Annotated in this window: 44 protein-coding genes and 2 pseudogenes; 25 read left to right on the top strand and 21 right to left on the bottom strand. The window is 64.8% G+C overall.

Going from position 1 to position 46,730, the window contains the following annotated elements; translation table 11 throughout:
• Together QZH66_RS09165 and pssA are read right to left on the bottom strand one after the other, a co-directional pair.
• Positions 1–234, bottom strand: a pseudogene (locus QZH66_RS09165) (alanine acetyltransferase); the annotation flags it as partial.
• Positions 231–1,010: a CDP-diacylglycerol--serine O-phosphatidyltransferase gene (pssA, locus tag QZH66_RS09160; protein ID WP_305805636.1), complete on the bottom strand. Its 780-nt coding sequence runs from the start codon at positions 1,008–1,010 to the stop codon at positions 231–233. The pseudogene QZH66_RS09165 and the gene pssA, both read right to left, overlap by 4 nt.
• A 79-nt stretch (positions 1,011–1,089) precedes the next feature.
• Here pssA and QZH66_RS09155 point away from each other — a divergent pair, with 79 nt between their 5' ends.
• From QZH66_RS09155 to QZH66_RS09145, 3 genes and pseudogenes are all read left to right on the top strand, one after another.
• On the top strand, positions 1,090–1,473 hold the full coding sequence (locus tag QZH66_RS09155; RefSeq protein WP_305805635.1) for a DUF4124 domain-containing protein: 384 nt from the start codon (positions 1,090–1,092) through the stop codon (positions 1,471–1,473).
• Between the two features lie 147 nt (positions 1,474–1,620).
• A complete protein-coding gene (locus QZH66_RS09150; RefSeq protein WP_305805634.1) occupies positions 1,621–3,315 on the top strand; it encodes a proline--tRNA ligase in 1,695 nt (564 codons plus the stop codon).
• 153 nt (positions 3,316–3,468) lie between these two features.
• Positions 3,469–3,843, top strand: a pseudogene (locus tag QZH66_RS09145) (H-NS histone family protein); the annotation flags it as partial.
• A gap of 73 nt (positions 3,844–3,916) precedes the next feature.
• Here the strand turns inward: QZH66_RS09145 and QZH66_RS09140 are convergent.
• Complete coding sequence (locus QZH66_RS09140; RefSeq protein WP_305805633.1) at positions 3,917–5,176, bottom strand: threonine/serine exporter family protein; 1,260 nt, start codon at positions 5,174–5,176, stop codon at positions 3,917–3,919.
• Between the two features lie 83 nt (positions 5,177–5,259).
• Here QZH66_RS09140 and QZH66_RS09135 point away from each other — a divergent pair, with 83 nt between their 5' ends.
• The 4 genes from QZH66_RS09135 to QZH66_RS09120 are packed head-to-tail and all read left to right on the top strand — an operon-like array spanning position 5,260 to position 8,840.
• Positions 5,260–6,372, top strand: a complete 1,113-nt coding sequence (locus tag QZH66_RS09135) for an MlaE family lipid ABC transporter permease subunit (RefSeq protein WP_305805632.1) — start codon at positions 5,260–5,262, stop codon at positions 6,370–6,372.
• A gap of 1 nt (position 6,373) precedes the next feature.
• Positions 6,374–7,228: an ABC transporter ATP-binding protein gene (locus QZH66_RS09130; RefSeq protein ID WP_305805631.1), complete on the top strand. Its 855-nt coding sequence runs from the start codon at positions 6,374–6,376 to the stop codon at positions 7,226–7,228.
• A 29-nt stretch (positions 7,229–7,257) separates the two neighbouring features.
• A complete protein-coding gene (locus tag QZH66_RS09125; RefSeq protein WP_305805630.1) occupies positions 7,258–8,184 on the top strand; it encodes an MlaD family protein in 927 nt (308 codons plus the stop codon).
• A complete protein-coding gene (locus QZH66_RS09120; RefSeq protein ID WP_305805650.1) occupies positions 8,184–8,840 on the top strand; it encodes an ABC-type transport auxiliary lipoprotein family protein in 657 nt (218 codons plus the stop codon). Before QZH66_RS09125 ends, QZH66_RS09120 begins: the two co-directional genes overlap by 1 nt.
• Before the next feature lie 22 nt (positions 8,841–8,862).
• On the opposite strand, the gene QZH66_RS09115 is transcribed toward QZH66_RS09120, so the two are convergent.
• The 3 genes from QZH66_RS09115 to QZH66_RS09105 all read right to left on the bottom strand — a co-directional run bounded on the left by QZH66_RS09115 (position 8,863) and on the right by QZH66_RS09105 (position 10,893).
• Positions 8,863–9,453, bottom strand: coding sequence for an alpha-ketoglutarate-dependent dioxygenase AlkB (locus QZH66_RS09115; protein ID WP_305805649.1), 591 nt, complete (start codon positions 9,451–9,453; stop codon positions 8,863–8,865).
• A gap of 64 nt (positions 9,454–9,517) precedes the next feature.
• Entirely contained in the window at positions 9,518–10,156 is a 639-nt protein-coding gene (locus QZH66_RS09110; protein WP_305805629.1) for a CoA transferase subunit B, read from the bottom strand.
• Entirely contained in the window at positions 10,156–10,893 is a 738-nt protein-coding gene (locus QZH66_RS09105) for a CoA transferase subunit A (protein WP_305805628.1), read from the bottom strand. Before QZH66_RS09105 ends, QZH66_RS09110 begins: the two co-directional genes overlap by 1 nt.
• 138 nt (positions 10,894–11,031) lie before the next feature.
• Between QZH66_RS09105 and QZH66_RS09100 the strand changes: the two genes are divergently transcribed.
• A complete protein-coding gene (locus QZH66_RS09100; RefSeq protein ID WP_305805627.1) occupies positions 11,032–12,381 on the top strand; it encodes a phosphomannomutase in 1,350 nt (449 codons plus the stop codon).
• 14 nt (positions 12,382–12,395) lie between these two features.
• Positions 12,396–13,799, top strand: a complete 1,404-nt coding sequence (locus QZH66_RS09095) for a mannose-1-phosphate guanylyltransferase/mannose-6-phosphate isomerase (protein WP_305805626.1) — start codon at positions 12,396–12,398, stop codon at positions 13,797–13,799.
• Positions 13,800–13,895: 96 nt separating this feature from the next.
• Here QZH66_RS09095 and rfbD read toward each other — a convergent pair whose 3' ends face one another.
• The 4 genes from rfbD to rfbB are packed head-to-tail and all read right to left on the bottom strand — an operon-like array spanning position 13,896 to position 17,312.
• Positions 13,896–14,786, bottom strand: a complete 891-nt coding sequence (rfbD, locus tag QZH66_RS09090) for a dTDP-4-dehydrorhamnose reductase (RefSeq protein ID WP_305805625.1) — start codon at positions 14,784–14,786, stop codon at positions 13,896–13,898.
• Entirely contained in the window at positions 14,783–15,340 is a 558-nt protein-coding gene (gene rfbC / locus QZH66_RS09085) for a dTDP-4-dehydrorhamnose 3,5-epimerase (protein WP_305805624.1), read from the bottom strand. The genes rfbD and rfbC overlap by 4 nt, the downstream gene beginning before the upstream one ends.
• Positions 15,337–16,224: a glucose-1-phosphate thymidylyltransferase RfbA gene (gene rfbA, locus QZH66_RS09080; protein ID WP_305805623.1), complete on the bottom strand. Its 888-nt coding sequence runs from the start codon at positions 16,222–16,224 to the stop codon at positions 15,337–15,339. Before rfbA ends, rfbC begins: the two co-directional genes overlap by 4 nt.
• A gap of 32 nt (positions 16,225–16,256) precedes the next feature.
• On the bottom strand, positions 16,257–17,312 hold the full coding sequence (rfbB, locus tag QZH66_RS09075) for a dTDP-glucose 4,6-dehydratase (RefSeq protein ID WP_305805622.1): 1,056 nt from the start codon (positions 17,310–17,312) through the stop codon (positions 16,257–16,259).
• A gap of 251 nt (positions 17,313–17,563) precedes the next feature.
• Between rfbB and QZH66_RS09070 the strand changes: the two genes are divergently transcribed.
• From QZH66_RS09070 to QZH66_RS09010, 13 genes are all read left to right on the top strand, one after another.
• Positions 17,564–18,310 carry an electron transfer flavoprotein subunit beta/FixA family protein gene (locus QZH66_RS09070; RefSeq protein ID WP_305805621.1) on the top strand — a complete coding sequence of 249 codons (747 nt, stop codon included), beginning with the start codon at positions 17,564–17,566 and terminating at the stop codon, positions 18,308–18,310.
• The gene (locus QZH66_RS09065) at positions 18,310–19,248 is read left to right on the top strand and encodes an FAD-binding protein (RefSeq protein WP_305805620.1); all 939 of its coding nucleotides are present in this window, start codon (positions 18,310–18,312) and stop codon (positions 19,246–19,248) included. The genes QZH66_RS09070 and QZH66_RS09065 overlap by 1 nt, the downstream gene beginning before the upstream one ends.
• A 227-nt stretch (positions 19,249–19,475) precedes the next feature.
• Complete coding sequence (locus QZH66_RS09060) at positions 19,476–20,462, top strand: glycosyltransferase family 2 protein (protein ID WP_305805619.1); 987 nt, start codon at positions 19,476–19,478, stop codon at positions 20,460–20,462.
• On the top strand, positions 20,459–21,217 hold the full coding sequence (locus QZH66_RS09055) for a hypothetical protein (RefSeq protein WP_305805618.1): 759 nt from the start codon (positions 20,459–20,461) through the stop codon (positions 21,215–21,217). Before QZH66_RS09060 ends, QZH66_RS09055 begins: the two co-directional genes overlap by 4 nt.
• Positions 21,214–21,462: an acyl carrier protein gene (locus tag QZH66_RS09050; protein WP_193984463.1), complete on the top strand. Its 249-nt coding sequence runs from the start codon at positions 21,214–21,216 to the stop codon at positions 21,460–21,462. Before QZH66_RS09055 ends, QZH66_RS09050 begins: the two co-directional genes overlap by 4 nt.
• Before the next feature lie 2 nt (positions 21,463–21,464).
• Positions 21,465–22,208: an SDR family NAD(P)-dependent oxidoreductase gene (locus QZH66_RS09045; protein ID WP_305805617.1), complete on the top strand. Its 744-nt coding sequence runs from the start codon at positions 21,465–21,467 to the stop codon at positions 22,206–22,208.
• A complete protein-coding gene (locus QZH66_RS09040; protein WP_305805616.1) occupies positions 22,209–23,606 on the top strand; it encodes an AMP-binding protein in 1,398 nt (465 codons plus the stop codon).
• Complete coding sequence (locus tag QZH66_RS09035) at positions 23,603–24,709, top strand: acyl-protein synthetase (RefSeq protein WP_305805615.1); 1,107 nt, start codon at positions 23,603–23,605, stop codon at positions 24,707–24,709. Before QZH66_RS09040 ends, QZH66_RS09035 begins: the two co-directional genes overlap by 4 nt.
• Positions 24,706–25,929 (top strand): acyl-CoA reductase, encoded by a 1,224-nt coding sequence (locus QZH66_RS09030; RefSeq protein WP_305805614.1) that lies wholly within the window; start codon positions 24,706–24,708, stop codon positions 25,927–25,929. Before QZH66_RS09035 ends, QZH66_RS09030 begins: the two co-directional genes overlap by 4 nt.
• A 4-nt stretch (positions 25,930–25,933) precedes the next feature.
• Positions 25,934–26,299 (top strand): EamA family transporter, encoded by a 366-nt coding sequence (locus QZH66_RS09025; protein WP_305805613.1) that lies wholly within the window; start codon positions 25,934–25,936, stop codon positions 26,297–26,299.
• Positions 26,300–26,302: 3 nt separating this feature from the next.
• Entirely contained in the window at positions 26,303–26,926 is a 624-nt protein-coding gene (locus QZH66_RS09020) for a class I SAM-dependent methyltransferase (RefSeq protein ID WP_305805612.1), read from the top strand.
• 30 nt (positions 26,927–26,956) lie between these two features.
• Positions 26,957–28,084, top strand: a complete 1,128-nt coding sequence (gene rffA, locus QZH66_RS09015; RefSeq protein ID WP_305805611.1) for a dTDP-4-amino-4,6-dideoxygalactose transaminase — start codon at positions 26,957–26,959, stop codon at positions 28,082–28,084.
• Between the two features lie 51 nt (positions 28,085–28,135).
• Positions 28,136–29,599 (top strand): hypothetical protein, encoded by a 1,464-nt coding sequence (locus QZH66_RS09010; RefSeq protein WP_305805610.1) that lies wholly within the window; start codon positions 28,136–28,138, stop codon positions 29,597–29,599.
• 8 nt (positions 29,600–29,607) lie between these two features.
• Here QZH66_RS09010 and QZH66_RS09005 read toward each other — a convergent pair whose 3' ends face one another.
• Positions 29,608–30,030, bottom strand: coding sequence for a hypothetical protein (locus QZH66_RS09005; RefSeq protein ID WP_305805609.1), 423 nt, complete (start codon positions 30,028–30,030; stop codon positions 29,608–29,610).
• 163 nt (positions 30,031–30,193) lie between these two features.
• On the opposite strand from QZH66_RS09005, the gene wecB reads away from it, so the two are divergent.
• Entirely contained in the window at positions 30,194–31,303 is a 1,110-nt protein-coding gene (wecB, locus tag QZH66_RS09000; protein WP_345783840.1) for a UDP-N-acetylglucosamine 2-epimerase (non-hydrolyzing), read from the top strand.
• Between the two features lie 62 nt (positions 31,304–31,365).
• Here the strand turns inward: wecB and QZH66_RS08995 are convergent, their stop codons facing one another.
• The 8 genes from QZH66_RS08995 to QZH66_RS08960 all read right to left on the bottom strand — a co-directional run bounded on the left by QZH66_RS08995 (position 31,366) and on the right by QZH66_RS08960 (position 42,023).
• Positions 31,366–34,866 carry a glycosyltransferase gene (locus QZH66_RS08995; protein WP_305805607.1) on the bottom strand — a complete coding sequence of 1,167 codons (3,501 nt, stop codon included), beginning with the start codon at positions 34,864–34,866 and terminating at the stop codon, positions 31,366–31,368.
• 1 nt (position 34,867) lies between these two features.
• Positions 34,868–36,232, bottom strand: a complete 1,365-nt coding sequence (locus QZH66_RS08990; RefSeq protein WP_305805606.1) for an ABC transporter ATP-binding protein — start codon at positions 36,230–36,232, stop codon at positions 34,868–34,870.
• Positions 36,222–37,025, bottom strand: coding sequence for an ABC transporter permease (locus QZH66_RS08985; RefSeq protein ID WP_305805605.1), 804 nt, complete (start codon positions 37,023–37,025; stop codon positions 36,222–36,224). Before QZH66_RS08985 ends, QZH66_RS08990 begins: the two co-directional genes overlap by 11 nt.
• Positions 37,026–37,036: 11 nt before the next feature.
• Positions 37,037–38,221 (bottom strand): cystathionine gamma-synthase, encoded by a 1,185-nt coding sequence (locus tag QZH66_RS08980; RefSeq protein ID WP_305805604.1) that lies wholly within the window; start codon positions 38,219–38,221, stop codon positions 37,037–37,039.
• 98 nt (positions 38,222–38,319) lie between these two features.
• On the bottom strand, positions 38,320–39,690 hold the full coding sequence (locus tag QZH66_RS08975; protein WP_305805603.1) for a pyridoxal-phosphate dependent enzyme: 1,371 nt from the start codon (positions 39,688–39,690) through the stop codon (positions 38,320–38,322).
• Positions 39,691–40,205: 515 nt separating this feature from the next.
• A complete protein-coding gene (locus QZH66_RS08970) occupies positions 40,206–40,424 on the bottom strand; it encodes a YdcH family protein (protein WP_305805602.1) in 219 nt (72 codons plus the stop codon).
• Positions 40,425–40,752: 328 nt separating this feature from the next.
• The gene (locus QZH66_RS08965) at positions 40,753–41,637 is read right to left on the bottom strand and encodes a hypothetical protein (RefSeq protein ID WP_305805601.1); all 885 of its coding nucleotides are present in this window, start codon (positions 41,635–41,637) and stop codon (positions 40,753–40,755) included.
• Entirely contained in the window at positions 41,637–42,023 is a 387-nt protein-coding gene (locus QZH66_RS08960) for a DUF4398 domain-containing protein (protein WP_305805600.1), read from the bottom strand. The genes QZH66_RS08965 and QZH66_RS08960 overlap by 1 nt, the downstream gene beginning before the upstream one ends.
• A 97-nt stretch (positions 42,024–42,120) precedes the next feature.
• On the opposite strand from QZH66_RS08960, the gene QZH66_RS08955 reads away from it, so the two are divergent.
• Positions 42,121–43,251 (top strand): PilT/PilU family type 4a pilus ATPase, encoded by a 1,131-nt coding sequence (locus QZH66_RS08955; RefSeq protein ID WP_305805599.1) that lies wholly within the window; start codon positions 42,121–42,123, stop codon positions 43,249–43,251.
• A gap of 89 nt (positions 43,252–43,340) precedes the next feature.
• On the opposite strand, the gene maiA is transcribed toward QZH66_RS08955, so the two are convergent.
• Positions 43,341–43,997 (bottom strand): maleylacetoacetate isomerase, encoded by a 657-nt coding sequence (gene maiA / locus QZH66_RS08950; protein WP_305805598.1) that lies wholly within the window; start codon positions 43,995–43,997, stop codon positions 43,341–43,343.
• A 92-nt stretch (positions 43,998–44,089) separates the two neighbouring features.
• Complete coding sequence (locus tag QZH66_RS08945; RefSeq protein ID WP_305805597.1) at positions 44,090–45,079, bottom strand: fumarylacetoacetate hydrolase family protein; 990 nt, start codon at positions 45,077–45,079, stop codon at positions 44,090–44,092.
• Between the two features lie 357 nt (positions 45,080–45,436).
• Here QZH66_RS08945 and QZH66_RS08940 point away from each other — a divergent pair.
• On the top strand, positions 45,437–46,730 hold a 1,294-nt coding region (locus QZH66_RS08940; protein WP_305805596.1), incomplete at its 3' end, for a DEAD/DEAH box helicase.

Raw genomic sequence — 46,730 nt, 5'->3', positions numbered from 1 at the left:
CACCGTCGGAGCGGCCACCGGCGCGGCGTCCAGCGCTGGCGGGGCCTTGCCGACCGTGGCCGGGAACGGACGGGCCGGCGCCGCCGGCGCTGCCACCGGCGACTGCGGCGCAGCGGCGGCCACCGGTTCCGGCATTTCCAGCGCACTGCCTTGCAGATACAGCGTGTAGCCCATCGCCTGCAGCCACGAGTGCTGCTGTTCGGACCACAACAGGGGCGCAGCGGCCTCGCTCACGGCACCTTGCCGGGCACCGGCCGCCGCCGCTGCCACAGCCACATGCCCGGGCCCGACAGCGCATAGACCACACCGATGACGAACAGTACCCGGCCCGGGTCCAGCACCATGATCGCGATGATCACCGGCACCAGTGCCAGCACCAGGAACGGCACCCGCTCCGAACGCGGGCCCTTCTCGCTGCCCCCCTTGAAGCTCCAGAAACGGATGCGGCTGACCATCAGCAGCCCGGAGATCAGGGTGACCGCCAGCGCCACATAGCGCAGCTGCTCGCCGCTGAAACCCAATGCGTCGTCGGCAAACGCCCACACGAAAGACATCATCAGTCCGGCCGCGGCCGGACTGGCCAGGCCGACGAACCAGCGTTTGTCGACCGTACCGACCTGGGTGTTGAAGCGGGCCAGGCGCAACGCCGCGCAGGCCGCGTACAGGAACGCCACCGACCAGCCCACCCTTCCCATCACCAGGCCGTCGAACTTCAGCGAGGACAGCGCCCAGTGGTACATCACCAGCGCCGGGGCCATGCCGAAGCTGACCAGATCGGCCAGCGAGTCGTATTGCACGCCGAATTCGCTGCTGGTACCGGTCAGGCGCGCCACGCGCCCGTCCAGTCCATCCATCACCGCCGCCACGAACACGGCAATGCTGGCATCGACGAACTGGCCATTGGCCGCGGCGATGATCGCGTAGAAACCGGCGAACAGCCCGGCAGTGGTGATCAGGTTCGGCAGCAGGTAAATGGTGCGCGAACGCGGTGGGGGTCTCATTTCATCCATGCCGGTGAGTTTAATCGACTTGCCAGCCCCGTCACCGGGTGCTGCAATCGCGGCCCACCCCGGTGTTCCTGGAGTTGCCATGCGCGTTTTGCCCCGTTCCGCCTGTCTCCTGCTGTTTTTCCTCAGTGCCGCGGCCAGTGCTGGCAACGTCTACAAGTGGAAAGACGCCAATGGCGTGACCCAGTATTCGGAAAAGCCCCCGACCGGACAGAAGTTCGAGGCGCGCCGGATCACCTCCCAGGGCGCGGCGGTGACCGAGGCGGCAGAGGTGGCCACCGAATCGCCGCAATGCCTGAACGCCCGCAAGAACCTGGAACTGCTGGCCGGCAGCGGCCCGGTGATGCGCGACACCGATGGCGACGGCAAGCCGGACAAGACCCTGGACGAGGGCGAGCGCAACGCGCAGAAGAACCTGGCCCAAGCCGCGATGGCGGCCTATTGCACCCCGGCCGCACAGGGCTGAGGCCGCCGATCCCCCCGGATCGGCCCGCCGCGCGCGCCACCAACCGCGGCTCCGGCGCGCTTTGAGCGCGGCCACTTCCCGCCTGCGGCCCCATCGGCGCGGCGGGACTGGCAAAATAGGTGTTTCCGCCGTTTTGCGAAGCCGACGATGCGCCTTTCCCAGTTCCACCTGCATACCACCAAGGAAACTCCCTCCGACGCCGAGCTGACCAGCCACCAGCTGATGCTGCGCGCGGGCATGATCCGCAAGCTGGCCTCCGGCCTGTACACGTGGTCGCCGCTGGGGCTGCGGGTGCTGCGCAAGGTGGAGGCGATCGTGCGCGAGGAAATGAACCGCGCCGGGGCGGTGGAAATGTTGCTGCCGACCATCCAGCCCAAGGAGCTGTGGGAGGAAACCGGGCGCTGGGAGAAATTCGGCGGCCAGCTGCTGAAGATCAAGGACCGCAAGGAGCAGGAGTTCTGCTACAGCCCCACCGCCGAGGAAGCCATCACCGACTTCGCGCGCCAGGAACTTTCCAGCTACAAGCAGCTGCCGGTCAATTTCTACCAGATCCAGACCAAGTTCCGCGACGAGATCCGCCCGCGTTTCGGGGTGATGCGCGCACGCGAATTCCTGATGAAGGATGCCTATTCGTTCCACCTGCACGATGACGACCTGGTGCGCGAATACGAGAACATGAAAGCCGCCTACACCCGGATCTTCACCCGGCTGGGGCTGGAGTTCCGCGCGGTGCAGGCCGATTCGGGCGCGATCGGCGGCGATGCCTCGCAGGAATTCCACGTGATCGCCGATTCCGGCGAAGACGCGCTGGTGTTCTCGACCGGCTCGGATTACGCGGCCAACGTCGAGGCGGCCATCGCGGCCGACCCGGCGCCGCGCCCGGCCGCGGCCGAGGAACTGCGCAGGATCGACACCCCGACCCAGAAAACCTGCGAAGAGGTGGCCGCGCTGATGGGCATCGCCCTGCTGCGCACGATCAAATCGCTGGCGCTGATGACCCGCAAGGACCAGTTCGTACTGGCGCTGGTGCGCGGCGACCATGAAGCCAACGACATCAAACTGGCCAAGGTCGACGGGCTGGCCGATTACCGCATGGCCAGCGAAGCCGAGATTGCCGACCACCTCGGCAGCACTCCCGGTTTCCTCGGCCCGTTGAATGCGAAAAAGCCGATCCGCGTGATTGCCGATCGCGAAGTTGCGGCAATGGCCGATTTTGTCGTCGGCGCCAATGAAACCGGCTTCCATATTGCCGGGGTCAACTGGGGCCGTGACCTGGCCGAACCGGAAGTGGCCGATATCCGCAATGTGGTCGAAGGCGACCGCGCCCGTGACGGCGGCGAGCTGAAACTCGCCCGCGGCATCGAGGTCGGCCATATCTTCCAGCTCGGCCGCCAGTATGCCCAGGCGCTGGGTGCCACCGTACTGGATGAAAATGGCAAGGCCGCGGTGATGGCGATGGGCTGCTACGGCATTGGCGTGTCGCGCATCGTCGCTGCCGCCATCGAGCAGAACCACGATGCCGCCGGCATTATCTGGCCGCAGGCGATGGCGCCGTGGCAGGTGGTGGTATGCGTGATCAATCCGAAGCAGGATCCGGCGGTGATTGCCGCGGCCGAGGAACTGCTGGCCGAACTGCAGGCCGCCGGCATCGATGCCGCGCTGGATGACCGTGGCCTGCGCCCTGGCGCCATGTTTGCCGACATGGAGCTGATCGGCATTCCACACCGGATCGTGGTCTCCGAACGCGGCCTGGCTGCCGGCACCTACGAATACCGGGCCCGCACCGCCGAGGTGGCGGAGAGTCTGGACAAGGCGATATTGCTGCAGAAGCTGCTGGGATAATCGACACGGCCGGGGAATTCCCCGGCCTTTTCATTCGCCCATTACACAAAATCCATTATTTAGTTTGTAGTTCCGGCGGACAGGCTTGTATGCTTGCGTGGCTGCCACGGAATGGCCAAGTCAAACCTTCCCATTATCCGGAGTAGTTAATCGATGAGCATTGACCTGAGCGGCCTGTCGGCCAAAGAACTGGGCGTACTGATCCGTACCGCGAAAAAGCAGCAGACCCTTGTTGCCAAGCGCGCTCCGATCGCCAAAGTCCGCGCGCAGCTGGCCAAATCCGCCAAGGCCGCTGGCTATACGCTGGAAGAACTGTTCGGCACCGCCGCAGCGGGCATGAAGGCCCCGAAGACCGCGAAAGCCGGCAAAACCGCCAGCAAGCCCGGCCGCAAGCTGGCCAAGGTCGCGCCGAAATACCGCAACCCCGCCAATCCGGACGAAACCTGGACCGGCCGCGGCAAGCAGCCGCGCTGGCTGGCCGAGTTCACCTCGCAGGGTCAGAAGGTCGAGGATTTCCTGATCGACAAGTGATCGGGATCTTCCTGCTGCAAAAAAACGCTGGCAACTGCCGGCGTTTTTCATTGTCTTCCGGTAATACCTTCTACAGCGTCTTGCGTGCCGGAATCAGCAGGTTGCCGAACAGCAGCCCGGCCACCAGCGCCATCACCACGTTGAGCACGATCAGCAGCGCCGACTGCCCCACATGCACGTCCTGTTGCTGGATCAGGTTCAATACCCCGCGCAAACTGGTACTCCCCGGCACCAGCATGATGATGCCGGGCAGGCGCACGATCGCCCCCGGGCGCTGGCAGAGGCGTCCAAACAGGTTGCCGGCCGCGGTCAACGCCATCGCCGCCAGAAACACCCCGGCCGGAATACCCCAGGCCTGGCCGCCATAACGGGAGATGGCATAGCCGGCGATGGCCGCCGCCATTACCCACGGATAATCACGGCGGCTGGCCTTGAACAGCATGGCGAAGGCAAACGAGGTCACCAGCATCGCGCCCCATTCCACCCAGTCCGATTGAGGACGCGACGCCCGCACCAGCGGCTCCATGCCCAACAGCCCGGCCAGGGTCACCGCAATCACCGCGCCCACGGTCAGTTTCAGGATGGTGGTCACCGCCCCGGCAAACCGCGCCATGCCCGACACCCAATGCTGGCTGGACAGTTCATTGACCGCATTGGTCAGCGACATACCCGGCAGCAGCACCACCAGCGAGGCGATGATCACCGAATTGAGATTCAGCGCGCCAATGAAGGTGGCCACCAGGACCGCGACAAAACCGGCCAGCAGCGCCGCCAGCGCTTCACCGGCTTCACGCGTGGCCGGGCGGCGGTCGGCATAGGTGGTGAGCAGGCCGATCAGCAGCCCGATAACACTGGCGGTGGCGATATCCAGCCACGGCAGCCCCCAGATACCCGCCACGCCGCCCGAACCCAGGCAGAACGACAGCAGGTTGCGGGCCTGGCCGCGCCAACCCGGATCCTTGTCCAACTGCCGCAGCATGGTGTGGCCCTGGGCGATACTCATGCGCCCGGCGGCCACCGCATCGGCAATCTGGTCGGCCATGCTGAGTTTATGCAGATCGTTGTCGCCCGGCGCCAGGCGGATGACGCGGGTGATATCGCTGGAACCGATAGCCTTGGTCGGATCGCTGAAACTCAGGATCAGCCCGGTCGGATTCGACCACGGCTCGCAATCCAGATCCAGCTGCTGCGCCAATGCCACCACCGCCAGTTCCAACCGCTGGGCGGTGGTGCCGTAACTGTGCAGGCGGCCGGCGATCTCCGAAACGAACGCCACGCGCTGCGCGTAAGTGGCCCGGGTATTGGCAATGGCGAGGGGTTCGGCAGACATGCGGACTAGTATCGCCTGAAGCCTGCCGTCGCAGTCATTATTGGATGACAGATGGACAGGTTATGCTCGGCAACGGACGCGCCATGACACAAACCCAGCCCCCCCGCCTCGAACCCGATCCCAATACCGCCCACCAGGTGCGGCTGTCCGGCTGTTGGACCCTGGCCACCGCGCTGCAGATGGGCGACACCCTGCGCGGGATTCCCGACGGAACCCTGCAGCTGGATGCGCGTGGCATCACCCAGCTGGATTCGGCCGGGGTATTGCAGCTGCTGCGCTTTGCGCACCGCGCCGGGCTGGCCGACGATGCCATCCTCTATCGCCAGGCGCATCAGGCGCTGGTGTCCACGATCGAGGAAGTCGTCGACGACCGCCCCAGACCCAAACGCGATTTCGGCGTACTGGCCGCTCTGGACCGGCTCGGCCGCTCGGTGCATGCCACCGCACAGAACATCGTGATGCTGGTGAATTTCCTCGGCGAGAACCTGGTGAAGGCGGCGCGCCTGCTGCGGCAACCACGGCGCTTCCGCCTGACCGCCGCCGTGCACCATATGGAACAAGTGGGGCTGGATGCGGTGCCGCTGGTGGCGCTGCTGTCGTATCTGGTCGGTGCCGTGATCGCCTTTCTGGGCTCCACGATCCTGAGCGACTTCGGGGCTGAAATCTACGTGGTGGAACTGGTCAGCATCGCCTTCCTGCGCGAATTCGCGGTACTGCTGACCGCGATCGTGCTGGCCGGCCGCACCGCCAGCGCCTTCACCGCGCAGATCGGCGCGATGAAGGCCGGCGAGGAGATCGACGCGATCCAGACCCTGGGGCTGGACCCGATCGATCTGCTGGTGCTGCCGCGGGTGGCCGCATTGCTGCTGATGTTGCCGCTGCTGACCTTCGTGGCGATGCTGGCCGGCCTGGCCGGCGGTGTCACCGTCGGCGCCTTCGATCTGGATATCCCCCCGCAGATGTACCTGGCGCGCATGCACGAAACCATCGAGGTGCGGCACATGCTGGTCGGGCTGTCGAAGGCACCGGTATTTGCCGTCATCATCGCCCTGATCGGCTGCCTGGAAGGGCTGAAGGTGGAAGGCACCGCCCAGTCGGTTGGCGAGCGCACCACCTCCAGCGTGGTGCAGACGATCTCGCTGGTGATCACCCTCGACGCGCTGGCGGCGTTGTGGTTCATGCATATGGGCTGGTGAGATGGACCCCGCAACGCTGCCAGCACAAGCGCCTGATTCGCCTGCGGCCGCCGCAGAGGCGCCGGTGATCCGCGTCCGTGGCCTGTGCAACCGCTTCGGTAGCCAGATCGTGCATGAAGATCTGGATCTGGACGTGCGTCGCGGCGAAATCCTCGGCGTGGTCGGCGGCTCGGGCGCGGGCAAATCGGTGCTGATGCGCAGCATCCTCGGCCTCAGCCCGCCCACCTCCGGCCAGATCCAGGTGCTGGGCGTGGATGCGCGCTCGGAAAAGCCGGCCGACCGCCTGCATATCGAGCGCAATACCGGGGTGTTGTTCCAGGACGGCGCCCTGTTTTCCTCGCTGACGGTCGGCGAAAACGTGCAGGTGCCGCTGAAGGAACACCATCCCGAACTGGGTGAGCGCTGGCATTACGAACTGGCATTGCTGAAGGTGAAACTGGCCGGCCTGTCCGCCGACACCATCAACAAACTGCCTTCGCAACTGTCCGGCGGCATGCGCAAACGCGCCGGTCTGGCACGCGCCTTGGCCCTGGACCCGCCGCTGCTGTTTCTGGATGAACCCACTGCCGGGCTGGACCCGATCGCCGCGGACGCTTTCGATCGCCTGATCAAGACCCTGCAACAGGCGCTGGGCCTGACCGTGTTCCTGATCACACACGATCTGGACACGCTTTACGCTATCTGTGACCGCGTGGCGGTGCTGGCCGATCGCAAGGTGGTGGCCACCGCGCCACTGGCCAAGATCGAGCGCATCGACCACCCGTGGATACAGGAATATTTCCATGGCCCGCGCGCACGGGCCGCACGCAACGCGGTGACAAATGCACCGCCAGGCGAGAACAAGGAAAACCGATGATGCACGACACTTTCCCGGGCACCTGAGATATGGAAACCAAAGCCAATTACGTGTTGATCGGGGTCTTCACCCTACTGGTGTCGCTGGCCCTGCTGGCATTCGGCCTGTGGGCGGCCAAGTACTCCTCCGACCGCACCTGGCAGCAGTACCGCGTGGTGTTCAACGAAGCCGTCACCGGGCTTTCAGTCGGCAGCCCGGTGCAATACAACGGCATCGCCGTGGGTTCGATCACCGAGCTGACCCTGGCGCCGGACGACCCGCGGCAGGTCATCGCCCGGGTCCGCCTCAATTCCACCACTCCAGTCAAAGCCGATACCCGCGCCAAACTGGCCATCACCAGCCTGACCGGTCCGACCATCATCCAGCTCACCGGCGGCACCCCGCAAAGCCCGGCGCTGACCGCGATCAGCAAAGAAGCGGTACCGACGATCCAGGCGGTGCCTTCGGCGCTGCAGAACATCACCGATGTGGCCAGCCGCATCGTCGAGCGCATGGATCAAGTGCTCAGTGACCGCAACGTGGCCAGCATCGCCTCCACGTTGCAGAACGTGGAGGCGATCAGCAAAGGACTGGCTGATCGTGAAGCCGGTACCCAGGCCTTGATTGCCAGCGCCCGCGAGACGGCGCGCAACCTGGATGTCACCCTGGCCTCCGCCAACGGCACCATCCAGCGCCTGGACCGTAATCTGGTGCAACAGCTGCCGCAGATCCTGGCCAAACTGGACACCACCCTGGTCAAGCTCGATTCGGCCGCCGGCAACGCCGACTCGATCCTTGGCGAGAACCGCGCCGCGATCAACAGCTTCGCCAATGACGGCCTGGCCCAGCTGGGCCCGACCCTGACCGAGTTGCGCGGTTTGATCCGCGACCTGCGCCAGGTCAGCGACCGGCTGGAAAACAATCCCGCGCGCTACCTGCTCGGCCGCGACGCCCCCAAGGAGTTCGACCCCCGATGATGCGCACGCCGCTGCTTCGCCTGGCTGTCCCGTTGTGCCTGCTCGCCCTGGCCGGTTGCTCGCTGCTGGGCGGCGGTGACAAACACCCGGTCACCATCTACGCACCGCAGGTCCGGGTGGCGGCCGATCCCGCCTGGCCGGCGGCGAACTGGCAGCTGGTCATCGCCAAGCCCAGCGCCCCGCGCCTGATCGACAGCCCGCGCATCAATGTGCGGCCGACACCGGACCAGCTGGAAATCTACCGCGGCGTCACCTGGTCGCAACCGGCCACCGACCTGCTCGAAGACACCGTGCTGCGGGCATTCGAGGATTCCGGCCGGATTGCGGCGGTCGCCCGCATCGCCACCGGGATCCGTTCCGATTACAAACTGACCATGGACCTGCGCCGTTTCGAGGCCGACTACCGCGGCGGCACGTTGCCGGCGGCCACCATCGAACTCAACGCCAAACTGATCCACAGCACCGACCAGCGCGTCATCGCCTCGCGGACCTTCCTCCAGGTCCAGCCCGCAAGTGCCACCGGCACCGCCGAGGTCGCCTTGGCCTTTGAACAGGCATTGCAGCAAGTCGCCGCGGAGCTGGTGGGCTGGACGCTGGCGGCCGGACAGGCGGATTCGGCGCGCACCGGCGGCCCACAGGTCACCGCCAAGCGCTGAGGGCCGACGCGCCCGGAAGTTCTCAGCAACCCGGCAGGATCTGCCGGAACGTCAGATTGATGCGCTCGCCCACCGGGCGCGCGGTCCGCGGCAGCGCATGCCGGTAGTGGCGCTGGGTATCGCCGCCCATCAACAGCAGATCGCCATGCTGCAGCTCGACACAAGCCCGCACTTCCGGCCGGGCCCGATGCTTCAGCAAAAACCGGCGGGTCGCGCCAAGACTGAGGGAGGCGATAAGCGGCTGTGGCCCCAACTCGGGCTCGTCATCGCTGTGCCAGCCCATGCAGTCGCGGCCGTCGCGATAACGGTTCAGCAGCACACTGTTGAACGCATGCCCGGTTTCAAGCTGCAGCCGCTCACGCACCGCTGCCAGCGCTGGCAACCACGGCACCGGCGTGAACCTCACCCCCGAGTAGCGGTAGGCAGCCTGTGGATCGCCCATCCAGCAGCTCAGCCGCGGCGAATCGACCAGCCGCCCGAACATGCGGATGCGATGCACTTCCCAGGCAGCCGAAATGAACAGAGACGAGAGAAGTACATCTGCGGCGTCTACCGCCAACCAATGGCGATGGGCATGAACCTCGGCTCCGGGCAAAAACAGCTCCACTGCCAGTTACCTGTGCTGCATGTAGGGGCAGCGGATCACGCGCTGCCCCTACATGTATCTGCGATAGCCATCAGTTTGCAGCGGCGAGAAAATCGACACCGGTTTTCTGCTGCAACTCCTCAGCACTGACACCCGGCGCCGTTTCCACCAGCAGCAGTCCCTTGTCGGTGACATCGAAGATCGCCAGGTCGGTGATAATGCGGCTGACCACGCCCACGCCGGTCAGCGGCAGCGTGCATTCAGGCAGGATCTTGTGCTCGCCGTTCTTGGCGGTGTGTTCCATCAGCACCACCACGCGCTGCACGCCGGCCACCAGGTCCATCGCGCCGCCCATACCCTTGACCATTTTCCCGGGCACCATCCAGTTGGCCAGATCACCCTTGGCGGTCACCTGCATCGCGCCCAGGATGGCCAGGTTGATATGGCCGCCGCGGATCATCGCAAAGCTGTCGTGGCTGCCGAAGTAGCTGGCACCGGCACGGGCGGTGACCGTCTGTTTGCCGGCATTGATCAGATCGGCGTCGAGCTCGTCCTCGGTCGGGAACGGGCCGATGCCCAACAGGCCATTTTCCGACTGCAGCCACACGTCCACACCCTCGGGAATGTGATTGGCCACCAGGGTCGGCAAGCCAATGCCCAGGTTCACGTAGGCGCCATCGGTCAATTCGCGGGCAGCACGCTGCGCCATTTCATCACGGGTCCAGGCCATCATTTGTCTCCTGCGGCGCGCACGGTGCGCTGTTCGATGCGCTTTTCCGGATGCGCGTTCAATACGATGCGGTCGACATAGATGCCCGGCAGATGCACCTGGTCCGGATCGATCGCACCGACCTCGACGATTTCCTCCACTTCCACGATGCACATCCTGCCGGCCATCGCACAGGCGGGGTTGAAGTTGCGCGCGGTCTTGCGGAACACCAGGTTGCCGGCGGCATCGGCCTTCCAGGCCTTGACCAGCGACACATCGGCCGTGAGCGCGGTTTCCAGCACGTAGTGCTTGCCGTCGAACTCGCGGGTTTCCTTGCCCTCGGCCACCACGGTGCCGTAGCCGGTGGCGGTGAAAAACGCCGGAATGCCTGCGCCGCCGGCGCGCAGGCGCTCGGCCAGGGTGCCCTGTGGGTTGAATTCCAGTTCCAGCTCACCGGCCAGGAACTGGCGTTCGAATTCCTTGTTTTCGCCCACGTAGGACGAAATCATCTTGCGGATCTGCCGCGTTTCCAGCAGCTGCCCCAGGCCAAAGCCGTCCACGCCGGCATTGTTGGAAATGGCGGTCAAGTCTTTGACCCCGCTGTCACGCAACGCCGCGATCAGCGCCTCGGGAATGCCGCACAGGCCGAAGCCGCCCACGGCCAGCGTCTGGCCATCGGCAATGACGCCGTCCAGCGCCTGCTGTGCGTTGGCAAACACCTTGCCGCGCGGGGGGGTTACGGAGGAGAGATCGCTCATCGGTCACGCTCACGTTGAAGAATGCGGCCATTCTACCGGCACCGGCAATGCCACCCCCTTGGACTTTTGTCCAGCGCGCGGACTGCAACCCACCCTGCGGCATTAAACTAGGCGACTTTCCCAATGCAGGATGCACGCATGCCCCTTCCCGCGTTCAAAGCCTATGACATCCGCGGTCGCGTTCCCGATGAGCTCAATGAAGACATGGCCCGCCGCATTGGCGTGGCCCTGGCAGCCGAGCTGAATCCCGGAAATGTGGTGCTGGGCCACGATGTGCGGCTGACCAGCCCCGCGTTGCAGGACGCGCTGGCTGCGGGTTTGCGCGGCGCCGGGCGTGAAGTCATCGATATCGGCCTGTGCGGCACCGAGGAAGTCTATTTCCAGGTGGATCACCTGAAGGCCGCCGGTGGTGTGATGGTCACCGCCAGCCATAATCCGATGGATTACAACGGCATGAAACTGGTCAAGGAGCAGGCCCGTCCGATCAGCTCGGATACCGGCCTGTTCGCGATCTCCGATGCGGTCGAGGCCGACCAGGCTCCCGCAGCTGAGTCGACCGCCGGTCTGCAGTCGCATCCGGACAAGAGCGCCTACATCGCGCATCTGCTGAGCTACATCGAGCCGAAGGCACTCAAGCCGCTGAAGCTGGTGGTCAATGCCGGCAACGGCGGCGCAGGCACCATCATCGATCAGCTGGCGCCGCACCTGCCGTTTGAATTCGTGCGTATCTGCCATGAGCCCGACGGCCGCTTCCCCAACGGAATTCCCAATCCGCTGCTGCCGGAAAATCGCGCGCTCACCGCGCAGGCCGTGCGCGAACATGGCGCCGATTTCGGCATCGCCTGGGATGGCGACTTCGACCGCTGCTTCTTCTTCGACCACAGCGGCCGCTTCATCGAAGGCTATTACCTGGTCGGCTTGTTGGCGCAGGCGATTCTGGCGCGCCAGCCCGGCGGCAAGATCGTGCACGATCCGCGCCTGGTCTGGAACACCGTGGAAATGGTCGAGCAGGCCGGCGGTGAGCCGGTGCTGTGCAAGAGTGGCCATGCCTTCATCAAGGAAAAGATGCGCGCCGAAAATGCGGTGTATGGCGGCGAAATGAGCGCGCACCATTATTTCCGCGAATTCGCCTACGCCGATTCGGGAATGATTCCATGGCTGCTGATCGCCGCGCTGGTGTCCGAATCCGGACGTTCGCTGGCCGATCTGGTCGAGGCCCGCATGCACAAGTTCCCCTGCAGTGGTGAGATCAACTTCAAGGTCGCCGATGCCCAGGCCGCGGTGGCCCGGGTGATGGAGCACTTTGCACCACAGTCCCCGGCCCTGGACCACACCGATGGCATCAGTGCCGACTTTGGCGCATGGCGCTTCAACCTGCGCAGCTCCAACACCGAGCCGTTGCTGCGGCTGAACGTGGAAACCCGGGGGGACGCGGCGCTGCTGCGCGCGCGCACCGACGAAATCTCGCAACTGCTCAGCGCATCCTGAGGCGGATATCCATCATGCAGAACATCCTTCCCGTGATTCTCTCCGGCGGTTCGGGCACGCGCTTGTGGCCATTGTCGCGCGAGGCCTATCCCAAACAGTTCCTGGCCTTGGCCGGCGATGACACGATGCTGCAGGCGACCTGGAAGCGGGTGGCCGCGATCGCCGGCCGCGCGCCGCTGGTGGTGGCCAATGAAGAGCATCGTTTCGTCGCCGCCGAGCAACTGCAGCAGCTGGGCGTGACGCCCCAGGCGATCGTGCTGGAGCCGGTCGGCCGCAACACCGCCCCGGCAATCGCCGTGGCCGCGCTGGAAGCCACCCGCGACGGCGACGATGCGCTGCTGCTGGTGCTGCCCTCGGACCACGTCATCGCCAATGAAGCCGCGTTCCGCGCCGCTGTACTGCGGGCGGTGGCGGCGGCCGAATCGGGCAAGCTGGTGACCTTCGGCATCGTGCCCACCGGCCCGGAAACCGGCTACGGCTATATCAAGGCCGCGGTTGGTGATGACGTGCGCGCGGTGGACCGCTTCGTCGAAAAGCCGGACATCGAAACCGCCACGAAATATGTGCAGTCCGGCGAGTATTTCTGGAACAGCGGCATGTTCCTGTTCAAGGCCTCGCGCTATCTGGCCGAGCTGGAGCGCTTCAACCCGGCCATGCTCAGCGGCTGTCGCGATGCCTGGCAGCAGTCACGCCGCGATGCCGATTTCACCCGCCTGGACAAGGAGGCCTTCAGCGCCGTACCGTCCGATTCCATCGATTACGCCGTGATGGAAAAGACCGCCGATGCGGTCGTGGTACCGCTCGATGCTGGCTGGAACGATGTGGGTTCGTGGACTGCGCTGCGCGATGTCTCCGAACAGGATGCCGATGGCAACGCCCATCATGGCGACGTCATCGCCATCGATTGCCGCAATACCTATGCCTATGGCGAGCGCCTGATCGCGCTGGTCGGGCTGGATGACGTGATCGTGGTCGATACCGATGACGCGGTGATGGTCGGCCGCAGTGATCGCATGCAGGAAATCAAACAGGTGGTGGCACGGATCAAGGCCGACGGCCGCCCCGAAGCGACCTGGCACCGCAAGGTGTTCCGCCCGTGGGGCGCCTACGATTCAATCGACAACGGCGCCCGTTTCCAGGTCAAGCGGATCACGGTCAAACCCGGTGCGACGCTGAGCCTGCAGATGCACCACCATCGCGCCGAGCACTGGATCGTGGTCAGTGGCACCGCCGAAGTGACCCGTGGCGAGGAGGTGCTGCTGTTGACCGAGAACCAGAGCACCTACATCCCGCTGGGCGTGACCCATCGCCTGAAGAACCCGGGCAAGTTGCCACTGGAACTGATCGAGGTGCAGTCCGGAAGTTACCTGGGCGAGGACGATATCGTGCGGTTTGAAGACACCTACGGCCGCACCTGACCGGATGCGGAGAGGCACACAGAAAACCCGGCCAAGGCCGGGTTTTTGTTGACCGGTAGCACCACGCGCCATGCATGACCGCGCCAGCGCCCCACCTCAGATCTCGGCGATGACCCGCCTCAGGCCTTCCCGCCAACTTGGCAGGCTCAGGCCGAAATCATGCTCCAGCTTCGCCACATCCAGATGCGAATAAGCCGGACGCCGTGCGGGCGTCGGGTACTCGGCCGTGGTGATCGCCTCGACGGTCGGCGCGCGCGGCAGTATGCCTGCCGCCACCGCCTCGGCAAAGATCGCCTCGGCGAATCCATGCCAACTGGTTTCACCGTTGGCAGTCAGATGCCAGGTCCCGGACAGGCCACCGCCATGCTGCAATGCCTGCGCGGTCACGTCGGCAATCAATGCCGCCGGCGTCGGCGTACCGACCTGGTCGGCGACCACGCGCAACACATCGCGCTCGGCACCGACGCGCAGCATGGTGCGCAGGAAGTTGGCACTGTGCGCGGCATACACCCAGGCGGTGCGGAAAATCAGATGGCGCCCGCCGGCCGCACGGATTGCCTCTTCGCCGGCCAGCTTGCTGGCGCCGTACACGCCCAGTGGCGCAGTGGCGTCGTCTTCCCGGTACGGGCGCTGGCCTTGGCCGTCGAAGACGTAATCGGTGGAGTAATGCACCAGCGGCACGCCGGCCTGCACACACCAGCGCGCGATCACACCCGGCGCTTCGGCGTTTGCCCGCCAAGCCGCATCACGATCGTCTTCTGCACGATCGACCGCGGTGTAGGCCGCCGCGTTGACGACCACGTCCGGACGAACGCGGTCGAGTAGCGCCGCCAACGAATCGGGTTGATTGAAGTCGGCCACCTCGCACGCGCTTGCATCAGGCAGTGCGCCGCTGCGGGTGGTCGGCACGATCGTGCCCAATGACGCCAGCGCGCGACGCAGCTCCTGGCCGAGCTGGCCGTTGCCGCCGAACAGCAGCACGCTCACGGCTGATACACCGGCAGGCGGTCCTCGGCGATGTCCTTCAGGAATGGCGCGGCTTCATCCTTGGCCGAGAGCGTCGGTGCGCTGATCGGCCAGTCCACGGCGATATCGGCGTCGTTCCAGCGGATGCCGGCATCGTGTTCCTTCACGTACACATCCGTGCACAGATACGAGAACAGCGCACGCTCGCTGAGCACTGCGAAACCATGCGCGAAGCCTTCCGGGATCCAGAACTGCTTCTTGTTGTCCGCGCTCAGCACCACCGCGGCCCACTGACCGAAGGTCGGCGAGCCACGGCGGATATCGACGGCTACGTCGTACACCTCGCCTTCCAGCACACTGACCAGCTTGCCCTGCGGCCGCGGCCACTGGTAATGCAGGCCGCGCAGCACCCCCTTGGCCGAGGACGACACGTTGCTCTGTACGAACGCGGTTGGCAGACCGTGCTCGGCAAAACGCGCGGCGTTCCAAGTCTCGAAGAAGAAACCACGTTCGTCACCGAACACCGCCGGCTCAATCACCTTGCAGCCGGACAGTGACGTCTCAATGATCTTCACGGCACCACGCCCCGCTGCGCCAGCGTATGCAGATACTTGCCGTAGCCGTTCTTGATCAGCGGCGCGGCCAGCGCTTCCAGCTGCTCGGCGTTGATCCAGCCCTGTCCGAAGGCGATCTCTTCCGGACAGCAGACCTGCAGGCCCTGGCGGGTCTGGATGGTCTCGATGAAGTTGGACGCTTCCAGCAACGACTGGTGGGTGCCGGTGTCCAGCCATGCATACCCGCGGCCGAGCGCTTCCAGATGCAGGTTGTCTTCGCGCAGATAACGCTGGTTCAAATCGGTGATCTCCAACTCGCCGCGCGGCGAGGGCTTCAACTCGGCGGCATGATGGCTGGCGTTTCCGTCGAAGAAATACAGGCCGGTGACCGCATAGTTGGAGCGCGGGTTTTCCGGCTTCTCGACCAGATCGACGACCTTTCCGGCCTTGTCGAACTCGGCCACGCCGTAACGCTGCGGATCGTTGACCCAGTAGCCGAACACGGTGGCGCCGTGCTCGCGCTGGTCGGCATTGCGCAGCACTTCGCGCAGGCCATGGCCGTGGAAGATGTTGTCGCCCAGCACCAGACAGCTCGGCTTGCCATCCACGAAGTCCTTGCCGATCAGGTAGGCCTGCGCCAGACCGTCCGGGCTCGGCTGCACGGCATACTCGATATTCATGCCCCATTGCGAACCGTCGCCCAGCAGTGCCTGGAACAGCGCCTGCTCGTGCGGGGTGTTGATGATCAACACCTCGCGGATGCCCGCCAGCATCAGCACGCTGAGCGGGTAATAGATCATCGGCTTGTCGTACACCGGTAGCAGTTGCTTGCTCACGCCCTGGGTGATGGGATACAGGCGTGTGCCCGACCCCCCGGCGAGGATGATGCCCTTACGTTGCGTCATGCGGTTGTCCTTTGTCTGGTAATCGCCGCCACTCAGGCGACGGTGCCGATACGCTGCAGGCGGTAGCTGCCATCGAGCACACCGTTGACCCATTCCTGGTTGTCCAGGTACCAGTCCACGGTGAAGGCGATGCCCTGCTCGAAGGTGTACTTCGGCTCCCAGCCCAGCTCGTTCTTCAACTTGGACGCATCGATCGCATAGCGACGATCATGACCCGGGCGGTCGGCGACATAGGTGATCTGGCTGCTGCGCGGCTGCCCGTCCACACGCGGGCGGCGTTCATCCAGCAACGCGCAGATCGCCTGCACCACTTCGATGTTCTGCTTTTCCGAATTGCCGCCGACGTTGTAGGTCTCGCCCACCCGGCCCTTGGCCAGCACGGTGCGGATCGCCTCGCAGTGGTCGGTGACGAACAGCCAGTCGCGCACCTGCTTGCCATCGCCGTACACCGGCAGCGGCTCGCCGGCCAGCGCCTTGGCAATCACCAGCGGGATGAGCTTTTCCGGGAAGTGGTACGGGCCGTAGTTGTTGGAGCAGTTGGTGGTCAGCACCGGCAAGCCGTAGGTATGGTGGAACGCGCGCACCAGATGGTCCGACGCCGCCTTGGACGCCGAGTAAGGCGAGTTCGGCGCATACGGCGTGGTTTCGGTGAACAGGCCCGTCTCACCCAGCGTGCCGTACACCTCGTCGGTGGATACATGCAGGAAGCGGAAGGCCTGGCCCTTATCGGCCGGCAGCGTCTTCCAGTAGTCGCGCACGGCCTCGAGCAGACCCAGGGTGCCGACCACGTTGGTCTGGATGAAGGCACCGGGGCCATCAATGGAACGGTCGACGTGACTTTCCGCGGCGAAATTCAGCACCGCGTCGGGCTGGTGTTCGGCCAGCAGACGCGAGACCAACGCCCGGTCGCCGATGTCGCCTTCCACGAATACGTGACCCGGATGGCCTTCCAGCGAGGCCAAGGTTTTGAGATTGCCGGCGTAGGTCAACGCATCCAGGTTGATGATGCGCACGCCCTTGGCGACCGCCTCTAGCACAAAATTGCCGCCGATAAAGCCGGCGCCGCCGGTCACAAGCCATGTGGTCACTCGCGAAATCTCCTGTGCAGCTGCGGGTGGAAAGCAGCAAAAAGTGCGCACAAGGATATAACGGCCGCGGCCGGGAGGGGCGCTGGTGCGATGGATATTACCGTCATATCCATCAATCTCTAGTCTGGACATTTGACTGGCTCCGCCCCCCATACGCATTCGCATGGATATGCCGGGCCAGTTAGAATCGAGCCCATCCCAAGTCCCCGGCACGCGCCGGCTCCCTCAAGCACCCAAGGATTCCGCAGCAGATGAAAATCCTCGTCGCGTACAAGCGCGTGGTGGACTACAACGCCCGCATCCAGGTCAAGCCGGACGGTTCCGGCGTGGTCACCGACGGCGTCAAGCTATCGCCTAATCCCTTTGACGAGATCGCGCTGGAAGAAGCCCTGCGTCTGCGCGACAAGGGCATCGCCACCGAAGTCATCGTCGCCACCATCGCTCCGACCGACGCCCAGGCGCACCTGCGCAATGGCCTGGCGATGGGTGCCAACCGTGCCATCCACGTGGTCACCGACCAGGCCATCCAGCCGCTGACCGCTGCGCGCACCCTGCTCAAGCTGGTGGAGAAGGAACAGCCGGACCTGGTGATCCTGGGCAAGCAGGCCATCGACGACGACGCCAACCAGACCGGGCAGATGCTGGCCACGTTGTGGGCGCGCCCGCAGGCCACCTTCGCCTCCAAGGTCGAGATCGCCGACGGCAAGGCCACGGTCACCCGCGAAGTCGACGCCGGTCTGGAAACCCTGGAGGTCGATCTGCCGGCGGTGATCACCACCGACCTGCGCCTGAACGAGCCGCGCTTCATCAAGCTGCCGGACATCATGAAGGCCAAGGCCAAGCCGCTGGAAACCCTGCAGCTGGCCGACCTGGGTATTGAGGCCGCCGATACATTCAAGACCACCCACCACGCGGCACCTTCCAAGCGTGGCAAGGGCGTGATGGTAAAGGATGCTGCCGAACTGGTGGCCGCACTCAAGCAGAAGGGGTTGCTGTAATGGCCAAGATTCTCGTTGTCGCCGAGCACCACGACGGCCAGCTCAACGCCGCCACCGCCAAGACCGCCAGCGCCGCTGCCGCGATCAGCGGTGCCAGCATCGACGTGCTGGTGCTGGCTGCCGACCCGGCCGCCGTGGCCGCTGAAGCCGCAAAGATCGCCGGCGTGGCCAAGGTGCTGACCGTGGCCAACGCCGCCAATGCGCGGGCGCTGGCCCAAGTGCTGGCCCCGCAGATCGCGCAGCTGGCCAAGGGCTACACCCACGTGTTCGGGCCCTCCACTACCTTCGGCAAGGACCTGATGCCCTGCGTGGCCGCCCTGCTCGGGGTCAACCAGGTCTCCGACCTGATGACCGTCGAAGGCAGCCACAGCTTCAAGCGTCCGATCTACGCCGGCAACGCCATCATCACTGTCGAGGTGCCGGCCGACCAGATCGTGGTTGCCACGGTGCGCGCCGCCTCCTGGCCGGAAGCGGCCAAGGGCAACAGCGCCCCGGTCGAAGCGGTCAACGTCGACGCCGTCCTGCCCTCGCACACTCGCTTCATCGGCCTGGCCGCCGGCAAAAGCGACCGCCCCGACCTGCAGAGTGCCAAGCGCGTGGTCTCCGGCGGCCGCGGCGTTGGTTCGGAAGAGAACTTCAAGGTGATCTACCAGTTGGCCGACAAGCTTGGTGCCGCCGTCGGTGCCTCGCGTGCCGCGGTCGATGCCGGCTACGTGCCCAGCGACATGCAGGTCGGCCAGACCGGCAAGATCATCGCCCCGGAGCTGTACATCGCCGTGGGCATCTCCGGCGCCATCCAGCACCTGACTGGCATCAAGGACGCCGGCACCATCGTGGCCATCAACAAGGACGGCGATGCGCCGATCTTCGAGGTGGCCGATATCGGCCTGGTGGGGGATCTGTTTACCCTGCTGCCGGAGCTGGAAGCGGCACTGTAAGATCCCGCCAGCGACCGCACATGCGGTCGCTGGCGGGCATAAGACGCGGATCGAGCAAGTCTCCAGCCCGGACCGCTGGGTAAAGCTATAATCGCCGACCGCTGGCGCTGAACGTCGTGCGGGCTGCGGACTGGTAGATCAAGCGCGGCACCGTGCCGCGCGCAGCGCCGTACGACTGTGTCGACCGACCTCCCAACGAGCCTGGGCGCCGAAGGATTCTTGATCAGATGACCTCCACTTCCCTTCCCTCCCACAGTTCCGACCCGGCTCACGGGATGGTGCTTTCCGTCGTGGCACCGGTCTACGGGTGCCACGGGTGCCTGGAGGATCTCGTGGACCAGGTGCAGGCTGCGGCGACGTCCATGGCCGTGTCGTTCGAGATGATCCTCGTCGATGACGCCAGCCCCGACGGGGCATGGGTCCGCATCGAAGAGCTGTCTCGCACCCGGCCGTGGTTGCGTGGACTGCGCCTGTCGCGGAATTTCGGCCAGCATTCAGCGATCTCCGCTGGCATCGAGCATGCGACGGGCCGTTGGACGGTGGTGATGGATTGCGACCTGCAGGATGCGCCCAGTGAAATCCCGGCGCTGTACCGCAAGGCCATCGACGAGCAACTGAACGTGGTCTTCGCACAGCGCATCGAACGCCAGGACAACCCGCTCAAACGGCTCTCCTCCTGGGGCTTCTTCACCTTGCTGGGGTGGCTTACCGGCGTCCCGCAGGACCCGACAACCGCCAACTTCGGCATCTTCCACCGCAAGGTGATCGATGCCGTCTGCCAGATGCCCGAACGCGACCGTTCGTTCCCCCTGATGGTCAAGTGGGCCGGCTTCCGTACCGGCAAGCTCCCGGTCCAGCACCAGGCACGCGCCGTCGGAGAAACTTCCTATACCCTCCGCAAACTGCTCAAGCTGTCGATGAACATCGCGTTGGGCTATTCGGAAAAACCGCTGCGCATGGTCGCTGGGACCGGCATCGCCTGTTCGCTGGTCGCCTTCGTACTGGTCGGCATGAGCCTGCTCCGCTGGTGGGACGGCGATATCGAAGTCGCCGGCTACACCTCGATCATCGGATCGGTGTGGCTGATCGGCGGGCTGGTGATGTTCTGCCTGGGCGTGGTCGGACTGTATGTGGGCCAGGTCTTCCGGAACGTGCAGCGCCGCCCCTACTACATCGTTGCCGATGCGGTGAACGATGAGCGGGAAGCGCGATGAACGTCGTCTTCGATCACGGCCAGGGCCGCATCGCCGCGCGCCTCACACCGTGGGATCAGCACGCGCTTGGCTTCGTCACCGCCGAAGTCACCGCGCTGGATATCGCGTCGGTCGACCAGGCCGGTCGGTTGCTGAAGGAACTCGAGCACTGGTGCGCCGGCCAATCGGTGCATTACCTGTTCGGCCGCATCGATGCGGCGCCTCCGGTGGCGAAGGCCGCGCTGCTGCAACACGGCTACCAGTTCGTTGAAACCTCGCTGACTGTCTCGCGCAGTGGGTTCGCCAACCTGCCCACCGTTCCGCGCGGCATGTTGCCGACGCTGCGCCCGGCCACCGCGGCGGATATCCCGGAGCTTCGCCGTATCGCGGCCACGGATTTCGCTCACGGCAGGTTCCTTGAAGATCCGGCCATCGACCCGGCGCGTGCTGCCAACCGGACCGCCAATTGGGTCGAGGACCTTGTCACCGGTGGGCTTGCCCAGGTCGCCGAATCGCGCGGCAGGACGATTGGCTTCCATGCCGAACGCGTCAATCCCGAACAACGCAGTGCCGAACTGCTGCTGACCGGCGCCACCGCGCCCTACGCGATGCTGGCGCTGCCGCTGTGGGTCACCGCACTGGAATCCCTTGCAGCCCGGGATATTCAACAGTGCACCACGCTCGTCTCTGCCGCCAACACGGGCATCCTCAATCTATATTCCCGTCTCGGATTCCATTTCAACAGCACCCTGTTTGGGTTCAGGAAATTTCTATGAACGATGCCGTTACCGAAGATAAAGTTGTCGCAGTGTTCGCCCGCGTGCTGGGCATCGCCCCGGACACCATCAATGATGATCTGCGCTACGCGACAATCCCGCAGTGGGATTCCATCGCGCACATGTCCGTGGTTGCAGCGCTCGAAGAAGCCTTCGGCGTGATGATCGACATGGACGAAGTAATCGACATGAGCTCGGTCGGCAAGGCGCGCGAGATCCTGCGCAAGCACGGCGCGGCTGTCTGAGCATGTCCACTGCCGTGCCTGTCATCCTGGTTACCGGTGCCTCGCGCGGGATCGGACGGGCGATCGGACTGCGTCTGGCCGCACAGCCGGCTCAGCTTGTCCTAGTGGCGCGTGACGAGCAGGCGTTGTCCAGCCTCGCCGCGGAGGTCGAGTCGCTCGGCGCCCCGGCTCCGTTGTGTACGGCGCTGGACCTGACCGATGCGGACGCGATTGCCGCGTTGTTCAAACAGGTGTTTTCCCGTTTCGGTCGCCTGAACGGACTGGTCAACAATGCAGGGGTGCTGCATGAGGGCCTGCTTGGCATGATCCGCGCCGAGGACATCGACCAGGTGCTGGCGGTCAACGTCAAGGCGCCGCTGATGGCGATGCAGTATGCGTCGCGCCTGATGGCGCGTACAGGCAAGGGCAGCATCGTCAATCTGGTCTCGATCATGGGCGTCAACGGCGCTGCTGGCCTCAGCCTATATGCCGCGAGCAAGGCCGCTTTGGTCGGCGCGACGCGCTCGGCATCCAAAGAGCTGGCGCCGCGCGGAATCCGCGTCAATGCGGTTTCGCCCGGCTTCATCGACACCGACATGACCCGGAGCATGCCCGAGGCCGCGCACGCCAAGCGCCTGGCCTCGATCGGGATGGGGCGTGTCGGTACACCACAGGAAGTCGCCGAGCTGGTGTCCTTCCTGCTGGGCGACGCGTCGAGCTATGTCACCGGCCAGGTGATCGGCATCGACGGACAGATGGTGGTCTGAATGCCGTTCTGGAATCTGGAACAACACGGGTCCCGCATCGCCCTCGTCGATGGCGACCAGCAGCTGGATTTCACGACGCTGGCCCGATTGGCCGACCAGCAGGCCGCCGCGCTGACGCCGGGGCGCGGCATGGGCCTGCTGTGCATGCCCACCAGCGTCGAAGCAATCGCCCTCTACCTCGGCGCGCTGCGCACTGGCCAGGTGCCCCTGCTGCTGCAGCCGGACATCGATCCGGACCTGCTCGCCGATCTCGTAGAGCACTACCAGCCGGACTGGGTCGCCAGTACCGGTGAGGCCGCCGACGGCTACCAGACCGTGCAGCGCGGCAACGTGCTCGCACTGCACGTGCGCCAGACCGCTGCGCCCGCGATCACACTGCATCCCGATCTGGCGTTGTTGTTGAGCACCTCCGGCAGCACCGGCTCTTCCAAGCTCGTACGGCTGTCGGGCAGTGGCTTGGACGCCAATGCCCAGGCGATCGTCGTCTACCTCGGGCTGCAGCCATCGGATCGTGCGATCACCACGCTGCCGTTGGCGTATTCGTTCGGCATGTCGATCCTCAACAGCCACCTTGCCTGTGGCGGATCGGTGGTGCTGAGCAACGACAGCCTGATGACCCGCGAATTCTGGGACGCCGCGCGTGCCCATGCGATCACCTCGCTGTCCGGCGTGCCTGCCACTTTCGAGATCCTCCGGCGCATGGGGCTGGCCCGCATGCAGCTGCCGAGCCTGCGGATGCTGACCCAGGCCGGCGGGCGCCTGCGCGACGAGCTGGTCCAGTACTTCGCCACGGCCAGCCAGGAGCACGGCCTGGCGTTCTATGTAATGTATGGCCAGACCGAAGCATCCCCCCGCATCAGCTACGTGCCGGCCGACCGCTTGCTGGACAAGATCGGCAGCATCGGAATTCCCGTCCCCGATGGACGCATGCAGGTCGATGCGGCCAGCGGCGAACTGATCTATTCCGGGCCGAACGTCATGATGGGGTATGCGGTCGAACGCGCGGACCTGGCCAGCGGCGATGAAATGCGCGGTGTGCTGCGGACCGGTGACCTAGCACGGGTGGACGACGAAGGGTTCCACTACATCATCGGCCGCGCCAAGCGCTTCCTGAAGATTTCGGGCAACCGCGTGAACCTGGACGAGGTGGAGGCGATGCTGTCGGCTGCGCTCGGGCAGCAGATCGTCTGCTCCGGCGGTGACGATGACCTGGTCGCCTTCAGCCATGGCGATGCCATCGCGGAGCAGGCCCAGGTACGCCAGCTTGTGCAGGCCCGCTATAAGCTTTTCGGCGGCTATGTCCGCGCGATCCACCTGGATGCTTTGCCGTTGATGGCCAGCGGCAAGGTGGATTACCAGAGCCTCCGGCAGATGGCCGGACAAGGAGCTGCAAGGTGACCCTGCCTGCCACGCCGGCTGCCAACGCGGCCGCTGCACTGGATGTCGAAGTCTTCGATCTGGACCGCCCCCAGAAGCGTACCTGGCTGCTGGAAGGGCTCAATCGCCTGACCCGCCACCATCGAGTGCAGTGCGCGCCGTATGCACGCATCCTCGACGGCCTGTGGCCGGCCGACGACGCGGCCAGCCTGGAAGAGGTACCGTGGCTGCCGGTCCGCATGTTCAAGCTGCTGGACCTCAAGAGCATCGCGGATGACAAGGTTTCGCGCACGCTGGTCTCCAGCGGCACCACCGGAACGGCGGTCTCTCGCATCTTCCTGGATGCCGACACCGCGCGCGCGCAGGCCCGTGCGCTGACCCGCATCTTCTCCCACTTCGCCGGCGCCAAGCGCCTGCGCATGCTGGTGGTCGACGATTCCAGCTTCCTGCGCGATCGCAGCCGCTTCAACGCACGTGCCGCAGGCATCCTCGGCTTTTCCAACTTTGGCCGAGACCATCTGTATCTGCTGGACGAAGACCTGCAACCGGACTGGACCGCGCTTGAACGATGGCTGCAGGCCCAGCCAGACGAGCCCGTGCTGTTGTTCGGCTTCACGTTCATCGTTTGGCAGTCGTTCGTGCAGGCCGCACGCGGTCACGGCAGACAGATCCGCTTCCCGGCCGGCAGCATGCTGGTGCACGGCGGTGGCTGGAAGAAAATGGACGAGCAGAAAGTCGACAATACTGCCTACAAGGTCGCGCTGTCGCAGACCTTCGGTATCGAGCGCGTGCACAATTACTACGGCATGGTCGAACAGGTCGGCTCGATCTTCTTCGAATGCGAACATGGCGACCTGCATGCACCGGCCTATGCCGACGTGATCGTTCGAGACCTGCAGGACCTGCATCCCGTGCCGAATGGCACCACCGGTGCGATCCAGGTACTAAGCCTGCTGCCCGAAAGCTACCCCGGCCACAGCCTGCTGACCGAAGATCTTGGTGTGATTCATGGCGAGGACGACTGCGCCTGCGGCCGCCCCGGCAAGCACTTCGCCGTGCTCGGCCGCATCAAGAACGTGGAAATCCGCGGCTGCAGCGATACCCGCACGGTACCCAACGCATGACCAGACTGCTCTTCTCGATCCACCCGGAAGCCATGCTCGATGCCGAACTGGCGCGCCTGTCAGCACTGCCACCGCTGCTGCCGTTCAGCCCACCACTGCGCGAGTTCGTTGCGGATTTCTCCCGCCGCGTATTTACGCTGCCGCAGCTACGCCAGCATCCCGAGCTGGCCACTCTTGGCCACTGGTTCCGCGGCGCCGCGGTCAACCAGCTTTCGCAGCGCATCGGAACGCGCCCGGCCGAGCTGGATCTGGCTCGCGGCTTGGTCTTTCATCTGGCTCCAGCCAACGTGGACGTCCTGTTCGCGTACGCCTGGCTGATGTCGGTGCTGTCCGGCAACACCAATGTGGCCCGCCTGTCGCAGAAGCAGAGCACCCAGCGCGATGCGCTGGTCTCGATCCTGCACGACATGCAGCGTGAAGGCCTGCATCCGCAGGTGCTGGAACGTGCGGTGCTGCTGACCTACCCGCACGACGATGCAATCACCACGGCAATCTCCCGCCGCTGCCACGCGCGCATCATCTGGGGCGGCGACACCACGGTCGTCAAGATCCGCTCGCTGCCGATCGCCCCGCTCGCCGTCGAACTGGCCTTCCCGGACCGCTTCGGCATTGCGGTCCTGCGCGCAGCCGCGCTGGTCGAAGGCAGCGATGCCGATCTGCAAGAACTGGCCCGGCGTTTCTGCAACGACGTGCTCTGGTTCGGCCAGCAGGCCTGCTCTTCGCCGCGTACCTTGTACTGGGTTGGTGATGATGCAGCAATTGCAGCGGCCAAGGCTCGTTTCTGGCCGGCGGTGCGCACCCAGGCCGCCAACCTGGAAGACGAGCCCGCCGCGCTGATGGCCCGGGTGACCGATGCCAACCTGCTGGCTGCGACCGGTCATGGCGTGCACTCCGCCGATGCCATCGGCCTGTATCCGCTGCGCCTCGAAGCCACGCGTGCCGATGGCGGGATCCGCGAAATCCAGTCCGGCCACGGCTTGGTGGTGGAGATCGACCTGCTCGCGCTTGATGCACTGGCGCCGCAGCTCGACGACCGCGACCAGACCTTGGTCCAGCATGGTTTCAACACTTCAGCGCTGCGCGCTTTCCTGTGCGGCCTCGGCAATCGTGCCATCGACCGCGTCGTACCATTCGGCCGCGCCCTGGACTTCCATCCAGTCTGGGACGGCACCGATCTGCTCGATGTCCTCACCCGCAAGATCACCCTGCCAGCGACCTGATCCGATGAGCTACATTTTCATTGCCCTGACCATCCTTCTGACCGTCTACGGCCAGCTCATGCTGAAGTGGCAGGTCAATCTCAACCCTGGGGCGACCATCGACGGTCTGAACCCGCGCGCGGTCATCACCCTGCTGCTCAATCCTTGGGTGATCAGCGCCTTCGCGGCGGCCTTCGGCGCTTCGCTTTGCTGGATGGCAGCCATCGGCCGGATGCCGTTGAGCAAGGCCTATCCCTTCACCGCATTGAGTTTCCCGCTGGTGGCAACCCTTGCGGTATGGCTCTTCCGCGAGTCGTTGGACTCGCATAAGATCGCAGGCACCGCCTTGATCATCCTGGGCGTCATCGTCCTGTCTCGCTCCGGAGCCTGAGCCATGTCGCAGAAGACCGATGGGTTGCACGCAGTGCTATCACACCCAGCGGTCTACGACCTGCTGCAGAACCTGTTGGGGGCCCGCCGCTCCCGTGCACGACTGATCCGCGACCATATTCGCCCCCGCCAGGGCGATCATGTCCTCGACATCGGCTGCGGCACCGGCGAGCTCTTCAGCCAGTTGCCAGCAGGTCTGCGCTACATCGGGTTCGATCTTTCCCAAGCATATATCGAAGCCGCGCGGAAGCGGTTTGGCGACCGGGCCCGTTTCGAATGCATGGACGTGGCAATCTATGAAGTGGACCAGGAGCAGCAGAAGGCCGACCTTGTACTGGCCATCGGCATCCTTCACCACCTGGACGACGCACGTGCGCGATCGCTGATGCGCACCGCACATGCCGCCCTCAAGCCAGGCGGCCGCTTCATCTCGCTCGACGGCGCTTATGTCGATGGTCAGTCGGCCATCGCCCGTGGCCTGATCTCACGCGATCGTGGCCAGAGCATCCGTACACCGTCCGCCTACCAGGCCTTGGCCGAGGCCGAGTTCAGCACCGTCAAAGGCCAAGTCAGAAGCGATATGCTTCTCGTACCCTATACACACTACATCATGGAATGCGTGCGCTAGGCCGAGCCTCAGCCGCGATCAGGAGCAGCAGTGATTCCGTTCAATAAGCCGTTCATGACCGGTAAGGAACTGGTCAACATCACCCATGCGCATGCCAATGGGCATCTCAGCGGCGATGGTCCCTTCACCAAGCAGTGCCACGCATGGCTCAACGCACGTACCGGTGCCAGCGCTTCGTTGCTGACCCACTCGTGCACGGCCGCATTGGAAATGGCAGCCCTGCTACTGGATCTGGAAGACGGCGACGAAGTAATCATGCCGTCCTACACCTTCGTGTCGACCTCCAACGCCTTTGTGCTGCGCGGCGCGGTGCCGGTGTTCGTGGATATCCGCGCCGACACCCTGAACATCGACGAGGCGCTGATCGAAGCCGCCATCACACCCCGTACCAAGGCCATCTGCGTGGTGCATTACGCAGGCGTCTCGTGCGAGATGGATACGATCCTGGCCATCGCGGCAAGCCATGGCCTGGCCGTAGTCGAAGATGCCGCACAGGGCATCATGTCCAGCTACAAGGGAGGTCCGCTGGGTACGCTCGGCGACCTGGGCGCACTAAGCTTCCACGAGACCAAGAACATCATTTCCGGCGAAGGCGGGGCGCTGCTCTGCCGCGACAGCACGCATGCCGAGCGCGCGGAGATCATCCGTGAGAAGGGCACCAACCGCAGCCGGTTCTTCCGCGGCCAGGTCGACAAGTACACTTGGGTGGACGTGGGCTCCTCGTTCCTTCCGGGTGAGATCACGGCCGCCTTCCTCTCCGCGCAGATGGATGCGGCAGAGGACATCACCGAGCGCCGCCTGGCCATCTGGGACCGCTACCACGCCTGGGCCGAAGCGCATGAGGCCGCAGGGCTGCTCACCCGCCCCACGATTCCCGCGCATTGCACTCACAACGCGCACATGTACTACATGCTGCTGCCGTCGCTGGAGATCCGTACCCGGTTCATCCAGGACCTGAGGGAGCGCGGTGTGCAGGCAGTGTTCCATTACATTCCGCTGCACTCCTCGCCGGGGGGACTGGCGCACGGCCGTACCGGTTCGGACGTGTCAGTCACCGATGACATCAGCCAGCGCCTGGTGAGAATGCCGCTATGGATCGGCGTGGAAGACCGCCTCCCTGAGATCCTCGCTGCGGCCGACAGAGCACTGGTCGGCTGAGAGATGCACATTCAGGCGTTTTCCCGGAAGCCGGCGTTCGACTGGCCCATTATGGTCGTCATCGTCATGGCCAGCGCGGCCTTCATCAACGCCGCGATGTACATCTCCTATGCCAGCATTCCGTTTGTCACCTCCGATGGCTGGTATTTCATCGATGCGTTCCTGCAGAAGCACTATCACGGCGGTGTAACGCTGCAGGATCTGTACATCAAGCGCAGCGCGGATGACCACGCCCAGCCTATCCAGAAGCTGTTGCTGCTATGGAATGCGGAGTCGTTCGATCTGGACTTCGTGATCGAGTCCTACATGGGGCTCGCCATTGCCGCGGCAGCCTGGGTGCTGATGCTGCATGCCGCCCGCTGCGACAACCGCGATCGGGATAGGGGTGCGTGGTGGATCCTGCCGATGACCGCCTCGGCCGCGAGCTTCGTCTCGCTCAGTGGCGGCATGGTCTTCACCTGGTCGCTGGTGACCCTGGGCTACCTGGGGCCTCTGGCGTTGATCGGACTGGCCATGGCCAGCTGGCACGCGATCCGGTACGGCCGCTGGCTGCCACTGTGGCTTGTGGCGGCAGCGGTTGCCTTCACGCTCGACAGCGCCGCATTGATCTGCGCGATCAGCATTGCCCTTGCGCTGCTGATCCTTGAAGCCAAACAGCGCGGCACTGGTTGGCGGCGCACCACGGCGGTGGTCGCTGTCGTGGCGGTGTCCGTGGTCGCGTACGGGTTGGCGAGCCGCTTCTATCTGCACCCCCATCTCGCAGACGCCGCGGCAGCGCCGTCGGCGCTCTCGGCGTTGTGTGGATTCGGCGCCGAGCGGCTGCAGCAGATGGTCCTGTCCATTGCCGCGCTGTCCATTTCTGATCGCCCTGCCTTGCAGTTCTACGTGCCCGCCAAGGCCGAGCTGCTGCATCGGGCCGCCGGTCTCGCGGTCTTCGCGGCGCACGCCTGGTTCTGGTGGCGGGCATGGCGCGACGCATGGAACCGTACCCAGTTCATCGCCGTGACCCTGATGCTGTTCTGCTACGGCGCTGTCGCCGGCATCGTCATCGGCCGGGTGTCGATGTTCGGGCCGGAGTACGTGTTCCAGCAGCGTTACCTGATGCTGTACCAGTTGGGAACCGTCGCGATCACGTTGATGGCCGCAGGCGCCGACTGGTCGGCGTGGCGCTGGCCCCAACGGACGCTGGTGGGCGGGGGCCTGCTTGCGTTGGTCGCGATCCAGTGGCCCTTGTCCAAGGTGACCTGGGCAGACGCGGTGTACGTACAGAACTACGGCAACAACCTGGGGCGCGAGATGATCCTGCTCGGCAAGGATCCCACCCTGCGACTGGCCTCCTGTGCTCCCACGCTGGTGATCTGCCAGGCCGGCCGGGATGAGCAGGTCCGCTCGATCTCGCTGCTGCGCGACCACCAGCTCAATGCGTTTTCCAAGCGGATGCTGGAGCGCTATTCCATGGAGTCACTCGACGCGGACGCGGGACCGGTCGAACTGGTGGATGCATCCGCCCCCTGAGGTTCCGCTCAGTGAGCCGCAGGCCGCAGCGCGCAGCCTGTCGGCTCGGCAACGCGGGTGAAGGCAAACTCCGCGCCCGTGCCGGCACTGACGACGCTGATCCGATCGGTCGGCAGCACCGGCACGGGAAGCGCTGCCTGCCCCGCGGACGGCCCGGTGGCCACCTCCAGGATGGACTGGTCGGCGCGCCGGACTTGGATCCGCACGGCCTGGGCATCGCCTGCTGACGGCACGTGCCATTGGATCTCGGCCGCCTGCCCACCATCGATACAATCCGAGGCCAACGTGGGCTGGACGCAGAGCACGCAGTTGCCGTGTGCCCGGCCCTCATCCACCACCCGGTACCCCACCACCGAAGCATCCGCCGGCGGGCGCTGGCAGGCGCTCAACAACAGCACCCCGAACAGCAGTACGCGCCTACCGTGAATCATGAGCGTCTCCGGCCAAAGATGGCCATTCTAGCGGGGTTCAAGGCAGCTCCAAGGACGAACATCACCGCGATGTTCTGGGATAATTCTACGCTCATGTCCGCGGCTGCTCTGCGCCGCTCTGCTCCATGATCGAGGAACATCGATGAAGCAAACGCCGAAGAAAGTGCTGGTGGTGTTCGGTACCCGCCCTGAAGCCATCAAGATGGCCCCCGTAGTCGAAGCATTGCGCCTGACCCCTGGCGTGGAGCCCATCGTTGTGGTGACCGCCCAGCATCGGCAGATGCTCGACCAGGTCCTAGACCTTTTCGGCATCACGCCCGGCGAAGACTTGGATGTGATGGAGCCGGGGCAGACGTTGCAGGGGCTGTTCAGCAAAATCCTGATCGGCATGTGCGACGTCATTGCCCGCCATGCGCCCGACCTCGTTCTCGTCCATGGCGATACCAGCACCACGCTGGCCTCAGCCCTGGCGGCGTTCTACAACCGGGTGCCCGTGGGGCATGTCGAAGCAGGCCTGCGGACCGGCGACATCTATGCTCCCTGGCCCGAGGAAGGCAACCGCTGCCTCACCGCGCCGCTGACGTCGCTGCACTTCGCGCCCACCGAGCGCGCACGGGAAAACCTGCGACGCGAGAACATCGACGATGCGCGCATCGAAGTCACCGGCAACACCGTTATCGACGCGCTGCTGCAGGTCACCGCGCGCATCGAAGCCGACGACGCCCTCAGCGCCGAACTTGCCGCGCGGTTCCCATTCCTCGATGAGAGCAAGAAGCTGGTGCTGGTCACCGGGCATCGCCGCGAGAACTTCGGCGATGGTTTCGAGCAGATCTGCACGGCCCTGCGCGAGCTGGCCGAACGCGGCGACACACAGGTCGTCTACCCGGTCCACCTCAATCCCAACGTGCAGGAGCCGGTGAAACGACTGCTGGCCAACCATCCGGCCATCAGCCTGATCCCACCGCAGGACTACCTGCCGTTCGTGTACCTGATGTCGCGTGCACATCTGCTCATCACCGATTCCGGCGGCGTGCAGGAAGAAGCGCCCTCGTTGGGCAAACCCGTGCTGGTGATGCGGGACGTGACGGAGCGCCCGGAAGCAGTTGAAGCTGGAACGGTGATACTAGTCGGTACCGATGCCGTCCGTATCGTCGGCGAAGCGACCCGGTTGCTGGACGATCCGACCGCCTATGCGCTGTTCTCCCGCATCCACAATCCGTATGGCAATGGCACGGCCGCCATGCAGATCGCAAAACGGGTTGCTGCCAGCTGATTCAGCTCTTCGTATGACGACACCTGCCCTGTGTCGGCAGGACAGGTGTCGCGGACGCAGCGTTACCGGCGCGCGCGATAGCAATGGGGCGTCCACGGGCCCCATTTGGCTTCGTACAGCGCCTTGTTCTGTTCAAACAGTTTCTGCTTCACTTCCGCCTTGAGCTTGTTGAAGCTTGCGGACAGCTGATGATGGACGAAAACGTCCTCGACACAGAGTCGCTGCAGGCCGTTCTGCTCCAGCCGACGGCAGTAATCATCGTCCTCGAAGAAGCCCACGCCGAACTGCTCATCCAGTCCGCCCACCAGCTCGTAGGCCTGGCGCGAGATCATGACGCAGAAAAAGGCGCTGGTCTGTACCGGGAAGCTCCGACCCGCATGCGCACGCGTATACACACCCGCGCGCTCTACCATCTCTTCCATCGTGTCGTAGGCAATGTCGATCTTCGCTTCGTTGCCAATGTTGTTGGTGACCGGGCCCACCAGGCCGGCCTGCGGATGCCGACGGATCTGGTTGCGCAATGTCCGCACCCAACCCGGGGTGACATACGTATCGTTGTTGAGCACAACCAGGTAGTCGCCCTTGGCAACCCGGAGCCCGACATTGTTGCCCGCCGAGAAACCAAGGTTGGCATCGTTGGCAATCAAACGCCGGCGCGGGCCGGCCTCGGCCCATGCCGCAAGGAACGCGGGGCTTTCGTCCGAAGAAGCATTGTCGACTACGATCACTTCGACGTTTTCGTAGTCCGTATAGGTCTCCAGGCTGTGCAGGCATTGCCGGGTGTAGTCGAGATTGTTGTAGGTCAACACGACGATGCTGATCAGCGGCTCGTCGATGGACGACAACGCCTGGTCCAGGGTTTCCGCACGGTGCTGCCAAGTCTGCCTGCTGGCAAACGCCTGGCGCGGCTGCCGCAGTGCCGGGTCATCGCGGTCCTCCGCCAACGCCTGTTTCACTTCGGCAAGGAAGCTGTCGTGGTCATCGGCCAGTCGCACCAGGCCTTCGAACTGGGACAGCTCCGGCAGGTCGACCGACACCACCGCTTTGCCGGCGCTGAGGTACTCGTAGACCTTCACCGGGTTGGTCGCCAGCGTCAGCGGAATCACCTTGAACGGCAGCAGGCACACGTCGAATGCATGTAGCCAGTAAGGCAGCTCGGCGTAAGGCACCTCACCGACGAAGCGGATGTTGGCGATATCCTCGACCTGGGATGACACGTTCGCCGTGTCCCGCCCTATCATCAGCACCAGTGCCTCGGGATTATCCAGCGCAATGCGGCGTAACAGCTCGACGTCGAACCATTCGGCGATGGCACCGTAGTAACCGATGATCCGCCGTCCCTCCGCGTCGCTGAACACCTTCTGCGGGCGGGTGCAGAAATGCTCGTACTCGGTAGCGTTGCGCACCATCGCAATATTCTTCGCCTCCGGGCTGAGCTCATCGTGCAGCCATTGCGACGTCACCACCAGCAGGTCCGCCTGCTGGATCAACGAACGCTCGCCTCCCAGGATGCCCTCCGCGTTGTCTTCGAAGCCCCCGTGGTGATCCATGCAGTCATACACCAGCTTGGCATTGGGCAGCGACTGCGCCGGCTCGAGCCAATAAGGGTGCTGTACGAACGACATGCAGCGGATCGAACGCGTCCAACCCAGCAATGAGGCTAGGCTGGCGGTGATGGCCGCCACCTGGTCCTGGTCCGGCATGGCGTGATAGATCTGCGGCGCGCCGGACAGGTTCAGGTTGATCTGGAACAGACGTCCACTATCGTCCAGCGCGTCGACCTTGAAACCAGGCTGGGCTGCGTCCACGAAATTGTTGGACACATAGAAGACACGATGCCCCTTGGTCGCCAGCGCCATGGCGAGGTGTTGTGGCCGCTGGGTGCGAAACTTCCAGTCGATGACGGCCCAGATAAACACATCCGTGCCCCGCTCATCCAGCGCAGCCAACGGCGGCAGGTGCGAATAGTCCACCGCCGCAAGCGGGTCGGTGACGTTGACCTGCGGCGATGGCCACATCAACTCGATCAGCCTCGCCTTGTCGGATGGATCTACCCGCCCGGCGCGCAGCGTGCGCAGCCCGAAGCGTGCAGCGCCCTGCACCGAGCGGGGTGCACGCCCGAGCAGATTGCGAAGTTCCTGCTTCGGGCTGGACAGGAGACGGCGCACCACGCGGATCGGGGTGGTCACCCGCCACGAAGTGCTCGAATAGACCTTGTTGAGTTCCTGGTCCATCGCCAGCAGCCTCATGCGTAACCGCTGCAGCTGCACGTCCAGGGACGCATCGGCCTTGCCCGAGATGGAGTCGAGATGAGAGCCGACCGACGGGCCCAGCAACGCCACGATCTCTTCACCCAGGCGCAGCGTGGTACCCAGGCTGTGGTCCGCCTGGGCGCGGGACTCGGCCGCCTGCTGCCGGATCACGTCCGCTTCAGCCAGTGCCTGTTCGGCTTTGCGCCGCACGATATCGATCTCGGCCAGACTCTTCTGCTGCCGATCCTGATCCCGTTCGCGACGCTCGCTCTCGCTCAGTGCCGCTTGGTGCAGTGCGTCCTGCCTGCTGGACAGATCCTCTACCGCGACGTGCAGGCGATCGAGCAGTGCGCTGCCGGTCAACAGCGGGGCCAAAGCAGCCACGGCCTGAACCAGCAGTTCCGCGTCGCGCCGATCGCGCGCTTGCTGGTCTTCGCTCCATGCCGGGCCAGTCGAACCGGCGGTGGCATCCCGGATCATCTGCCAACGGTCCAGATCAGTGCGAATCTGGTCGAGCATGGCGACCTGCGAGGGGGCCGCCGGCACGTGGCTGCGCACGGTGGCCAACCCGTTGCTCAGCGCATGGGCGAGCGCCACGGCCGACGTGGACAGCGACTCCAGCTGGCTTCCCGGCTCATGGTCGAGCATCAGGTCGCTCAGATGCAGACTCTCGGCGGCCAGCCAGCCGGGATCAGCCCAGACCAGCATGATCTGCTCACCCGGCCAGAAGCAGGGATGGTCATGGCGGGTATCGCGCACCTGCGCATGCACCAGCACCTTGCCACCGATTTGCTGCGGGATGTTGTCTGGCATGAAGGACGCGTGGTGCTCCTTGATGCGATGTCGCTCGCGGTACGGCAGCATCAGCACGATGCAGTGCCGCGCCTGCGGCGCGATGGTCGCAAGCACGTCCCAAGGGGTGTGGAAATGTTCCAGCGTATTGGAGCTGAACAGGACATCGAAGCGGTTGACCGCCGGGGTGGCGCCGGGGGCCAGCCAGTCTTCGCAGATGAACTGCTGACCTGGGAAGCGCTCGGCGGCATCGGCGATGGCCACCGGCGAGAAGTCCACGCCGGTGAACGTCGTCCCGCGCATCCCCTGGGCGATTTCATTGGTGCCATCGCCAAGCGCACAGCCCCAGTCGCACCAGCTCAACTGCTGCCGGTTGCTGGCCTGGACCAGCCATGCCGGCAGCATCTGCTGGGCCACAGCCCCGAAGAAGCGCGATTGTTCGCGCCCACCAAGGTCCTCCCAGTCGTCGCCGAAGCGCTCGTTCCAGTAACCCTTGGAATTGATGACAGTCTCAGGCACGCTAGGACTCCTTGAACTGGTGTTCGATCTTCGGCTGATAGATACCGAAATGGCGGATGGAGCTGGCTACAGAGAAGTAGCGGACGCCTTCGATGTACTCGTAGTACTCCACGACGGGGCCGACGCGTTTCTCCGCCGCCGCCACCAGGAAGTACTTGCCTTCCACCAGCCCGTTCTCGAACAAGAATTCGATCTCCACCACCTTGCCCGGGTGCCAATGGGAAGGCAGGATGACATCGGTATCGGCTGTACTGGACACCACGATGTCGTGCCCGCGCAGGTCTTTGATTGAGAAGGCAACACAGAACGTATCGGGCGAGTAATCCTGGGGCAGCGTCACCACCAGCCCGATGCGGCAGTGCTGGCCCCACTCCATCAACTCGGTTTCCCGGCCGGCCGCGTTCTTCATCGTAACCGCGTGGATCAACCCGATCTGCTGACCCCAATGCGCGAGCGGCTTCTCCCGGCCAGCCGCAGCCAGCGCGGGAATGACGGTCGCCTCGATCGGCATGTCGAGCGCGCCCGCGTCGCCATCGACCAATGGCGCGACGACGCCGTCCCCGTCCGCGGCAGCACCCACGGGTACTTGCAGCGCATCGGGATCGTCGGCAAAGATCGCTTCCATGTACCGTGAGCTGACCTGAAGGACAGGCCCCAGCTCCTTCATCACCCCCCGATCCAGCCACAGCGCACGCTGGCACAAGGTGCGCACCGCGGCAACGTCGTGACTGACGAACAGCACCGACGCACCATCATCCTGGATTGCGCGGATGCGCTTCATGCAACGCGCCTGGAAACGCGCGTCGCCTACCGCCAGCGCCTCATCCACCACCAGCACGTCTGCATCGACGGACGTGGCCACGGCAAATGCCAAACGGACAAACATGCCGCTGGAGTAGGTCTTGGTGGGCTCGTCCACGTACTGGCCGATATCGGCAAATGCACAGATGTCATCGAAGCGCGCTTCGATCTGGGACTGCTCCAGGCCAAGGAGACGACCATTGAGGAAGACATTTTCGCGACCGGTGAATTCCGGATTGAACCCCGCGCCGAGCTCCAGCAACGCCGCGATGCGGCCGCGCACGTCCACCTCACCCTCGGTGGGTGTCAGCGTCCCGCAGAGCATCTGCAGCATGGTGCTCTTGCCCGATCCGTTGCGCCCCATCACGCCCAGTGCTTCACCGCGCGGCACATCGAAGCTGACGTTGCGCAGCGCCCACACTTCCTTGCTGTGCTGCATGGGCGCCATGCGCAGCCCGCGCCGCACCGGGTCTGCGATCAACTGCACCAGTCGATCGAAAGGCTTGGCGAACATGTCATAGCGCTTGCCGAGGCCGCGCACTTTGATGAGCGGATCAGATGACATCGGCAAAACCTCGGCGCACGTATTGGAATACCACGAACCCAACCAGCATGATCGCCAGGCCTACGGCGAACTGCCAGAGCAGCAGCCGCGGATCGGGCCATTGCCCGAAGATCAGGGTATCGCGCACACCGTCCATCACGCCTGTGATCGGGTTGAGTTCCACGATGCGCCGGAAGGACGCTGGAACGGCGGTGATCGGATAGAACACCGGCGATAAGAACAGCAGCATCGTGGTCACCAGCGGCATCACCTGCCCGAGATCCCGCAGGTACACACCCAACGCGGAGAACAGCCAGGTACAGCCCAGCGTCGCCAGCAGCAGCGGCATCACCACCACGGGAAACGCGACGGCCGTTGCCGGCACGCTTCCCTTCAACAGGAGCATGGCGATCAGCAGTACCAGCAGGCTGACCAGCATGTGGAACAACGCCGACAGGGCCGTGGAGACCGGCAGCACTTCCAAGGGGAATACCACCTTCTTGACGAACTGGGCGTTGGCGGTGATCAGCCCCGGCGCCTTGTTCAAGCATTCGGAGAAGAAGCCATAAACGACTAGGCCGGAAAACAGTATCAGCGCGAACTCGGACGTCAGCGGAGTGTCACCCGGTGCCGCCGTCCAGCGCGACCGGAAGATCACCCCGAACACGAACGTGTACACGCCGAGCATCAGCACCGGGTAGAAGAACGACCAGGCAAGTCCGGCCACGGATCCCTTGTAGCGGGCGAACACCTCCCGCTTGGCCATCTCCCAGGCCAAGCTCAGCCGCGTCGCCAGTGACCGGCGGTCACTCATGTCGTGCCCTTTCACTGAAGCGCCCGCTCCAGATCCACCTGCAGATCCCCCAGCTCCTCAACACCAACACTCAACCGCACCAGCGCATCGCTGATGCCCAGCTGCTCGCGGCGAGCCAGGGGAATAGAGGCATGGGTCATCACTGCCGGATGGTTGACCAGGCTTTCCACGCCGCCAAGCGACTCGGCCAGGGTGAACAGTTCGGTGAGTTCGCAGAAGCGCTTGGCGGCTTCAAAACCGCCCTTGAGTACGATCGAGACGATGCCGCCATAGCCGTCCATCTGGCGCGTGGCCAGCGCGTGCTGCGGGTGGCTGGTAAGGCCCGGGTAGATCACTTTTTCGATCGCCGGATGGGTTTCCAGCCATATGGCCAAGGCCATCGCGTTGGCGCAGTGCGCCTTCATGCGCAACGGCAGGGTCTTCAGGCCGCGCAGGGCCAGGAAGCTGTCGAAGGGGCCCTGCACGGCGCCGATGGAGTTCTGCAGGAACGCCATCTGCTCGGCCAGCTCGGGGTTGTCGCCGACCACGACCATACCGCCGACCATGTCCGAGTGCCCGTTGAGGTACTTGGTGGCCGAATGCAGCACCAGGTCCGCGCCCAGCTCCAGCGGCCGCTGCAGCATCGGCGAGGCGAAGGTGTTGTCGACCACCACGAGCAGACCGTGACGCTTGGCGATGGCCGCGACCGCCGCGATGTCGACAATCTTCAGCATCGGGTTGGTCGGGGTCTCGATCCACACCATCTTGGTCTTGGGCGTGATCGCCGCTTCAAAGGCGGCCAGGTCGGTCAGGTCGACGAAGCTGAAATCCAGCGCCGCGGTGCGGCGACGCACACGCTCGAACAGGCGGAAGGTGCCGCCGTAGATGTCGTCCATCGCCACCACGTGGCTGCCGGCGTCCAGCAGTTCCATCACCGTGGAGCTGGCGGCCATGCCCGAGGCGAACGCGAAGCCGCGGCTGCCGCGCTCCAGGCTGGCCACGCAACGCTCGTAAGCGAAGCGGGTCGGATTGTGGGTACGCGAGTACTCGAAGCCCTGATGCTCACCCGGGCTGGACTGGGCATAGGTGGAGGTCGCGTAGATCGGCGGCATCACCGCGCCGGTACTCGGGTCCGGCGACTGCCCGCCGTGGATCGCCAACGTGGCAAGCGACAACGCGCGCCCGCCTTCCTGGCTGGGTGAATTTTGATCCGTCATGGCTGCTTCCGACAAAAGGGACACGATTTTAACAGGCTGACATGAACTGCCATTTGAGCCGGGGGTTCATGACTGATGCAGATCACGCTCGGGCAGCCTTACTGAACCCGCCGCCGCAGGTAGTTCAGCAGGTCGATGCGGGTGATCAGGCCGAGGAAATTAACGCCATCCATCACGATGGCGACCTGGCCGCGGTCGAACACCGGCAACAGGGCCTCGATCGGCGATTTCACATCCAGCCGGTCCAGCTTGCTGACCATCGCCACCGAGACCGCATCCAGGAAGCGGGCTTCGTCACCATAGACATGCAGCAGCACGTCGCTTTCATCGACGATGCCGACCAGGCGGTCGCCCTCCATCACCGGCAGCTGCGACACGTCGTACAGCTTCATGCGCTGGTAGGCGGTGGTCAGCAGGTCGTTCGGGCCGATCACCACGGTGTCGCGCTGGCGATACGGGCGCAGGATCAGGTCGCGCAGGTCGCCGTACTGCGGGCGCTCCAGGAAGCCGTTGTCCAGCATCCAATAGTCGTTGTACATCTTGGACAGGTACTTGTTGCCGGTGTCGCAGACCAGCACCAGCACCTTCTTCGGGGTGGTCTGCTCCTTGCAGTACTTCAGCGCCGCAGCCAGCAGGGTGCCGGTCGAGGAACCACCGAGGACGCCTTCCTTGCCTAGCAGCTCGCGCGCGGTGTGGAAGCTCTCGGCATCACTGATCGCATAGGCCTTCTTGACGCGGCTGAAGTCGGCGATCGAGGGCAGAAAATCCTCGCCGATGCCTTCCACCATCCAGCTGCCGGATTTCTCGCTCAGCGTGCCCTCGTTGATGTACTCGGCCAGGATCGAGCCGACCGGGTCGGCCAGGACCAGCTCGGTCTTCGGCGAGGCGGTGGCGAAGGCGCGCGACAGGCCGGTCATGGTGCCCGAGCTGCCACAGCCGAACACGATCGCGTCCAGGTCGCCGTCCATCTGCGCCAGGATTTCCGGGCCGGTGCCGAACTCGTGCGCGGCCGGGTTGTCCGGATTGCCGAACTGGTTGATGAAGTACGCGCCGGGGGTTTCCTCGGCCACGCGCTGGGCCATGTCCTGGTAGTACTCGGGGTGGCCCTTGGCCACGTCCGAACGGGTCAGCCGCACTTCGGCGCCCATCGCCTTGAGATTGAAGATCTTCTCGCGGCTCATCTTGTCGGGCACCACCAGGATCAGCTTGTAGCCCTTCTGCTGGGCGACCAGCGCCAGGCCCAGGCCGGTATTGCCGGCGGTGCCTTCCACCAGGGTCGCGCCCGGCTTGAGATCGCCACGCTTTTCCGCCGCCTCGATCATCGACAGGCCGATGCGGTCCTTGATCGATCCTCCGGGATTGGCGCTTTCGAGCTTCAGGAAGAGCTCGCAGACCCCGGTATCCAGGCGCTGGGCCTTGACGATCGGAGTCTGGCCAATGAGGTCGAGTACGGAGGAGTGGATTGCCATCGGGTCACATCGGTTCGCGCCGCAATGCGGCCGGACCGGCGATTATCCGTTGGATACGGCCGAAAGTCAGTCGACGCAGCTGCGCTGGCCGGTCGCAAGCAGGAAAAACCGGCTCCCCCCATGGATTGCCGGGAAGCGTGCAGGCGCTGGATTTCGGCCTTGCGCGGACGGCCAGACAACGTATCCGGTCCTGGAACACCCGATGGCCGGCCATCTATCGTTTCGTTCAGCGTTACGCATCGCGACTGACCTCGCCCCTACAACGGGCTTCTGATGTTGGCAGGAGCGACGCCAGTGACGGGCTTTCAACTGGATCTTCCCGGGCTGGATCTTCTGCAGCTGCACGTCGCCATCCAACTCACTCGAATCGGCCACCTTTCTTTCGGGCACCCGCCCCACAACTTTCTGTGGAGAATCCAAAACAAAGGCCCACAAGGGGCCTGAGCGACGCGGGCAGCGACAATCGACGAGGAGATTGCCACCGCCCGCGGCGGTAAAACGGTCGGGGGGGGAGGTCAGTTGGGTTTGCGTTCGTAGATCCGCAGCAACTTCTCTTTGGCCATCAATTTTTCCCGCTTCATCTGTCCCAGGGTCATATCGTCGATGGGGAGTACACCAAGCTCGGCATCCATGCATTTCTTGTTCAGCGTCTTGTGCCGCTGGTAAAGCTGCTTGAACTCGGGATCGGCCTTCATCAATGCTTCGATTTCACTCTGCGGCTGCCCTTCGAACATGAGTTGCCTCCTTCAGCAGAAACAACAACGCCCCGGCCTCACGGCACGGGGCGCTGCTTGGGATGGGAGTCGAGCCGATAGGCAGCGGAATCTGGGGCAACCTCCAACAGCACGCGCTGAAAGGAATACTGCACCGGTTCGCACCACACTTTCATCGACTCGGCCCTCCGTTTGTCCGGTCGGCGAAATGCGTCCCGGACAACTGACCCTACGCTTGCCAAAAGCTTCCGGCAACCCCGAAACCGGCTGAATGCCCACTTTCGTACAGATACCTTTCAGACCCCACAGAACACAAACAAAAACATAACGGAAACAAAATGTTAGCGACTCATGGAGCGATGATGACTTCCGCCGATCGCGCCTTGGACGCCGCCGCCTTCTTGCCACTGACCTGCAATCGACTGGCTGCCACGCCGCCGGCCACCAGGGCATCGCGCAACGCCTGCGCGCGCTGCTGGCCGACGCCGTTGGCACTGTCGTAGGCCTCGATCCGCACCCGCCCCTTCTTGCCGATATTCAGGTACTCCGCCAGTGCCTTGGCCTGGCCGCGGGCGGCGGCCGACAAGGCCGACTTGCCGGCGGTGTAGGCATCGCCGGTGAAGGTGAAGACTTCGCCGCGGGCATCGAACCTGGAGGCCGGCAGTTTGCTGCCGGCGACCAGTTCGGCTTCTTCACGCGCCAGCCTGGCCGCGGTCTGCTGGGCTGCGCCCAGGCGCGCGGTCTGCTTGCCGGCCACGCTGGTCAGCGCGGTTTCGGCATCCTGCCGCGCCAGGGTTTCGGCCTCGGCGGCCTGGCGCATGCGCTCGGCCTCTTCGGCCTGGATCTGCGCCTGCATCCGCAGCCGCTCGGCCTCCTGGCGTGCCTGCACGGCCTCGCGCCGGCTGGCCTCGATCAGCAGCTCGCTGCGGGTCCGTTCCAGCCGATCAAGCTCGCGGCGCGCCACCGCGGCCCGCGCACTGGCTTCGGCGATCTCCACCCGGCGGCCGGCGATATAGCGCGCATCGTCCACCTCCTTGCGCTTGGCCTTGGCCAGCGCCGCTACCGCCTGCTGCGCCTGCAGCCGCTCGTAGGCCGCCACGTCGGCAGTGCCCGGATCGGCCTGCAGGCTGATCAAGCGCTGGTTGAACGCCGCCACCGCCGGATCTTCAGCGGCGTGGGCGCACAGCGGCAGCATCAGCACGCCGGCCATCATCACCTTGCGCAGAGCGGCCATCAGCGTCCCTCCCCGGTAGCCAGGGTGCGTTGCAGCCGGGCCACTTCCGCCTGGCGCTGCTGCAGCTGGGCGTTGGCCACGGCCTCCTCGCTCAGCGCCCGCGCCAGATCGGCATCGGCGGCCGCCCGCAGCGCCATCACCGGCGCCTGCTTGCGCTCGCGCCGGTCCTGCGCGGCCCGTTGCGCCTGCTCCAGCTGTTGCCGGGCGTTGGCCAGCATGCCCGGGGCGTACTGGTCGGCATCGGCCTGGTCGGCGCGCTCCACCGCCATCCGCGCGGCGGCCAGTTCCAGCGCGGCCGGATCCTGCGCGAACGCAGGACCGGAGAGCGCGAATGCGCACGCGATCACGTACAGGGAATGGCGCATTTGTGCGAAGCTAGGATTCATTGGGGTGCCGTGGCCAGGTTGTCTGTGCGCGGCCATTGTCGGAAGCCTGCGGCGTGCTTGCAACGACACGTTGCCGTTTGTTGGGGAAACATTGCGCATGGATATCGGCTACTTCCTGAAGCTGATGACGGAAAAAAACGCCTCGGACATGTTCCTGACCACCGGGGCTCCGGTCTATATCAAGATCGAAGGCAAGCTGTACCCGCTTGGCAGTACCGGGCTTCCGCCGGGAATGGTGAAGAAAATCGCCTATTCGCTGATGGATGAAGGCCAGGTGCCGCAATTCGAGCGTGACCTGGAACTTAACATGGCCATCGCGCTGGCGGATGCCGGGCGTTTCCGCGTCAACGTGTTCAAGCAGCGTGGCGAAGTGGGCATGGTGATCCGCGCGATCAAGAGCAAGATCCCCAGCATCGAGGAACTCAACCTGCCGCAGGTGCTCAAGGACGTGATCATGACCCCGCGCGGGCTGGTGCTGGTGGTCGGCTCCACCGGCTCGGGCAAGTCCACCTCGCTGGCGTCGATGATCGACCACCGCAACAGCACCAGCACCGGGCACATCCTCACCATCGAGGACCCGATCGAATTCCTGCACAAGCACAAGATGTCGATCGTCAACCAGCGCGAGGTCGGGCTGGATACCCACGCCTTCCACAACGCGCTGAAGAACGCGATGCGCGAGGCGCCGGACGTGATCCTGATCGGCGAGATCCTGGACGCCGAAACCATGGAGGCGGCGATCGCCTTCGCTGAAACCGGGCACCTGTGCCTGGCCACGCTGCACTCCAACAACGCCGACCAGACCATCGAGCGCATCCTCAACTTCTTCCCGGAAAGCGCGCACAAGAATGTGTTGATGAACCTGGCCCTGAACCTGCGTGCGGTGGTTTCGCAGCGTCTGGTCAAGGGCGTGGACGGGCGCCGGCGCCCCGCCACCGAGGTGCTGATCAACACCCCGATGATCCGCGACCTGCTGCGCCGCGGCGAGGTGCACGAAATCAAGCAGGCGATGGAGGAGTCGCTGGAAGAAGGCATGGAGAGCTTCGACCAGTGCCTGTTCCGCATGGTCAAGGCCGGCCTCATCGAGCAGGAAGAGGCGCTGCGTGCAGCCGATTCGCGCGATGGCCTGGCGCTGAAGTTCCGCCTGTCCGAAGGCACCTCCGGCGAGCACGACCCGTACGCCGATTACGAAAGCATCAGCGCGCCACGGATCACCCACGGGTTCTGACCCCAGCGCCGCGATCGAAACCGGAAAGCCCCGCACGTGCGGGGCTTTTTTGTGGTTCATCCGGCGTGCGAAGCCCGGGGAGCGGGTACTCAGGCGGCGTCGGCCTGGTTTTCGGGACGCGCGCGGTCGAATGCCGGCAGCGCCAGGCAGGCCTGTTCGATCCGCGTCAGGGTCGGATATGGCGCCAGATCCAGCGCGAACCGGCGCGCGTTGTACAGCTGCGGCAGCAGGCAGCAATCGGCCAGGGTCGGGCCGTCGCCGTGGCAGAAGCGGCCGGTGTGCGGGGAGCCGACCAGCATTTTTTCCAGCGCGGCAAACCCGGCGCGCATCCAGTGCAGCGTCCAGTCCTCGCGCTCGGACTGCGGCACATGCCAGGTGCCGTCGAAGAACTTCATCACCCGCAGATTGTTCAGCGGATGGATATCGCAGGCGACCAGCTGCGCCAGCGCACGCACCCGCGCCCGGCCGGCGGCGTCGGCCGGCAGCAGGGCCGGCTGCGGCCACACTTCATCGACATATTCGAGGATCGCCAGCGACTGCGTCAGTACCAGCGCGCCATGACGCAGCGTCGGCACCAGCTCCTGCGGATTGAGCGCGGCATAGTCGGACTGGTGCTGCTGGCCGCCGTCACGCACCAGATGCACCGGCGTGATCGTGTAGGCCAGCTGCTTGAGGTTCAGGCCGATCCGCACCCGGTAAGCGGCGCTGGAACGCCAGTAGCTGTACAGCTGCAGCGATGTTTCCATATCGATCTCGATTCTTTCCACGAGCAACCACCATAGCGGCAGAACCGGCGCATGCGCTGCCGCCGGTTATCGCCGAATCGCCGTCGGCCGGGTCAGGGGGCGCCGACCTGCTCGATCCGCTGTTCGATGGCACCGAAAATGCTGTTGCCGTCACGATCGAACATCTCGATGCGCACCACGTCGCCAAAGCTCATGAACGGCGTGGACGGCTGGCCATCGCGCAGTGCCTCCACGGTCCGGCGCTCGGCAAAGCACGAGGCCCCCAGCGAGGTGTCCTCATTGGCGATGGTGCCCGAACCGACAATCGTGCCGGCGCTCAGTGGCCGGGTCTTGGCCGCGTGCGCGAGCAGCTGCGCGAAGTTGAACTGCATGTCCACGCCCGCCTCCGGCGAACCGAACCACTCGCCGTTGACGTGGGTAACCAGCGGCAGGTGCACCTTGCTGTCCTGCCAGGCATCGCCCAGTTCGTCGGGGGTGACGAACACCGGCGACAGCGCCGAGCGCGGCTTGGACTGCAGGAAACCGAAGCCCTTGGCCAGCTCGGCCGGAATCAGGTTGCGCAGGCTGACGTCGTTGACCAGCCCGACCAGCTGGATGTGGCCGGCCGCCTGCGCCGCGGTCAGCGCCATCGGCACGTCGTCGGTGATGACCACCAGCTCGGCTTCCAGATCGATGCCGTAGTCCTCGCTGACCACCTTGACCGCATCGCGCGGGCCGTAGAACCCGGCGCTGGTGGCCTGGTACATCAGCGGATCGGTGTAGAAACTCTCCGGCACTTCGGCGCCGCGTGCCTTGCGTACCCGCGCCACGTGCGGCAGGTAGGCGCTGCCATCGACAAACTCGTAGGCGCGCGGCAGCGGCGCCGCCAGCGCCAGCACGTCCAGGTCGAACACGCCATCGGCATCGCCGTGATTGAGCGAGTCGGACAGCGCGTTGAGCCGCGGCGCGACATTGGACCAGTCTTCCAGCGCCAGCTGCAGCGTGGCGGCGATACCGGTGGCCCGCACGGCGCGGGTCAGGTCGCGCGAGACGACGATCAGCGTGCCGTCACGGCCGCCTTCCTTCAGGGAACCAAGCTTCATGGGAGCGTCCGGTCAGTGGGGAAACAAGTTTCAATTGTAATGAATACGGCGCAGACGGCCAGCGCCGGCCGTGGAAACTGAACGGGAGCTTTTGTGCCCGTCTCAACAATCCCTTAGACTATCGCGGTCTGCCAGCGGCCGTCCGTTTCCCTCAGGGATCGCCGGCGAAGCAGGATCACCGATCCGCTCGCCCGCCCCCACTCCGACGCCTTTCGTCACGCATTCGGACCATCGCCCCGCGGTGGTTGCAGTCAAATCTCGCAGCGCGGTTTACGGGAACGCTCCGAGTCAGCCGATCACCTTGATCAGCAGCGCAGGTCCATTCGGGCGTGCGTCAATTCTCATTGGAGCCGTTTCATGTCGTTTGAAAACCTGGGCCTTGCGCCCTTCCTGCTGCGCGCGTTGGCCGAGCAGGGCTACGAAAACCCCACCCCGATCCAGGAACAGGCGATTCCGCTGGCGCTGGCCGGGCGTGACCTGCTGGCCGGCGCGCAGACCGGCACCGGCAAGACCGCCGCGTTCGGCCTGCCGCTGCTGCAGCATCTGGGTACCGCGCCGCAGCCGGTCGGCAATGGCCCGCGCAAGCCGCGTGCGCTGGTGCTGACCCCGACCCGCGAACTGGCCACCCAGGTGCATGACAGCCTGCGCGGCTACAGCAAGTACCTGCGCATCCCCAGCGCCTGCATCTACGGCGGCGTCGGCATGGGCAACCAGCTGGACGTGCTGCGCCGTGGCGTGGACCTGCTGGTCGCCTGCCCGGGCCGCCTGATCGACCATCTGGAGCGCCGTTCCATCGACCTGTCCGGGATCGAGATCCTGGTGCTGGACGAAGCCGACCGCATGCTCGACATGGGCTTTCTGCCGTCGATCAAGCGCATCCTGGCCAAGATGCCCAAGCAGAACCGGCAGACCCTGCTGTTCTCGGCCACGTTCGAGGAAAGCATCAAGCAGCTGGCTCTGGAATTCATGCGCAACCCGGAGCAGATCCAGGTCACGCCGAAGAACACCGTCGCCGAGAACATCAGCCACCGCGTGCATCCGGTCGATGGCCCGCGCAAGCGCGAACTGCTGCTGCATCTCCTGGCCGAGGATTCCCGCGTGCAGACGCTGGTATTCGGCCGCACCAAGCACGGCTGCGACAAGCTGGCGATGTTCCTGGACAAGTCCGGCATCAAGACCGCCGCGATCCACGGCAACAAGAGTCAGGGCCAGCGCCTGCGTGCCCTGAGCGATTTCAAGGCCGGCCGCGTCACCGTGCTGGTGGCCACCGATATCGCCGCGCGCGGCATCGACATCAACGAGCTGCCGAAGGTCATCAACTACGACCTGCCGATGGTTGCCGAAGACTACGTGCACCGTATCGGCCGTACCGGCCGCAACGGCGCCACCGGTGAGGCGGTCTCGCTGGTGGCGCAGGACGAAGCCAAGCTGCTGCGCCAGATCGTGCGCATGCTCGGCCGCGACATGGACATCCGCGATGTGCCCGGCTTCGAGCCGCAGACGCCGATCCGCTGGGGCAACAGCGCGCCGGGCAAGGCCGAGCACCCCGGTGGCGATCACGCGCCGCGCCGCGGCAACCACGCCCGTCGTCCGCACGCTGAAACCCCGCGCCATGCCCATGCCGGGCCGAAGAAGGCCGGTGGCGGGCAGT

This window comes from Stenotrophomonas sp. YIM B06876, assembly GCF_030711595.1.
Taxonomy (GTDB): Bacteria; Pseudomonadota; Gammaproteobacteria; order Xanthomonadales; family Xanthomonadaceae; genus Stenotrophomonas.
This window is presented reverse-complemented; position numbering and strand designations above follow the sequence as displayed.

Excerpts from the sequence above, each read along its gene's own strand:
- pssA (WP_305805636.1), bottom strand. The coding sequence starts at position 1,010 with ATGGATGAAATGAGACCCCCACCGCGTTCGCGCACCATTTACCTGCTG.
- QZH66_RS09155 (WP_305805635.1), top strand. The coding sequence starts at position 1,090 with ATGCGCGTTTTGCCCCGTTCCGCCTGTCTCCTGCTGTTTTTCCTCAGT.
- QZH66_RS09150 (WP_305805634.1), top strand. The coding sequence starts at position 1,621 with ATGCGCCTTTCCCAGTTCCACCTGCATACCACCAAGGAAACTCCCTCC.
- QZH66_RS09140 (WP_305805633.1), bottom strand. The coding sequence starts at position 5,176 with ATGTCTGCCGAACCCCTCGCCATTGCCAATACCCGGGCCACTTACGCG.
- QZH66_RS09135 (WP_305805632.1), top strand. The coding sequence starts at position 5,260 with ATGACACAAACCCAGCCCCCCCGCCTCGAACCCGATCCCAATACCGCC.
- QZH66_RS09130 (WP_305805631.1), top strand. The coding sequence starts at position 6,374 with ATGGACCCCGCAACGCTGCCAGCACAAGCGCCTGATTCGCCTGCGGCC.
- QZH66_RS09125 (WP_305805630.1), top strand. The coding sequence starts at position 7,258 with ATGGAAACCAAAGCCAATTACGTGTTGATCGGGGTCTTCACCCTACTG.
- QZH66_RS09120 (WP_305805650.1), top strand. The coding sequence starts at position 8,184 with ATGCGCACGCCGCTGCTTCGCCTGGCTGTCCCGTTGTGCCTGCTCGCC.
- QZH66_RS09110 (WP_305805629.1), bottom strand. The coding sequence starts at position 10,156 with ATGGCCTGGACCCGTGATGAAATGGCGCAGCGTGCTGCCCGCGAATTG.
- QZH66_RS09105 (WP_305805628.1), bottom strand. The coding sequence starts at position 10,893 with ATGAGCGATCTCTCCTCCGTAACCCCCCCGCGCGGCAAGGTGTTTGCC.
- QZH66_RS09100 (WP_305805627.1), top strand. The coding sequence starts at position 11,032 with ATGCCCCTTCCCGCGTTCAAAGCCTATGACATCCGCGGTCGCGTTCCC.
- QZH66_RS09095 (WP_305805626.1), top strand. The coding sequence starts at position 12,396 with ATGCAGAACATCCTTCCCGTGATTCTCTCCGGCGGTTCGGGCACGCGC.
- rfbA (WP_305805623.1), bottom strand. The coding sequence starts at position 16,224 with ATGACGCAACGTAAGGGCATCATCCTCGCCGGGGGGTCGGGCACACGC.
- QZH66_RS09070 (WP_305805621.1), top strand. The coding sequence starts at position 17,564 with ATGAAAATCCTCGTCGCGTACAAGCGCGTGGTGGACTACAACGCCCGC.
- QZH66_RS09065 (WP_305805620.1), top strand. The coding sequence starts at position 18,310 with ATGGCCAAGATTCTCGTTGTCGCCGAGCACCACGACGGCCAGCTCAAC.
- QZH66_RS09060 (WP_305805619.1), top strand. The coding sequence starts at position 19,476 with ATGACCTCCACTTCCCTTCCCTCCCACAGTTCCGACCCGGCTCACGGG.
- QZH66_RS09055 (WP_305805618.1), top strand. The coding sequence starts at position 20,459 with ATGAACGTCGTCTTCGATCACGGCCAGGGCCGCATCGCCGCGCGCCTC.
- QZH66_RS09050 (WP_193984463.1), top strand. The coding sequence starts at position 21,214 with ATGAACGATGCCGTTACCGAAGATAAAGTTGTCGCAGTGTTCGCCCGC.
- QZH66_RS09045 (WP_305805617.1), top strand. The coding sequence starts at position 21,465 with ATGTCCACTGCCGTGCCTGTCATCCTGGTTACCGGTGCCTCGCGCGGG.
- QZH66_RS09040 (WP_305805616.1), top strand. The coding sequence starts at position 22,209 with ATGCCGTTCTGGAATCTGGAACAACACGGGTCCCGCATCGCCCTCGTC.
- QZH66_RS09030 (WP_305805614.1), top strand. The coding sequence starts at position 24,706 with ATGACCAGACTGCTCTTCTCGATCCACCCGGAAGCCATGCTCGATGCC.
- QZH66_RS09025 (WP_305805613.1), top strand. The coding sequence starts at position 25,934 with ATGAGCTACATTTTCATTGCCCTGACCATCCTTCTGACCGTCTACGGC.
- QZH66_RS09020 (WP_305805612.1), top strand. The coding sequence starts at position 26,303 with ATGTCGCAGAAGACCGATGGGTTGCACGCAGTGCTATCACACCCAGCG.
- QZH66_RS09010 (WP_305805610.1), top strand. The coding sequence starts at position 28,136 with ATGGTCGTCATCGTCATGGCCAGCGCGGCCTTCATCAACGCCGCGATG.
- QZH66_RS09005 (WP_305805609.1), bottom strand. The coding sequence starts at position 30,030 with ATGATTCACGGTAGGCGCGTACTGCTGTTCGGGGTGCTGTTGTTGAGC.
- QZH66_RS08990 (WP_305805606.1), bottom strand. The coding sequence starts at position 36,232 with ATGTCATCTGATCCGCTCATCAAAGTGCGCGGCCTCGGCAAGCGCTAT.
- QZH66_RS08985 (WP_305805605.1), bottom strand. The coding sequence starts at position 37,025 with ATGAGTGACCGCCGGTCACTGGCGACGCGGCTGAGCTTGGCCTGGGAG.
- QZH66_RS08980 (WP_305805604.1), bottom strand. The coding sequence starts at position 38,221 with ATGACGGATCAAAATTCACCCAGCCAGGAAGGCGGGCGCGCGTTGTCG.
- QZH66_RS08975 (WP_305805603.1), bottom strand. The coding sequence starts at position 39,690 with ATGGCAATCCACTCCTCCGTACTCGACCTCATTGGCCAGACTCCGATC.
- QZH66_RS08970 (WP_305805602.1), bottom strand. The coding sequence starts at position 40,424 with ATGTTCGAAGGGCAGCCGCAGAGTGAAATCGAAGCATTGATGAAGGCC.
- QZH66_RS08965 (WP_305805601.1), bottom strand. The coding sequence starts at position 41,637 with ATGGCCGCTCTGCGCAAGGTGATGATGGCCGGCGTGCTGATGCTGCCG.
- QZH66_RS08960 (WP_305805600.1), bottom strand. The coding sequence starts at position 42,023 with ATGAATCCTAGCTTCGCACAAATGCGCCATTCCCTGTACGTGATCGCG.
- QZH66_RS08955 (WP_305805599.1), top strand. The coding sequence starts at position 42,121 with ATGGATATCGGCTACTTCCTGAAGCTGATGACGGAAAAAAACGCCTCG.
- maiA (WP_305805598.1), bottom strand. The coding sequence starts at position 43,997 with ATGGAAACATCGCTGCAGCTGTACAGCTACTGGCGTTCCAGCGCCGCT.
- QZH66_RS08945 (WP_305805597.1), bottom strand. The coding sequence starts at position 45,079 with ATGAAGCTTGGTTCCCTGAAGGAAGGCGGCCGTGACGGCACGCTGATC.